Genomic DNA, 57671 nt, shown 5'->3' with positions numbered 1-57671 from the left:
AATGAGCATCTGCATCAATACGAGGAGTCTCTGGTGGAGTCATATACATGACAACCATCACACGTAAGTAATAGTACAAACCAATACCACTACCCACAATAACCATTGCAGCCAAGAACCAGTGTTGAGTTGTTACAGCAGCCATTACCACCAAGAACTTACCAATGAAGCCTGCTGTTAATGGAATACCAGCCAAAGATAACATCATGACTGTTAAAGTTGCTGTAAGTACCGGACGACGCCAGAACAAACCACGGTAGTCGGCAAGACTTTGTGCTTCATCTACGTTGTTATATGGGCTAGACATTAACGCTACCGCACCAAAAGCACCGATAGTTGTTAATACATAAGACACCACATATACAGTTACACTACCCAAGCTCGCATAAGTCATGCTAATTAAAGCAATTAACAAATAACCAAAATGAGCAATAGATGAATAACCAAGAATACGTTTTAAGTTAACTTGACGAACAGCGAGTAAGTTACCAACTAAAATCGACAATACAGCAATGATTGTCAAAATAGTGACTAACGAATCCACCATAATTGCGCCTGAAGCAAGCATATAGCGCACGAACAAACCAATTGTTGCAACTTTAGCAGCGGTTGCCAAGAAAGTTGCCATTGGCGCTGGTGCACCTGCATATACATCTGGTGTCCATTTATGGAACGGCGCAAGCGATAATTTAAATGCAACAGCAAAGATAATGAGTGCTAAACCTAATAACACCATTGGCTGTTTGATTGCACCAAATAACGCCTGTACAGAATCATAGAATGAAAGTGAACCAGTATATGCATAGATATATGCCATACCCATCAACAGCATTGCAGAAGCTGTCGCTGAAAGTACAAGATATTTAATACCAGCTTCAAGTGAACTACTACGTTGATAAGTATAAGCAAGTAAGCCATATACAGGGATCGACATTAACTCAAGGCTAATGAAGAACGATGCATAGTGAGAACTTGCAACCATCAACATTGCACCTGCTACTGAAGCAAGTAACAAAAGATAGAGCTCTTCGCGGTTGTCTTTATAGGTTTCGATGTAAGCGTGAGACAAAGTACAACAAGCCAACGCCGCGATCAAAATCATAAATTGATAGAACATGGTAAATGGATCAACCATAAACATGCCCATCACATTTGCCGGTACAAACTTACCGCCAAATACTTCAAATAAAATATAAAGTGCAGCGAGGTTTAAACCAACAACAGAAGTTGTTGCGATTAAATTATGATTACGCTTAATTGAAATTAACAGCATGACGACGACTGTTGTCAAAGCAACAATCATCACAGGAGCTAAAGGCATAAGCGTAGCGAATGATACTGTGAAGTTCATGATTATTGGATCTCCACATGGTCAAGTTGAGTAGCTGTTTGCTGAACAGTTTCAACGACTTCTTGAACTGGCACATAACTATTGACAAACCACTGCATGCTTGAATGAGATACATCCAAGAATGTTTGTGGGTAGATACCAAGCCAAACGAGACCAATCGCACAAATCATCAAAATACCAACTTCACGAGCAGATAAGTCTTTTAGTGGACTAGTGTAGTGTTGCTTTTGTTCAGGATTTGGTTCACCAAATAAAGTACGGTGAATCAAAATCAAGCCATATAAGCCTGCAAATACAAGGCTGATAGAAGCAAGAATCGTGAATACAGGATATTTATTAAATGAACCCATCAAGATCAGGAATTCACCAATAAAGTTACCTAAACCTGGCACACCAACAAGAGCAGCAACGAAGAACATCAAGAAAAATGGCAAGTACTGAAGTTGGCCACGAAGACCACCCATTAAACGCAAGTCACGTGTATGTAAACGTTCGTAGATTTGACCAGACATAATGAACAATGCAGCTGATGACAAACCATGTGCCAACATCATGATCATTAGACCTTGGAAGGTCAAAATGTTACCTGCGTAGATTGCAAGTAAAATAAAGCCCATGTGTGAAATCGACGTATACGCAAGTAAACGTTTCATGTCAGTTTGCTGGTAAGCACACCATGCGCCGTAGAAAATACCAATCAAACCGAAAATAATCGCAATATCTGCAAACTGTGCAGAAGCTGCTGGGAAGAATGGAATAACAAAACGAAGCAAGCCATACGCAGCTGTTTTAATCAAGATACCCGCTAAGTCTACAGAACCTGCTGTAGGTGCTTGAGCATGCGCATCTGGCAACCAACCATGTAATGGGAATACTGGTAACTTCACCGCAAAACCGATGAAGAAACAGATCATGAAACCATACGCTAAGCTAGGCGGTAAGTGGTTAGCTACAGCTAATAAATAGTTGTAATCAAAACCGATCATTCCGGTCATCATGTAGCCATAAACTACAAGACCAAGAATACCGATTAACATCACTAAACCAGCGATTTGCGTGTAAAGGAAGAACTTAGTAGCTGCGTAAACACGTGAACGACCGTTTGAACCTTTATGACCCCATAACGCAATCAGGAAGTAGATTGGTACAAGCATCATCTCCCAGAAGAAGAAGAACAAGAACAGGTCAATCGCTAAGAATACACCGATAACGCCACCTAAACTCCATAAGAGGTTTAAATGGAAGAAACCAACATTCTTTTGAATTTCGCCCCATGAACAACCAACAGCAAGCACACCAAGTAATGCTGTTAATAACACCATGAGTAAAGATAAGCCATCTACAGCAAGGTGGATGCCGATACCGAGGGATTGAATCCACGGTAAATAGAACTCAGCAGACCAAGTTGGGATTTTTGAACCCATCTCATAGCTATAAGTTCCATTTTGCCAAAGTGCAAGACCTAAGCCCAAAGTAATGAGCATACCAATTAAGGCAATCCAACGTGGCAAAGTTTTGTCGAGCTTATCGACTAACCAACAAATAAAACCAGCAATGAACGGAACAAGAATCAGCGCGGGTAAAATTAAATTGTTTTCCATTTTATTTCCCCACTACCTGAATAACGATCAAGATCATCAATAACACCACTACACCGAGTGACATACTTGATGCGTATTCACGCAATGAACCGGTTTGACGTGAGCTTGTAAAACTATTTCCGCCTTTCACAAGTGCAGGAAGAACTAACCACAAACTGTCAATCGGGTCACGGCCAAAGATTTTGGCGAAGAATAAATAAGGTTTAACAAAAACGATGTCATACAATGCATCAAAACCAAAAGCGGTACGGCAAATATGTGCCAAACCTGAACCCAAACTTGTTTGAGCAAATGATTTCACTGCACCATAAGCAAATGTAAATAATGCTATACCAACAACTAGACCCACTAGCGCAATTCCTACTGCTAAATGCTCTGCCCCATGCATGCCTTCTACAAATTGTTCAGCTACATGGAATTCAGGAATTTTTGCAGTATTCAGAATACCAGCTACAGGTGCTTTTAATACGGCACCAACAAAAGTAGACAGTACAGCTAAAATACCCAATGGAGCCCAGTAAGTTGCGCCTTTAATTTCATGGTAAGGCGTGTTTTCTTGACCAAAGAATACAACCCAGATTAAACGGAATGTATAGATTGAAGTCAGGAATGCACCTGCTACACCCACCCAATATAAGGTGTGGTATAGAGCAACTGATTGACCTTGTACCCAAACTTCACCAAGAATCGCATCTTTAGAGAAGAAGCCAATCGTCAAGAATGGAATAGCTGCTAATGCACCGCCACCAATCGCGAAACAAGCAAATAGGAATTTGTTACGTTTGAACAAACCACCCATTTTGAAGATGTTTTGCTCGTGATGGTAAGCAAGAATCACCGCACCAGAAGACAAGAACAATAAAGCTTTGAAGAATGCGTGAGCCAACATGTGGAACAAGCCAGCTTGATAAGCTTCCGCACCTACAGCCATAAACATATAACCAAGCTGACTCATTGTTGAGTAAGCCAAGATACGTTTGATGTCTGTTTGAACAAGTGCAGCAAAACCTGCAACTAACAAAGTCACGGCGCCTGTTACCGAAATGAATTGCATCACTTCAGGCGCAAGTTCAAATACACTAAATAGACGGCAGCATAAATACACACCAGCCGTTACCATTGTTGCTGCGTGGATTAATGCAGAAACAGGTGTTGGACCTGCCATCGCGTCTGCTAACCATGTTTGCAATGGAATTTGAGCAGATTTACCAGCAGCACCCAAGAACAACATTAATGCAGTCCAGATGGTAAGTGACGAACTCTTCGTCATTACTTCTGCTGCATGTTCAACGATGTACTGAGTATTAAGCGTACCAAATTGTTGGTAAAGCAAGAATAAAGCGATCAGTAAGAATACATCACCTACGCGGGTAACTGTAAATGCTTTGATCGCAGCCCAACCATTTGCAGGGTTTGCATAATAGAAACCGATAAGCAAATAAGAGCAAAGACCTACGCCTTCCCAACCTAAGAATAACAACGCCAAGTTGTCACCCAGTACAAGCACAAGCATGCTGGCAACAAACAGGTTGAAATAAGAGAAGAAACGCGCATAACCTTCTTCACCACGCATGTACCATGATGCAAAGATGTGGATTAGGAAACCAACACCTGTAACCATGCCCATCATGAGTAAAGATAAGCCATCTAAATGTAAGCTAATGCCCGGTGCAAAACCACCAACATTGAACCATGTCCACAGGTTTTGAACAAAAACTTGCTGACCACTAGTAGTAAATGCCATTCCAGCAATCAGTGCAAATAATGCAGATAAACCTACAGAACCCACACCAATAATTGCTGCAACGTTTTCAGAGAGCTTGTCTCGTCCTGCCGCCAATAAAATAAAACCGATTAGCGGAAATAATACTGTTAGATATAAATAACTCATCCGCGCATCTCACTAGCAGCATCCACATCCAAATGATGGAAGCGATGATAGAACTGAAGGACAATCGCAAGACCGATACATGCCTCTGCTGCCGCAAGGGTCAAAATCAGAATGAACATCACTTGTCCATCTGGTTGTGCCCATACGCTACCCGCAAGAACAAATGCCAATGCAGCAGCATTCATCATGACCTCAAGGCTCATTAACATAAATAATAGGTTGCGTCGCACCATTACACCGTAAAAACCGAGTGCAAAAAGGATGGTTGCAACAATCAAACCATGTTCTAAAGGAATCTGGCCCATTATTCTTTTTCCTCTTCTGCACCTGGTTCACGTTTACCTAAGTGGTATGCTGCAACAAGGGCTGCTAGCAATAACATCGCGGCAACTTCAACCAATAGTAAATAGTGAGTAAAGAGTGCTTGACCAACTACTTTTGGTCCAATCACTTGTGCCCCAAGTGGTGCTGAAATTGTGGTGTATTCACCACCAAGCATCCAAACCAAAAGCAAGCCGAGTAAGAAACTCATGAGTGCTGGATATGCCCAAGCATCTGAAGAAAGCCATTTACGTTCTTGTTCTACAGTGTGTTGACCTAAATTTAGCATCATCACCACGAAGACAAACAGAACCATAATTGCTCCGGCATAAACAATGATTTCAAGAGCACCTGCAAAAGGCGCCCCCACGATCATGAAAATACCAGCAACAGCAAGCAATGAAACAATTAGACTAAGTAAAGCGTGTACAGGGTTCGTGTTAGTCACTACACGAACCGTAGAAACGATGGCCACGAGTGCCATCAAATAAAACGGCCACATCATGGTAATAGACTCCGTACATCGATTGGTGCACTTTCTTTTTGCGCCTGACCTTTCTCTTTACCGTTAATTGCCATACCAGCTACACGGTAGAAGTTGTAGTCTGGGTATTTACCCGGACCTGAAATGAGTAAGTTTTCTTTCTCATAAACCAAGTCTTGACGTACATATTCACCAAGTTCGAAATCTGGTGTCATCTGAATCGCAGTTGTTGGACAAGCTTCTTCACACATACCGCAGAAAATACAGCGTGAAAAGTTGATGCGGAAAAATTCCGGATACCAACGTCCATCTTCTGTTTCTGCTTTTTGTAATGAGATACAGCCAACCGGACACGCAACCGCACATAGGTTACATGCCACACAACGCTCTTCCCCATCTGGGTCACGCGTCAACACAATACGACCACGAAAGCGTGGCGGCACAATCTGTTCAGCCGGTACTTCTGGATATAAAATCGTGTCACGTTTACGCGTTACATGGCTAAATACCATAAATAACGAACGTACAATCGATCCGAATCCAGCTAGAAATTTATACATTTTGTACTCCCTGCTGTCCTAGGCCTGATTCATCAGAATCACAGCACCAGTCACTAACAAGTTGACCAACGCCAATGGCAAACAAATTTTCCAACCAAAGTTCATGACTTGGTCATAACGTGGACGCATTAAAGAACCACGAGCCAAAACAAACATCATTACAAAGAATGCTGTTTTAATCACAAACCAGAATACTGGCGGAACAAATGGAATTTCTAAATTGAATGGTGCTAACCAGCCACCGAAGAATAAAGTCACGATCAATGCAGAAATAAGTACTACGTTGACATATTCAGCAACGAAGAACATACCCCATTTCATACCACCATATTCAACATGGTAACCTTCAGCCAATTCTTGTTCTGCTTCTGGTTGGTCAAATGGATGACGGTGAGTTACCGCGACACCAGCAACCACAAAAATTAAGAAACCTAAGAATTGTGGAATAACGAACCAAACATCGCGTTGTGCTTCAACAATTTCACGAAGGTTAAATGAGCCTGCAATTGCAACCACACCCATCAATGAGATACCCAAGAACACTTCGTAAGAAATGGTTTGAGCAGCTGAACGTAAACCACCAAGCAATGAGTATTTGTTATTTGAAGCCCAGCCACCAAATAATACTGCATAGACTGCAATACCAGCCATTGCCATGAAGAACAACAAACCGATACTCATATCGGCAACACCCAGTGAAGGACTCACCGGGATTACCATGAATGAAAGAACCGCTGTTGCCATTGCAACAGCTGGTGCTAAACGGAATGTAAGTTTGTCAGCAAATTTTGGTGTCCAGTCTTCTTTGAACATGATCTTGAGCATGTCGGCAACGATCTGGAACATACCACCAGGACCAACACGGTTTGGACCATAACGGTCTTGCCACCAAGCAAGCAAACGACGTTCAATAAAAGACATCAACGCTGCAACTAAAACAACAACAAGCAAAATCACAACTGCTTGAACTACAGCGTAGGCAATTGGCCAGTTCTCAGCCCAAAGTGGCGTTTGACGTATAATTTCTTGATTCATGAATTACACTCCTAAAGCCACTGAAACAGGCTCAGCTAGTGACACCATTGGTGCTAAACCAACTGGGTAACCAATATAACCTGTAGGTAAATATTCAATTACTTGTACAGGCAAGCTCACACTGGTTTCACCTGCTTTTACTGTAATACGTTGACCATCTTGAAGGTTCAAACGAGTTGCATCTTGTTCACCCACTGCAAACATCGCTTCTGGAATACGAGTTTCCATTGCAGGTGTTTTAATTGTGAATTCACCTGAACCAAAAATATGATGCATTGGTACTAAGCGGAAACTTTCAGGGTTTGCAACTACAGGCACTGGAGCAACATAGCTACGTGCAGGACGTTTTGCTAAGCGATCAAATAAACGAACACCAGAATCACCACCTTTTAAGTGACCACCCACTTCATCTTGGTATTTGTTCCAAGATTGCGGAGAGTTCCAGCCCGGAGCCCACGCAAATGGTACTAATGATGATGCTTTTTGCGGACCAACATAACCTTCCATTGAGAATGTTAATGCTGAATCTAGATCGGTAGGCTGTTTAGGTTCATGAACTGATAACGGCGCACGCATTGCAGTACGGCCTGAATAACGACGTGGTTCACGTGCAATTTTCAAACCATGTACACGGTAACCTGCATCAGGTGCCACATCTTGAATAGCTTCAAGTACTGGTACATTTCTTACGATGCTTTCAATTACATCATCAAGCAATGTCCAATCTACAGCCTTACCTTTAATGCCAGTTTCAATGGCATGTAACCAACGCCATGATTCTTTAATTGCATATTCAGGTTTGTAGTAACTTGGATCGTAAACTTGGTAGAAACGTTGTGCACGACCTTCTTGGCTTACAACAGTACCGTCACCTTCAGCAAAGCTTGCTGCTGAAAGTACAATATCAGCCTGTTTCACAGTTTCAGTTTCACTGTGATCAAGTACAATTACTGTTTCAGCTTTATCTAGTGCAGCTTTTACTTGAGCAGCAGGTAAGCGACGGAACAAGTCATTTTCAACAATAACAAGTGTGTCGTAGTCTTGAGCAAATGCTTGTTCAAGGCTTAAGCCACCAAACAATGCCAAGCCCATAGAGTTCACTTCAGGAACTACAAGACTTAAACCAGCTTTAGCACCTAAGTTCTGAGTCAACTCAGTCGCAGCTTCCATAATAGAAGCATCTTGCAAACTTGTGCCTGCAATGATTAATGGTTTGTTTGCTGCTTTTAAAGTGTCAGCAATGGTTTGAGCAAATGCTTTTGCATCGTCATCTAAACCATTTACTACATCACCTTTCACTGCTGCTGCTACGGCAAAGCCTAAACGTGCAATGTCATTTGGAGAAGCAACAACTTCACCAGTTGCAACGTCGGCAAGACGAGTCTGAGTTGCAGCCAAGATATAGATCGGAGATTTTGCTTCTTGTCCAATACGTTGTACAGGTTCAGCCAACCAGTCTGGGGTACGCGCTTTTGCAGCCATTTCGCGAGCTTTGTTTTTCGCAGCTTGGCGAACAGACAAAGCCATACGTGGTGCAGTTTGAGTCAGGTCTTCACCTAAAATCAGAACAGCATCATAGCTTTCAATTTCACGCATGTTCGGGTTGTAAATACCCTCGGTTTGCATGATAGATGCAGCAAGTTCAACAAGGTTTTGCTCTTTTTGCGCAACACCAGTTGAGTAATTTGCCTGACCTACAAGCTCACGTAATGCGTAGTTTGATTCCAAGCTTGCGCGTGGAGAACCAATACCCAAAACTTTTTTGCCTTGAAGCTTCGCAATCGTTTGATCTAGAGCTTGATCGACAGAAACAGTTGCAACAGTTTCACCGTTACGGAACTGAGGCTGACGTGGACGGTCTGCACGGTTTACATAACCTGTGCCAAAACGACCTTTATCACAAAGGAAGTATTGGTTAACTGAACCATTGAAACGGTTTTCTACGCGACGGATTTCACCATAACGTTCACCCGGAGAAATGTTACAACCAGAAGAACAGCCTTGACACACGCTTGGTGCATACTGCATGTCCCACTTACGGTTATAACGCTCTGAATGAGTCTTATCAGTGAATACACCTGTTGGACATACTTCAGTCAAGTTACCTGAGAATTCAGATTCTAAAGTACCTGATTCTGGACGACCAAAGTAAACACGAGATGCATTGGCATATACACCAAAATCTGTACCGCCAGCGTAGTCTTTGTAGTAACGAACACAACGATAACAAGCAATACAACGGTTCATTTCATGTGCAATGAATGAGCCGAGTTCTTGGTTGTAATGCGTACGTTTTGTAAAGCGATAACGACGACGGTCATGACCAGTCATCACAGTCATATCTTGTAAATGACAGTGACCACCCTCTTCACAGACTGGACAGTCGTGTGGGTGATTCGTCATCAAAAATTCAACAATAGATGCACGGAAATCCGTTGCTTCTTTGTCTTCAATTGAGATATAGGTATTGTCAGATGCTGGTGTCATGCATGACATGACCAAACGACCACGCGTATCTTCTGGATTCGCATATTGCGTAACAGCACATTGACGGCAAGAACCAACCGAACCTAAGGATGGATGCCAACAAAAATATGGGATGTCGATGCCCAGACTCAAACATGCTTGTAGCAAGTTTTCCGAGCCGTTGACTTCATACGATTTTCCATCGACATGAATTGTAGCCATAGTCGAATTCCTTAAGCTTGTTCTACGTTGCTGGTTTGCACGACAGGACGAGTCGTCACTTTCGCTTCAAACTCACCACGGAAATGTTTTAGTGCGCCCATAAGCGGCTCCATCGCACCTGGTGCGTGGGCACAGAAAGTTTTACCGATCCATAATTTACGAGTCAATTCTTGTAAATGGTCGATATCTTCTTTCTTACCTTCGCCTGCTTCAAGTGCTTTAAGCGCTTTAACAGCCCATGGCAAACCATCACGACATGGTGTACAGAAACCACATGATTCACGCGCAAAGAATTCTTCTAAGTTACGAGTGAGTGATACCATGCACTGTGTTTCATCTACGACCATCAATAAACATGTTCCCAAACGAGAACCTGCTTTCATAATCGTGTCTGCATCCATTGGTAAATCAATGGTATCTGCTGGTAAAAAGTCAGTTGAAGCACCGCCCGGTAACCATGCTTTGAGCTTTAAGCCTTCTCGCATACCACCAGCATGATCTTCAATCACTTCACGTGCAGTTGTACCAAATGGCAATTCCCAAAGACCCGGGAATTTTACTTTTCCTGACGCACCATAAATCTTAGTGCCTGGGTCTTTTGATTTACCTGCTGATAGGCCGATATACCACTCTGGACCACGAAGCATAATTGCTGGCAAGTTGTTATAAGTTTCAACGTTGTTCACAATTGTTGGACGGCCCCATGCCCCTGCAACTTGCGGGAACGGTGGCTTAGTACGAGGGTTAGCACGACGGCCTTCAAGCGAGTTAATCAATGCAGTTTCTTCACCACAGATATAACGCCCTGCACCCGTATGTACATGCAACTCAAAATTCCAGCCAGAATCTAAAATATTTTCGCCTAAATAACCTTTAGCACGAATCTGTTCTAGGGCTTCATTTAGATATTGAGCTGCCTCGATGTATTCACCACGGATAAAGATATAACCATGAGTTGCCTCTAAGGTATAACCCGCAATTAACATCCCTTCGATCAATTGATGTGGAAGTTTTTCCATCAACAAACGGTCTTTAAAAGTACCGGGTTCCATTTCGTCGGCATTACAGATCAAATAACGTGGACCACCATCATTTGGTGCCATTAATGACCATTTAATACCCGCGGGGAAACCCGCACCACCACGACCTTTTACGGTTGCAGCTTTAATGACATCTAACACTTCAGCAGGTTTCATGCCTAATGCTTTTTTAAAGCCAGCATAACCTTCAAGTGCTTCGTAATCATCAGCACCACGAACTTCGTCACGTTTACTTAAACGCCAAGTTAGTGGGTGAGTTTCTGGATTACCGTCGCCATAAATTGGTTTTGGTTCAGTATTCATACATACTTCTCCAATAACTGTTTGACCGATGTCACTTCAACTAAACCGTGAGTATCTTCATCAATCATTAAAGTTGGGCCTTTGTCACAGTTGCCTAGACAGCAAATTGGAAGCAGCGTAAAACGACCATCTGCTGTCGTTTGACCAAACTGAATACCTAATTCGCGTTGGAATGCTTCAGCAAGTGTTTCAGCACCCATCAAGAAGCAAGCAATTGAGTCACAAAGCAAAATTACGTGACGACCTACCGGTTGGCGATAGATACGGTTGTAAAATGTTGCAACACCTTCCAAATCAGCAACACTCATCGACAATAACTGTGCGATGGCATTCATTTGAGCGTCATCTACCCAACCATTACGGCGCTGTACACACTTCAATGCATCCAAAGAGGCTGCACGAGGGTATGGATAGTGACCAATGTGATGTTCGATATCGTGAATTTCTTCCGCAGTCAAAATTCCTTCAACATTCACACGTGGCTTTTTATCAGTCAAAATCATCATTATGTGTTACCTCTTAGCGATCCACGTCAGCCATAACCACGTCAATGGTCGCCAGATAAATGATTAAGTCAGATACCAAACTGCCGTTAATCACTGCAGGCATTTGCTGTAAGTGAGTAAAGGTCGGTGTACGAATACGAGTACGATAACTCATCGTCGATTTATCTGAAGTCAAGTAATACGTACTTGCACCTTTAACCACTTCAGTCATAAATGATGACTCGCCCGCTGGCATGACAGGACCCCATGAAACGCTCAAGAAGTGCGTAATCAAGGTTTCAATATCTTGTAATGTCTTATCTTTCGGTGGTGGAACAGCCAATGGATGATCCGCTTTATATGGACCAGAAGGCATGTTATCCAAACACTGTTGAATAATTTTTAACGACTCAGTAATTTCACGGAAGTGAACGAGTACACGTGCATATGCATCGCCTTCATACTCAACTGGCACATCAAAATCGAAGTTTTCATAGCCACTGTATGGACGATATTTACGAACGTCAAAATCGATACCTGTTGCACGTAAACCAGTACCAGTCACACCCCATGCGAGTGCAGACTTAGCATCGTACTGTGCAACGTTACGCGTACGACCAATAAACACAGAGTTTTTCAATGCTGCTGTGTAGTATTCGTTTAAGCGTTTAGGCATCCACTCTAGCAATTCTTTAACAAGTTTTTGCCAGTTATTTGGAAGATCGTGTGCTGTACCACCAATACGGAACCATGCTGGATGCATACGGTAACCCGTGATTGCTTCAACAATGTCGTAAACTTTTTGACGGTCTGCGAACATATAGAATACTGGTGTCATACCACCGGCATCCTGAATTGCTGTACCACAGAACAACAAGTGGTTATTAATACGGAACAATTCGTTCAACATGACACGAATGACCTGAGCACGTTCAGGAACTTTAATTCCTGCCATTTGCTCTACAGCCATGACATACGGCATATTTTGAGCACAACCACCTAAGTAGTCGACACGGTCAGTATAAGGAATGAAAGAATGCCATGTTTGACGTTCAGCCATCTTTTCCACACCACGGTGGTGATAACCGATATCAGGAACACAGTCCTTCACTTCTTCACCATCTAACTGCAATACAACACGGAACGCACCATGTGCAGATGGATGGTTAGGACCCAAGTTCAGGAACATAAAGTCTTCGTCAGCGTTACCACGCTTAAGACCCCAGTCTTCTGGCACAAAACGTAAGTGCTCTTGTTCAAAGTCTTGTTTCGCTTTGTCTTGCATGTACGGCGTATATTCTGTCGCACGTGCTGAATATTCCTTACGTAACGGATGACCTTCCCAATACGTTGGCAACAAAATACGACGGAGCATTGGATGCCCTTCGAAATTGATACCGAACATATCGTAAGCTTCACGTTCATACCAGTTGGCATTTGGCCAGATATTGGTCGCTGTCGGAAGGTTAAGATCATTTTCGTTCAAGGCAACCTTGATACGAATGTCACTATTACGCTCAAGCGATAATAAATGATAGAACACAGTGAAGTCAGATGCTGGTAAACCATCACGATGAACACGTAAACGTTCATCCATCGCAGATAAGTCAAACAACATTACATATGGACGTTCCACTTTACGTAGGAACATAAGGACTTCTTGCACGCGTGCGCGCTCAACCCAGACTGTTGGAAACTCTTCAAAAGTCGCCTGCACGTAAAAGTTCTCACCAAATTTGGTTTTGAGTTCTTCTACGATTGCAAATGCTGGGCGTGAATCAACTGGTGTTGACTCTGGCATAGCAATGTCAGTTTCAGCCATTGGCTTGGCTTCCTATTTAATACAAATTCTGTCAATTTTCTCGATGAACATATCGGTTAGATATGTCAAAGCACCGTCAAAAAATTATTTAATCTCATCCATAGAGCGTAAGTTTTTAACGGCAATACGCTGCGCATTCTTACGGTCACGTTCTGGCATCATCTTTGGCTTATACACTGGCTGAAGATCATCACCGATCACGGCAGAAAGCGGGCGTCGCTCTAATTGAATCTGGTCTTGTAAAAGCATTAAAGCTTGAATTAATGCTTCAGGACGAGGCGGACAACCTGGGACGTACACGTCAACAGGAATAATTTTGTCTACACCTTGAACTACTGAATAGATGTCGTACATACCTCCAGAGTTTGCACAAGCACCCATCGAGATGACCCATTTAGGCTCTAACATCTGTTCATATAGACGCTGAATAACTGGTGCCATTTTTACGAAACAGGTCCCTGCAACAATCATCAAATCAGCTTGACGAGGTGAAGCACGGATAACCTCTGCGCCGAAACGTGACAAGTCATGCACACCTGTTAGGGTGGTTGCATACTCGACGTAACAACATGAGGTACCAAAGTTAAATGGCCACAAGGAGTTTTTACGCCCCCAGTTTACTGCTGTATGCAAGACATCCTCTAAACGAGTCATGAATACGTTTTTATTCACTTCCTCTTCTAATGGATCTGTCACGATTTGACGTTCTTGCAATGGGTATTGATCAGCATCCGGATTCGCGCGGGTCAGAGTATATTTCATCCCGACTTACTCCTTTTCAGATGACAATGCAGGTGTAGTTTTTGACTTAACACGACCTGATGATTGAGCTGGAATCTGGCCTGTAGGGTCAGTTACGAGCTCTTCAATAGAGTTAAAGCGTGTAATTTCAGCAATGTTCATTGTTGGTGAACCGATTTTAATCGTCTCACCTGCTGATTTACGGCGATCTGCTGGTGACCAACTTAAAGCACCTACAGAGAAGGCATAAACAAGCGCAATCAATAAATCAACGACAAAGATCACGACAGTGGTATATCCCAACCACCCTACTTCACGCACAGAAGTAGACCATGCATAGAGGTAAAGTGCCTCTAAGTCGAAGACAACAAAGAAAATTGCAACTAAATAGAACTTTGCAGACAGGCGAATGCGAGCGCCACCAGCACTCACGACACCCGATTCAAACTGCTCTTGCTTAGCACGCCCCCACGATTTCCCCCCGAGGAGTAAGGGAACTGTGAGCATAAAGACGCAAAGAAATGTAACGCCGATCACGAAGGCGATAATCGCCCAGTCGTATGGAGTAATGGCACTCATGCGGGGATAACTCCTGGCAGGCCTATTATTTAACAAAGAATGTATGTATTGGCCTTCAAATACACCAAACACAAAATTAATCCCGCCAATTGTACCTGATTTCTAATTTCGCATGCTAGTTGAAGCGTCTTAGTCTTTCGGATGATTTTCTAGGTAAAACTATTCTTCTATGGGTTGTAAGGGGGGTTTCACCGCACATAATCGGTTTATTTAATAGTTTTTTTGTTTATGATGATTTTTTTCATTTTTTAATTTTAGATTAATTACACAGTTCTTCGACTATTAAGTTTTTATAACTTACTTTTTTATAATATTAGTTTGTTTTTTATTGTATTCAACTTCCCCTCTGAATTATGATGAATGTTTAGTCATGCATAATATTTTATTACTCTTGGATAAGAGTGTTTATCATTAAGGGCAGCTGATGCCATACTCACTTCGTGAATTTTCATTTCTCTCTTCTTTAAAAATTTTTCTCCTTTTTGGCTTCATTATTACGGTATGTTGTTTTATTGGTATCGCCTCTCGACCGCTGAGTTTTCTCGCGTTTTTTTGGCCTGCCAACTCTGTTTTACTCGGTTTACTTATTCGCTTTCCCAGTACTCGGCGGCCAAGCACTTTTTTAGGTGCTTACGCAGGCTATGTCCTTGCCGACCTAATTCAGGGCACACCCTTTGCTCTTACACTGATTTTAACCACATCTAACTTTATTTATGTGGTTACCACTTTCGCACTGTATATGTTTTTTAACCAGCATATTAAAGCTGCGTATCGAGGTTATTCTTATCTTTTTTTATTTGGCCTGTGCGGAATTGGTAGCTTAATCGGCGCATTATTTGCAGCAACCTTCGTGCCTATGTTTAACACAAAATTTATGCTCGGCAATTTGTGGGATGAGTTTGGCTACTGGTTTACCTCTGAGTTGCAAAATGCCCTACTTCTTTTGCCGATCATATTAAACCTCCCCTACTATAGTCAGATGAAGCAGTATTTTTCAAGAAATCGTGGTTTGCAATTTATCGACATATTACCTTTCTTGGCAGTCATTATCTCTATAGCAGCCAGTTATTATGACTCTGGTCCAGGTTCCTTGCTTTACCCGATTGCAGCACTCATCTGGTGCGCTATTCGCTACAAACCAATTATTGTTGCACTCATTACGACCTTTACCAGTGCCTATATTATCTATCATGTTTCTGGACACTACCTTTTACTCTATCCAAACGAATATTTAAGCAATACCATCTCAATCCGTATTGGGTTAATCATGATGACGATTGCCCCTCTTACCGTCTCTAGCATTAGTGTTTTGCATTCAGATTTAATTCAGAAACTTCAACATGCCATTGCACATGATGAGTTAACGTCTAGCCTTACTCGGCGTCAGTTTTTACAGTCAGTCAGACTCCTTCAAGAAAAGGTATATAAGGAAAATAAAACCTCTGCTTTTTTCATGCTTGATGTAGACCATTTCAAACAAGTTAATGACAACTATGGGCACCAAATAGGTGACCGTGCACTACAAACCTGTGTCACCACCATTCAAAATATTTTGCACCCTCATGACTTGTTAGGCCGCTTTGGAGGTGAAGAGTTTGCAATTTTCATTGCAGATACAACCAAGGAGAGTGCCTTTGACCTTGCAGAACAAATACGAATTAAAATTAGTCAGCAACCGATTTATATTTATGGAAAATTACCAATTTTCATACAAGTCAGTATTGGCATAAGTTTATATTCCCCATCTTCTCATAGAGCGATTGAAAGTTTATTTAAAGAAGCAGATGACGCGTTATATCAAGCAAAACGCCAAGGGCGCAATCGGGTTTTTATATCTTTATAGGTTTCCATTTAATCATCTAGTGTAATGAATTTTATACAATATCCTATATTTTGCCATGTATGCTAATAACAGATAATAAGGAGAAAAATGCATGACTCTAGAATATACGCACAAACCAAACTACTACTTGTTTGCACAACTACTGGTGCGACATATAGAAAGCTATATTCACAAACATCCAGATGCTAACAATGCAATTTTTGACTTGCGAGATGTCTATGAAATATTTAGGCAGGATTTTGCGTCAACCACAACAAACCTAGAAGGTATTTTGCATATTGCGGATGAATATAAAATAGAAACGATTAATGGAGATCAACCTCTTATTCAAAAATACCAGATTGATGCAAAAAATAATTCATTACTGATCGACTTTAATTCCGATGCGTTAACCAGCTTAAGAAGTGGAAAACCTATTTTGGAACCAGATGCGACTCAATTATAAATAATGCAATAAAAAAGCACCTTATAGAGGTGCTTTTTTATTGGCTTTTAAAGGAGGTTCTTTAAAGCGTTTTGCAGGCCATGTCATAATGAAGCGGGCTCCACCTAAAGTAGGACTTTCATCTACTTTAATTTCACCGCCGAACCAGTAAGCAATACGACTTACGATAGATAATCCTAAACCATAGCCACCCGACGCACGTGTACGGCTATCATCTAAACGTGCAAAGGCTTCAAATACTCTTTGACGATCTTGTTCCGGAATTCCGGCACCATCATCTTCAACACAAACAAAGGCCATGCCATCGCTGTGAATACCACCTGTAATTCGAACTTTGTTATCACAATAACGAACAGCATTACCTACTAGATTTTGAACAACCCGATGTAAATAACGACGCTCTGCATCCACCTTCACATAAAGAGGAGGAGCAACAAGTTCAATTTCTTTTTGCGTTTTTAAGGCTTCAGTTTCTACAGCCACCTGATCTAATACATCAAATAAAATAATTTCAGCAAAATCTAATGAAGGTGTACCCTGCTCTAGTTTTGCATAAGTCATGATTTCATCAATTAAGGTATTAAGCGCCTCAATGTCTTTATCAATCATATCGACCTGATGCATACGATGATTGTAATCATCTTCTTCTGCCAACATCTCTGTACCAAAGCGGATACGGGCAACTGGCGTTCTTAGTTCATGAGATACCGCTCTCATCAACTCGCGCTGAGCCTCGATTAAACGCTGAATATGATCAGACATATTGTTATAACTTGATGCCAAGTTTGCCATTTCATCACTTCCTTCAATAGGAACACGCAATGACAAATCGCCAGACTTCATTCGGTTTAACGCATAACGCACTTGGCGAATTTTACGTTCTAACGGCAAGATCAACCCATAAACACCTAAACTCAGTAAGAATAGGCTAAATAAGGTAATTCCGGCAGAAAGCTGTAGCGGCATCCAGTTAAACATTGGAACCGGTCCAAGCACTAGAACTTGCGCAGGATGATTTGGTATTGGAGATACGATTGAAATGGTTGTGCCACGCATTGTTGCACTATCTTTGTACAACATGACACTTTGGTCTTGGCGTAACCGGCCAATTTGTTCAGAGTCCAGATTAACATCTTGAATATTGTAGATATTAATTGGATATGAGAAATGCTTTTGAATCTTAGCAAGATATTCTTGTTCTTGCCCCGGATAAAACATTAAATAATCAAGTACAAAAATAGGAAGAGCCTTCATTTGGCGCTCACTAATTTTGTCCACTTTTATTGATAAAAAGTGCTGAGGATCATCACGTAAGCCAATAATAATATACGCAATACTATTACTGGCATCGTAACGGACAACAGACTTTTGAGCTTCGATCCGTTTTTTCTCGGTACGAGATAACTCAACCTTGCTCGCATCAGTATAGTAGATTGGAAGTTCTAATAAATCTGATGCATCTGAAACCCAGTCTATTTTCTGTTGCTTCCCCGGTTGTCGAGCGACTCCCTCACTAATGACATAAGAAATACCATCAGTTAAAGATTCTCGGTATTCTTGTGCCCGTTGATAGTTGATAATTTGTACAAGCAAATAACCAAAAACGGCAACCAAAACAACAAGAATTACCAATCCCGCATATATTCGCAGGAATATGCTGTGTTTAAACACTCGACCAACCTTATAGGAAGTTTATGCAGATCTTATAACCCATTGGTTTCTTTAACGAACAAGTAACCTTTACTACGTACTGTTTTAATACGCTTTGGATTTTCAGGATCATCGCCAATTTTTGGACGAATACGTGAGATACGGACATCGATTGAACGGTCCTGACCATCGTATTCAATACCGCGTAAACGCTCGAAGATATCTTCACGCGATAAGATACGGCCAGCATTCGATGCAAGCAACCATAATAGGTCATATTCTGCGCTAGTGAAATCAACAAGCTCACCATGCAGCGTTACTGAACGGCCGCCATTATCAATCACAAGGTCATCAAACTCGATACGTTGTGCAACTTCGTCTTCTACAGTTTTATCTGTACGACGTAATAACGCACGGATACGGGCTAAAAGTACACGTGGCTGAACTGGTTTAGCGACATAGTCATCCGCTCCCATTTCAAGGCCAAGTACCTGATCCATATCTTCTGTACGTGCAGTCAACATAAGAATCGGTTGATGATAATGTGGACGAACTTCACGGCAAACGGTTAAGCCATCGGCACCCGGCAACATGACATCCAAGACCACTAGGTCTGGTTGTTCACTAATAATACGACGAATTGCACGGTTACCATCAGTTTCTACACCAACTTCCAAGCCGTTGCGGATTAAATACTCTTGAGTTAATCGTGCTAAACGCTCGTCGTCTTCAACGATCAGAATCTTTGGTAACTTTTCTTCTTGGCTCATATCATTGCCCCTATAAATCTCATTACATGCATCTTAAAAATCTTGCAGATACATTCGCTTATAATTTGCAATATACACACGTTTACATTGTAAACAAGTAGGCGTTCACCAAACTGATACATGACAACCATGTTTTGTTTCATTTTATTAATCTTTGAATTTTCACGTGTTTTTAACATTTAGTTATTGTTATTAAATTTAATATTCTATTCATATTTCCAATGTATGAATATTAAACAAATTATTTCTTTAACGACTTTAATTGTATTTAAGTGCTTGTTTTTTGAGTTATCCACAAAGTTATCTATAAGTGTTTTATAATAGCTTTGCTATGCTATCTCCCATCAAATCATACAGATAAAAAATTACTAAAAAGTCAAGATTGATCTACTATGAAAAATCCCGTATCTTGTGTTCAAAATAAACTTTAACTACTAAGTCTTGTGTTTATCCCTCAAACATCGTGGCATACTTTTTGCTCGGTTCAAACGGTCTATAAACATAACAAAAGTGACAATGGAGCTATGCTGGCATGAGCGTAATTACTTCGACTCCCGGTCAAATTCAGGTGATCAAACGCACTGGAGATGTTGCTGCATTTGATGCAGAGAAAATTTCTGTTGCGATTGGTAAAGCTTTTCTTGCTGTGGAAGGTCAACAGAGTTCGGATTCAAGCCGTATTCACGACCGTATTACCCAACTAACGGAAATGGTATTCAACACTTTCGCCCGTCGTTTACCATCGGGCGGTACGATTCATATTGAAGAAATTCAAGATCAGGTTGAACTTGCTTTAATGCGTACGGGAGAACAGAAAGTTGCCCGCGCTTACGTGATTTACCGCGAACAACGTACTACTGCTCGTCAGCAAACGAACTCAAACCACCATCCTACGTTACAAGTGACCGATGCAAACGGTCAGCTTCAACCACTTGATTTAAGTGCATTGCAAGCAACTGTAGCTAAAGCAGCTGAAGGCTTGGAAGGTATTGACGTTCAGGCTATTGTCGATGAAACCGTTAAAAACTTATATAACGGCGTAAAAGAGACTGATATTGCTACCACAATGATGATGGCAACACGTACTCGTATTGAACAAGAACCAAACTACACTTACGTGACTGCACGTTTGCTCTCAAGTGAATTAGTGAGCACAGGTTTAGCGTTCTTAGGCTTACCTACAGATACTCCTGAAAACACTGCACTCGAAGCCTTTTTGAAAAAAGGTGTTGAGCTTGACTTGCTTTCACCGGACTTACTTGATTTCGATTTAGAGAAACTGGCAGCAGCAATTCAGCCAGAACGCTCTAATCAGTTTACCTATTTAGGTTTACAGACTTTATTTGACCGTTACTTCATTCACTCAAACGGCGTTCGCTTCGAATTACCACAATTATTCTTCATGCGTGTGTCGATGGGTCTTGCTTTAAATGAGCAAAATAAAGAAGAACGTGCAATCGAGTTCTATAACTTATTGTCTAGCTTCGACTACATGGCTTCTACGCCTACCCTGTTTAACTCAGGTACATTACGTCCACAGCTTTCTAGTTGTTACTTAACAACTATTGGCGATGACCTCTATGACATTTATGGCGCAATGCGTGACAACGCAATGCTTTCTAAATGGGCTGGTGGTTTAGGTAATGACTGGACACCTGTACGTGCCTTGAACTCTTACATTAAGGGTACAAACGGTAAGTCTCAGGGTGTAGTTCCATTCTTGAAAGTTGCGAACGATACAGCCGTTGCAGTAAACCAAGGTGGTAAGCGTAAAGGTGCAGTTTGTGCATACTTAGAAACTTGGCACTTAGACATCGAAGAGTTTTTAGAACTTCGTAAAAACACAGGTGATGACCGCCGCCGTACACACGACATGAACACTGCGAACTGGGTTCCAGACTTGTTTATGCAACGTGTATTTGAAGATGGTGAATGGACATTATTTACCCCTTCTGAAACTCCAGACTTGCACGACTTAACTGGTGCTGAATTTGCTGAGCGTTATGCTTACTATGAGTCTGTAGCGAAAGAAACAAACATGCTACACAAGAAAGTACGTGCTAAAGACTTATGGCGCAAAATGCTTTCTATGTTGTTCGAAACTGGTCACCCGTGGATTACATTCAAAGATGTATGTAACTTACGTTCGCCACAACAACATGTTGGTGTAGTTCACTCATCTAACTTATGTACTGAAATTACCTTGAATACAAATCAAGACGAAATTGCAGTATGTAACTTGGGCTCGATCAACCTTGTACAACACGTTCAAGGTGGTGTGTTAGACCGTGAGAAGTTAGCTCGCACAATTAAGACAGCAGTGCGTATGCTCGATAACGTAATCGACATTAACTACTACGCTGTACCACAAGCGAAAAACTCTAACTTGAAACACCGCCCTGTGGGTATGGGTATCATGGGCTTCCAAGATGCTCTATATGAAATGAACATGGCTTACGGTTCAGACGCTGCTATTGATTTTGCTGATGAATCAATGGAAGTGATTAGCTACTACGCAATTGAAACTTCAAGTAACTTGGCTGTTGAACGTGGTGCTTACTCAACATTCAAAGGTTCATTATGGGATCAAGGTATCCTTCCAATCGACTCTTTGGAAATTGTTGCGAAATCTCGTCCAGAACGTATGTTCGAAGTTGACCGTACTCAACGTTTAGACTGGGACACGTTACGTGCCAAAGTTCAAAAAGACGGTATGCGTAACTCAAACGTGATGGCTATTGCTCCTACTGCAACCATCTCTAACATTTGTGGTGTTTCTCAGTCTATTGAGCCAACATTCCAGAACTTATATGTGAAATCTAACTTGTCTGGTGAGTTCACTGTCATTAACCCTTACCTCGTTCGTGCATTAAAAGATCGTGGTCTTTGGGACACAGTGATGGTTAATGACTTGAAACACTTTGAAGGTTCAGTACAAAAAATTGCTCGTATTCCTGAAGAATTAAAAGCAATCTTTGCTACTGCGTTTGAAGTAGATACACGTTGGATCGTTGATGCTGCATCACGCCGTCAAAAATGGATTGATCAAGCTCAGTCGCTTAACCTTTACATCGCTGGTGCGAATGGTAAGAAACTTGACATCACTTACAAGATGGCATGGTTACGTGGTCTTAAGACGACTTATTACCTCCGAGCTTTAGGCGCAACTTCTGCTGAAAAATCTACAATCAACACAGGTGCTTTAAACGCAGTTAAACCTGCGACTGTTGAAGCGGCTCCGGTTGCTGCTCCTGTTGTAGAAGCGAAAAAACCAGAAGCTGTTGAAGAAGATGGTTTTACCCAAGCAGCTCCAGTTCCAATGGCTTGTTCAATCGACAACCCTGATTGTGAAGCTTGCCAATAACATTCAATAAAACTGCTCTTTTTCACTAAAGAGCAGTTTTAAAAGAGGTAAAGATTATGCTTTCTCATCTCAGCCATAACTATATGCTTGGTGTTGGAGTTTTAATCTTTGCCTTTCTTTTCTTTTATATACCATTGATTTACGCATTTTTCACAATACGTAAGCAACAGCGTAAGCAAAATAAGTTGTAGGGAGTAGAGACCAGAGGCACAAAATTTGGTCATACATCAATAAAACTTAATTTTGTTTACACATTAAAAGCGTATAGTAGCGACATCTTCGTTTTAGAGATGTCAAATATAGATATACACAACGAAGAGAGAACAAAAATGTCTATCCTTAGTTGGGACGATTTTGAAGATGATTCGCAAAAACCGGCTGCACCTGAACACAAGTCTACGTCCGTCCAATCGGAAAAAACGACTACTTCGCAGAATGTATCTTCTGCGGAGTCATCATCGCAGAGCTTGGCAACTTCACAATCCGCTGGAACCCATTCCGTCCGACCAACAGTTGCCTCCGATACGGTGGCTAGAGCCTCTGCAGCCTTAGAACATTTAGATGTTGCTCCTGGCCTTGAAGAGCTAGAAATGGGCGCACAACGTGTTCAAGTTGACGACAAAGCCATGATTAACTGTCGTGCAGACTTGAATCAGCTTGTTCCATTTAAATATGAGTGGGCTTGGCAGAAATATCTTGACGGGTGTGCAAACCACTGGATGCCGCAAGAAGTAAACATGAACCTCGACATCGCGCTTTGGAAGTCTGAAAACGGCTTAACTGAAGATGAGCGTACGATCGTTATGCGTTCTTTAGGCTTCTTCTCGACTGCTGACTCTTTGGTTGCAAACAACTTGGTATTGGCAATTTACCGCCACATTACTAACCCTGAATGCCGTCAGTACATCTTACGTCAAGCATTTGAAGAAGCGATTCACACTCACGCTTACCAATACTGTATCGAATCTTTAGGTATGGACGAAGGCGAAGTCTTCAACATGTACCGTGAAGTTCCATCTGTTGCGCGTAAAGCAGCATGGGGATTGAAATATACTCAATCTTTAACAGATCCTAATTTCCACACAGGCACACCTGAAAACGACCAACGTTTACTTCGTAACTTGATCGCGTTCTACTGTGTTCTTGAAGGGATCTTCTTCTACTGTGGCTTTACTCAAATTTTGAGTATGGGTCGTCGTAACAAGATGAACGGTGTTGCTGAGCAGTTCCAATACATCTTGCGTGATGAGTCTATGCACTTGAACTTTGGTATCGACATGATTAACCAAATCAAGATTGAGAACCCTCACCTTTGGAGCGCTGAGTTCCAACAAGAAGTGGTTCAAATGATTGTTGAAGGCACAATGCTTGAAATCGAATATGCGCGTGACACTATGCCACGTGGTGTATTAGGTATGAACGCAAGCATGATGGAAGAATATTTGAAATTCATCTGTAACCGTCGTTTAGCGCAGCTTGGTTTACCAGAGCAATTTGCTGGTGTAACCAACCCATTTGCGTGGATGTCTGAGATGATGGACTTGCGTAAAGAGAAGAACTTCTTCGAAACTCGCGTAACTGACTACCAAACTGGTGGTGCGTTAAGCTGGTAAGTTTAAGCATTATCATCAAGTGACACATAAAGTGTCATTGATAAAAAAACCGCCACAAGTTGGCGGTTTTTCTTTACTTGAGTTTTAAAATATTCCTACACTTCAACACCACACCTAGTTTTTTATTTCACAGCCTGATTCTAATATTATGATAAAAATGTAATTTTTTGCCTGATGGTTTTCTAGTTAAAATGGTAATCTAATAATATATATATACATATAACGAACAGGAAATAAAAATGAATTTATGTGATAAAAATTACTTAAGCAATGTTATGACTGTCGTTGATAGTATTTATCAAAAAATTAATGATAAAACTGTAATTTATCTTGAAGGTGGACATTTTAGTCATAATTTTGGTGCAGATGATTTTGCAATTAATACATTAAATGATGCCATAGCACTTGGCTCAATGATTATAAAAAAATATCAAAGAGACATTAAGCTCACTTATGGCATTTTAATTGATGATCTGGGTTTAGCTTGTTCAGAAGAGAGTTGTACAATTTTACCAACAGAAACTAAGCAAGATTCAACAAGATCAGAATTACCTAGCGAACTGGAATCTATTTTATCGAATAGCAAACTGATTAAACGAGATAAAGTACTTATTTTTTCTGAACGAACCAGTAAAAACAGAGCAATTGATAGTATCAAAAAAATAATTAAAAAAGATGAGAGTCCTTTTATTTTCAATGAAGAAGAAACCCATACTGAAATTAAATTAATAGATCAAAATCATTCGTTTGTTATGGCACGTCGCCAAGGGCATACATTTACAGCAAAATGTCCTGCCATTATGTCTCAACACTACAAAGATGTTCTGACTAAAGTTAAACAACGATTTTCTGATGTGACCAATATTATCATTATTGATTGGTCTGATCTTTCAGACAAAACCAAGGTGACCCAAGGGCGCTTTGCACTTTCTGCAATCAAAGATTGTAATCAAGACATCAATCATTCAATTATTAATATATTTTTTGGTGATGATACGGGGGAAATTGCAGAAGTAAATCACGAAATTCATCTTATCTAAAAAATACCTAAATCAAAATATATAAAGCTTGAGTATAACAATGATTTATCTTGACTATAATGCGACAACGCCGATTGATCCCGACGTTTTGTCAACAATGACAGCTTGCTTTCACGACTACTTTGCAAACTCTGCTTCTGTCAGTCATCACGAGGGAATCAAAGCATATCATCATTTAGAAAAATGTAGAGCCACAGTTGCTCAAATGATTGATGCTGACCCAAATCACATTATATTTAACTCAGGTGCATCTGAGGCAAACAACACTGTTATTCGCGCTGTTGTGGATTATTATAAACCTCAAGGGACTGTGCATATTATTACAAGCAGCATAGAACATAAATGTCTGATTAATATTTGCGAACACCTCAAGCAACGTGAGGATGTAGAAGTTACTTACTTACCTGTTGATAAATCTGGAAAAGTTTGTATTCAAGCATTGAAAACAGCTTTACAACCCAATACACGCCTCATTTCTATCATGGCTGCAAATAACGAAACAGGAACGCTTCAGCCGCTTCAAGAAATCAGCCAAATTGCACATGACCATCATATTTTATTTCATACCGATGCGGCTCAATGGATTGGAAAACTCCCCTTTTCTGTTAAAGATATTAAACCTAATTTCGTAAGTATTTCAGCACATAAGTTTTATGGCCCTAAAGGTGTGGGCGTGTTGTACTGTAATCAGCAGGATATCATTTTGAATTCTCCACTTATTCATGGTGGCGGACAAGAATCGGGTATGCGAAGTGGAACAGCCAATTTACCTGGAATAGCAGGTATGGCAAAAGCGGCTGAACTCTTTATTGCTTTACATGAAGACAATATTGCACAGCAAAGACAGCTCAAAACATATCTTCTTAAAAAATTGCGACAGTTTTTTCCTTATGCCATTGTGAATGGCTGTGAAAAACAAAGCCTTCCTAATACAATTAATTTTTCTTTGCCAATGGTTAAATCAAGTACATTACTCAAAAAACTCAAAATGAAAGTTGCTTTAAGTAGTGCATCGGCCTGTCTTTCATCTGAGCAAAAGCCTAGTCATGTACTTAGTGCTATGGGGCTTGATGATGAAATTAGTCAAAGCGCAATTCGTTTAAGTTTTGGAAATAGGACAACTTTAGAAGATCTAGATACCGCTTTAGATTTAATCTACACCACATATGAAAGATTAAAAGAGCACTAAGTGATTAAAAATAAAAAAATTGTTGCTGAGCTCTTATTATTAACTGTTGCTGCTGGATGGGGAATTGGCTTTCCTGTCATGAAATTAGCCATCAATGAATATCCAGTTTCTACAGTTTTGGCATTACGGTTTATTTTAGCTGCAATTTTACTATTTCCTTTTGCAATGAAAGACCTTTCAAGAATTGAAACTAAAACACTTTTTTCAGGTATATTTTTGGGTTTTCTTTTAAGTCTTTCTTTTATTTTTTTAATATTTGGTCTAGAGCTCACGACTGCATCAAATACCGGTTTTCTGGCGGGGTTAAGTGTAATCTGGGTATTAATTTTAACAAGCATTATTGCTTATAAACTCCCCTCATTGGAGATTGTTATAGCCACACTACTTGGTCTTATCGGGATATATGTGATGTCCGATATGCAAGACTGGGTATTACAAAAGGGAGAACTTCTAGTTATTTTAGGTTCTATTTTTTCAGCTATACATATTATTGCCATTGATAAAATTCAATCCCAGCAGCAAAACAGTGTGGTATTGACAATTTTGCAGCTTATTACAACCGCAGTTGTGATGTCATGTGTTGTTAATTTTACAGGTCATAATATTATTCCCACCACATGGAATTTTAATTTAATTACTGCTTTATTTATTACAGCGATTTTCTCAACCATAATTGCTTTTTGGGTACAAACCAATTATCAATCTTACACTACCCCTAATAGAGCCGTATTAATCTATAACCTAGAACCAGTGTTTGCAGCAATTTTTGCAATGTGGTTACTTCAAGAACAGTTACATTTTAATATGATAGTGGGTGGTTCTCTGATTTTAGTTGGTATGTGTTTACCTGTTTTTATAAAACAAAATAGATTATTAACCTAAATTCTAAATAAATGATGATGTAATCAAAAAACACTACAAATATAGTGAATGACAACGACACCACCAATAATGGCAATACTTCAGGAAACCAGTTAACTAACCAACTTTTAAATGCTTTACCAACAGTCTAATTTATTGGTAAATACCTCAGTGGTTTAGAAGGCACCTTTCAAATCTTGTATTTGCAAGATGTTTTTATTTAGAGAACATTTCACGGTAATACTTAAAAACACTCATATTTATAGATCATTAAGCTAGTAAGCTTAAGTATTGTATTCCTTTTTAAAGTAACTGAAAGCCATAAAAAATGATCTCTTCATTACTCGCAAGACGTCACAATTTCTTAAATAGAATCAATCTTTTCCCGAGTACAAAACTGAGCCAACTAAAACCGCTTGCCCTGCAATGCTGACATGTAATATTGAATTTATTTTCTCAACTGTCACTAAAACCCGCCCCGGTTTTTGTATTGCGAGGCCTTGATAACCCCAATAAGTTACTTTCTGGTCACATTCGATTAAATCATGGTGAACAAGGTACGCTCCCGCTGGACCATTTGCATTACCAGTTACAGGATCTTCATTAATACCGATTGCAGGTGCGAACATTCGACCATAAGTAATAGGTTCTTGCTTACTACCTTCCAAGACAAATGGGAAAAAACCATTGCAACCTATTTCAGCGCTAATCGCTTTCAATTTTTCATTGTTTGGAATTAATCCATCAAGCTTACTTCTGCTCAGCATGGGCACCATCACCTTGGAATGCCCAGTCGTGACAACTTGTATTGGCAAGTCAGCAAAATCACTTTCTCTCACACCCAGCGCATTTGCAAGTTCAGTCCGTTGACTCGCATTAAAAGGTGGTAAAAACTCTACGCGACCTTGAGTCATTTTCACCAATAACTCTTCAGGACTTCCAAATATTGAAACGGGTAAATCACCAGCCCCCGTTTTTGCGATTAATGGATAGTCTGAGTGGTGACCTGTAGTTGCACGTAAAAAATGAGTAGCAATCGTCGCATGCCCACAGATAGGGACTTCATTTGTAGGGGTAAAATATCGAACATGTATGTCATGACTTTGATCTTTTGGTGATAAAACAAAGGCAGTTTCTGAATACCCTGCGAATGCAGCAATATCTTGCATCTCTTGAGTTGTAAGATGGTCAGCCTCTAAAACAACTCCCGCTCGATTTCCTGTATTTGGTCTGGTGGTAAATGCATCAACCACATAAATGGTCGTCATGGCCCAACTCCTTTGTTATTAACATTGTGATCTTAGAAATAGCTCCCGCCATAACCAGAAAATCTTATTTAATTGCAGCAACACATATCACAGCTCTAAAAAGTTTATAGTCGCCTCATATAATGAGTTTTGAGTCCCTGTAGTGGTTGTTTGAATTGTATAAATCTAAACATCGGGGATACTATAGTTTTTATTGCAAACGCATTTTTTAAATATGGAAAGGTATGAACTGGGACGATACTAAAATTTTATTAGCTATAGGGCGGACTAGTGGGTTGAGCCGCAGTGCAAAATTGCTTGGTATTAGTGTTTCTACCGTACATCGCAGAGCCGCTGAACTGGAGAAAAGTCTTAATGCGATTCTTTTTTCTCGAGACAGTGATGGCTATACACTCACCCACGTTGGAAAACATTTTTTTTCTTTGGCTGAAAAAGCAGAAGAGCATTTAATAGCGATGGAGCGTTACAACGATCAAGGACAACAATCACTGTTCCGCATTGCTTTACCTGAGTTAATCGGGCAGCAGTTGCTTCAGTCAAAGCTAACAGCATTGCAATTGAAGCATCCAGATTTACAATTAGAAATCTCAACGAGTGTCGTTCCTGTTGATTTTTCCCGACGGGAAGCTGACATTATTCTTCGACTTGTTCGTCCAGAAAGTGGGCGCTACATTATTCGACGTCTTGGCCAATTAGAGTATGGGCTTTATTGTAGTAAAGATTATCTCGCCAGTTTCACAGAGCGGGCTGAAATGGATGAGGATTTACTGAATCATCGTATAATTGGTTGGGACAGAAGTCTTCAATATACTTTCTTAGCACAATGGATGCGTGAACTCACTCAAGATGCAGCTCCTGCTTTGTCTTTTGATAACATGCACTCGCAACTACGAGCAGTCATTGAAGGACAAGGAGTTACAGCCCTGCCTTGTTTTGTTGCAAAGGCTTCGGGTTTAGTACCAATACCTGAGCAAACTTTAAAACAAGATGTGTGGTTAATGCGTCATTTAGATACTAAGGATAGTGACTATTCAACGTTGATTAGTGAAACGATTGAAAAAGAACTACAAGAATATCTGTTGTGATAAAAATTATCTTTTATTCTAATCTTTAAGTTAAATCCAAATAACCAAATACAGCTTTTTCAACGCGCTGCTGTAAATAATTTAAATCATTTTCCCCTGCTATGCCTGCCGCGTTAATCATCCCTTTACTTAAAGCAATCACATCTTGTGCGGCTGTCTGTGCATGTGAAATGCCAGAACGTATAAAAAGATCAGAAATTATGGTTTCAAGTTCGTGTTGAAGCTCATTTTCTTCAATGTCTTTTCCAATCAGTTCAGAAGAAAATTCTAATGTTCGAGCTAACTGCGGACGGCTCAATTGATGTTGCACAGCAGCTTGGATGATGAGCTTTAGTTTTTCTTTTAAGTCTGCGGCTTCATGTTGCTGTATGGCTTCAACTATACGTTTTGAAAGCTCAGCTCGCTCACGTCGAATTAACTCGACTATTAAGGCATCTTTAGAGGGAAAGTATTGATATAGGCTACCAATGCTTACGCCAGCAAGCTCGGCCACGGCATTTGTGTTAAATCCAGCAAAGCCTAATGACTCTAAAATGCGAGCAGCCGCCTCTAAAATAGCTTCAAATGTAGCAACTGAGCGGGCTTGACGCGGGCGTTTTCGTGGGTCTGGAAGAGTTTCTGACATGAGCTGAAATGCGAGTACTTAATGTGAGTAATCACTCATATACTGAATGAGTCATATTGATATGACAAGCAAATACTGTCTTTTTCAGTTGAGCTTCAACTCGGCTCAGTCATGGAGTGGTTATGTCTAGAACCTATACTTTTTTTGTTCACTTAAGAGCTTTACCTGCTTGGTTGGCTTTAGCTCGTGAAAAGCGGGCTGAGTTTAGTGCACAGAAGCTTGAACCTATTTTTGAGAAGTACTCGACTGTAAAAGTTCGTTGGTATGACGTTGAAGCGTTTAGCACTAAAGCGAGTGATATTGCTGTGTTTGAGACCACATCTCTGCAAGATTATTATTTTGTGATTGATGCGATTCGAGACTCTGAGTTTTGTACAGTGCCCTACTTTGAGTTTGTAGAGATTATTCCTGCAATTGAAGATGGGTATGTGGAGTATGAAGGTTCTTTATAGAAGTTGTGGCGATTTTATTTAGATTTACACAGCCAATATAAAAAATAGTCACGAAATAAAAATAAATCTTTTTATTAGGCTACTCTCTATTTTAAAAAAAACATCTTGGATCAACAGTAATGGCACAATAAATAAAAAAAGTAATAACTAAGCCAACTATACCCACCAAGTTAATAGTATTTAATATTTTCTTTTGGGTACTTATACGGTTAAATACATCTTCAAAGGGAGATTTCCCTTCTCTTACAATCTTTTTATATACAACGGGACTATCAATTTTAAATTTATTGTCTTTTCTTACTATCTCGGTTTCTAAACCCATTAATGATTCTTTCTGATTTTTTATTAAAAACCACAAAATAACTACAAAAATTAAAACTCCAATAAAAATACCAGTATTTAAGCAAAACTGATAAATTGCATTATAGTCAACCTGCTTTTGAGTTTTAAATTGTGTAGCCACAATTACAGTTGCTATAGGAATTCCTAATATTTGATTCTGGATATCGGTAATAACTTTATGTATTTTTACTTGCTCTTCAAGTTTAGCATTCTCAATCTCATTTCTTAATTTCTCATATGAAAAATCTGATGAAAATACTGCATAATCATGATCCAGTGTTTCAAAGATATTCTTTAATCCACTCAAAAGTTTTTCGAATCTAAATTTTTCTGTTTCATTTTTACAATAATTAACGATAGCTTTAGAAAAAATTGTCCGCTTTTGGGTTTCATGGATATTTTCTATAATAAAACTTTCAATTTTATTTATACTGGCAACATCTAAACTTCTTAAAACAGTAGAATTATAGAAAACTTCTAACTCCATATTTTCTGGTTGCAAAAAAAGAAATCTTGAAAATGATGAATCTACAAAAGCTGCTGACTTTCCTAATAGCTCCAGAAATCTTAGAAGAGCTTCATAATTTTTTATTATTTCAGGTTTATTAGCATCACTTGAGTCAAATTTCAAATCTATAATAAAATACTTTTTAGTATTTCTAGATTTAAAAAAGCTATTACTACAGAGTTGATCTATATTATTAAAAATATGACCAAAGTCAATCGAACGTGGTAAACGATGATAAAATTTATAGGTTTGATTTAGAATAACAGGCTCAATCCCTATTTGAGACCAGCCTGTATTTTCAGAATCAAATGCTAGTATTAAACTTTGAACGAGCGAAGGCGAATCAACCGTAATTTGACCTTTAGAAAAATTTTCTTGGAAAAAAGCTTTCTTATATAAATCTATAAGTTGTGCCCGATTAATCTGGCTCATGATCGTCTATACCTTGCACCTCTTTTGCAAATTTTTCCTTTTCCAAAGGATCAGTAATTTCAATTATTAATTGTCCTCTTTCAACATTATAGTCGACACCATGCCTAAAAGCTTCTCTTGATAACTTTAAGTTCCAATAAGGTGTTTTAGACTGAATTTCAACGAGTTTTTTTAATGTTCTACCATCAGGAATGAAACCGTCATTTATCTTAAAATCATCAGAAACCAAATAACCTCTCAACTTTTCAGGCTCTTCTGGCATTAAATGATTAGCGAGATGTTCTAGAAAAATCGGAGTCTTAGCTTTCGAAGCTGACTGTAAGAAATCAAATGCTTTAGAAGTTGTTTCATTTCTTGCTTCATAGTTAAAATTTTCAACTTCCAAAAATGCATTGATAGCAGATATAAGTTTATTACTTTCATCTACATTTGAGTTTGTATATTCACAACCAAGAAATTCTTTAAAGTATGTAGATTCTCTAGCAGCTCTAATAAAGCTAACATATTTATCTTTGCTATCTTTCCATTGCGTTAGATTTATACGACCAGCATGACGTAATTTAGTTAGATCAATATATACAGATGGTTTGACCTGAAATGTTTCATCAATTGAAGCGCCTGTAATTTCATTTACTACAGCGACAGCAAAGTTAAGGTTATTGTTATAATTATATAAACACATAACAACCCAACCTTCAGTTGCAGAAGTATTTTTTGCTTTTGCAACTAAATGATCTAGTACTCTTATTGATAAATCATAGAAACCAGATTGATCATTGATAATATCTGTCTCATCTAAGTAACGTGAAATAGGATAATTATCCTGATCTTCAGAAAAATTACCAAAAGTTCTTCCACCCTGATCCACATAACGTTTGTTTAAAGTATCCATTAGTTTCTGAATAGAATCATTAATTTCTAGAAGTGCATTCCCTTCTTCTTTTTCTAATTTTTTATCATCTCCTGTTCTAATTAATTTATGAACAATAAAAGCCAATATTTCACACGACATAAAAATTTCCTCAAAAAATATATAATTTTAAAGTTTTCTAAATTGTAGAAAAATTCTAGCAATCAATAAATACAAATCCATAGAGAAGCGACAGCTTGTGACGCTGCAGTTGTTTGGCAACAAACTCTAGATTTACTGATATCTCAATACAGCAAGAATTATACTAAAATTTAATTAAAAAACAAAATGTTATAAATAAATTAAAATTTAAAAAAACATTTTCAGTTATATAAATATATTCTAATTTGAATCAATCATTATTAAAAACAATAATATTTATGCAGATAAAGCTTATTAAAATCTATAGATGGATATTTTAAAATTTATTTTACATCCCAATTAAAATATTATATTACAATAAATAATTCAATTTAAAATCCAAAAATTGACAAATACTTATAAAAATAGCGAGTAATAATAGATTAAATTATTGCCATATAGTTTAATTTATTATTAAATACTCTTTTAATTAAAAATATCGATACAATGAAAGTTAATACAACATTATACCCTCAGTATTTAGCAAGTGAATTTATCGTAGCATTTATATCATCAATATTTACATTATCAATTACATATTACTTTGATGGATCATCTGGAGTGATAAAAATTTTAGATAGTGCCAATGGAAAATATAGTTTTACCAATCTTATAGCTTTAGGTATTTTATTTATTATTAGTATTATACTTTTTGTGATATATCGCTTATTTAATCCTTGGAATAAACCTATTTATAAGAGAGTCGGAAATAGTTTATATGATCTTAATTTGAGCCTCCTGCGAGTAGGAGGAGGTTTTCTAGTAGCCTTTCCTTTTCTATATATATTTACAGATGGCTTTGACTCAGCATTAATTAAATTCTTCTTTTTTGGCTTTTGCGCTTTAGCTGAGGCTGCAGGCTTTTCTTTAGTTAGAGATAGCATTGAGCCACGTTTAGATAGACCTATCCAATATAGAAAATAAATATATTAAATAAGAGGCTCTGTCCTCTTATTTAACTTTCATCCTAAAGAATAAAACTTCTATCCCCCCAAAACCTTTCCAACACCACATCCCGTTCATCCAAACTGTTAGAGCTTAGAACCTGTAGCATCAAGCCATCAATTAGGTTTAAAACCATGTTGGCATCGAGATTAAATGCATTGGTTTCCAGACTAAAGACCAGATCAAAAAGCTCTCGAAGTAGCCATTTTCGATATTCAACGGCCACGCGGTAAGCGCTTGGATAAAGCTGTTTTATTTCAAAAATAGCCTTAAACAATAGATGGTAAAGGCTATTTACATCGACATGTAAGCGCACAATTTCTTTGAGTTTATCGCTTGGTTTTGAGTAACGGTGTGAATAGACAATTGCGAGTACTTCTTCTTTCAGTCGGCTTTTTTGAAAGCTTATGCATGTTTCAACAAGGCGTTCTTTTGAGTGAAAGTAGTTATAAAGCGTGGCTTTGGGAATTTTAGTTTCTTTGGCAATCAGGTCTACGCCTGCATTATGGAACCCATGCGTCGTAAAGAGTTGGATGGCAGTTTGAACAACCTGTAATTTTTTTGAAGCCGTTTCTAAAGTTGGCATAGTTTTACCTTTTTAAATTCTTGTTGTTTCTAAATGAGATAAAAAGCCTGTGCCCTTTCTGGGAGAAAAAAAGGCACAGCAAAGCCGTAAGACGGTGCTTGGCACATCTCAAGTTTTGTTATTGCTAAGTTTTAAGTAAAAATGACTTAAAGCCTGAAAACCTTATGGTATTCAAGCTGCTTTAAATTTTTAAGTGGTGTCGTTATAGCTTTTGGCAATGAGTGCCAAGAAATGATGGATGTGCATAGCCAACTCCTGATTTTGGGAGTTCTGCCAGAGCATTCATTTGGAATTATGGTGGCAGAACGAAAGAGGGTTGACAGACTGGCTTCAAGAACCCAGCACGCACGAAGGCGTCCCCCTTCCGTCCTACCGCTACAAAAGAGGGACGAGTGGGTCTACATCAAAAAAACAAGTTTTTTCAATGTACTTGAAGATCAGCCTGTCAAAGCCGGCTGGCAATGTGGCCAGCACGCAAAGCATAATCTGAGAGTTTAGATGTGTCAATGTAGCTTTTATACCAAGCTTTTAAATTTCTTATTGTTTTTCATTAGATTAACTTAATTATTATTTTATATATTATATTTAATGGTATTTTTATAATTAAATGACAAACTTATTCTGCTTATTATTCATTTTCATGTTTAAGTTTTAAAATGACAGTACAAAACGGAAAGTCGGTTTAAGCGATTTCCGTCTGTCCCACTTGGTGATAAGCACGGTTAAAGTAAACCAAACTTTGGTCATGCTCACTTTGTTTAATCGCCACAATCGGACAAATAAGAATGGTGTGTGTGCCGACTTGTTGAATTTGTTCAATCTCGCAATCGAAACTGACCAAAGCATCGTCTAGCACAGGTGAACCTGTTTCTAACTCAATCCATTCGCCATGATTAAAGCGTTCTTCTGGTGTGAGCTTAGATGAAAATGCTTTTGAAATATGTTCGTGGTGGGCGCCCAAAACATTCACAGTTAAGATTTTGTTATCTAGAAAATGTGCATGTGAACTCGCAGATTGGTTCATACAGACCAATAATGTTGGCGGTGTGTCTGTCACACTACAAACAGCAGAGGCAGTAAATCCAAAACGACCAGTCATGCCTGCCGTGGTCACAACGCTAACTGCACTTGTGAGTAAAGACATTGCATTTCTAAAGTCTGTTGCTTGAACCATGACATTATTCCTAAATTTGAACCGTACCTTTTCCTGTGTGTTTTGCTCTACCGCCCAACTCCATCAGGAAGGTACTGTCTCGACATGCGTTCTATGTAGAACGACATGTACCAAGTAAAATGAGGGTTACTGGTTTGATTATCAATAGCTATCAAAAAAGTAACCCTTTATACCACTTATTGGTAAATATTAAGCAGTAAGTTCCAAACCAGTCAGTTCTCTACGAACAATTTCTGCACCAGCACTTAACGCATTTAACTTGCCACGTGCCACTTCACGAGAAAGAGGTGCCATACCGCAGTTTGTGCAAGGGTAAAGCTTGTCGGCATCTACAAATTGAAGCGCTTTACGTAGTGTGTTGGCTACTTCTTCGGGTGTTTCAATCTGGTTAGATGCAACATCAATTGCGCCGACCATAACTTTTTTACCGCGAATGAGTTCAAGTAAATCGATTGGAACACGTGAGTTGTGACATTCTAACGAGATAATATCGATATTAGATTGTTGCAACTTTGGAAAAGCTTCTTCGTATTGACGCCATTCAGAACCTAAAGTCTTTTTCCAGTCAGTGTTGGCTTTAATGCCGTAACCATAGCAAATGTGTACCGCAGTTTCGCACTTAAGACCTTCAATTGCACGTTCTAAAGTCGCAATACCCCAGTCATTTACTTCGTCAAAGAATACGTTAAATGCAGGTTCATCAAACTGAATAATATCTACACCAGCAGCTTCTAATTCACGTGCTTCTTGGTTCAAAATTTTAGCAAATTCCCAAGCAAGTTTTTCACGGCTCTTGTAGTGACCATCGTAAAGCGTATCAATCATGGTCATTGGGCCAGGTAATGCCCACTTAATAGGTTGATTGGTTTGCTGACGTAAGAACTTAGCATCTTCAACAAACACAGGCTTTTGACGAGACACCGCACCGACTACAGACGGTACGCTTGCGTCGTAACGGTCACGAATTCGAACTGTTTCGCGCTTCTCAAAATCTACACCATTTAAATGTTCAATGAACGTGGTCACAAAGTGTTGGCGGGTTTGTTCACCATCGCTCACAATGTCGATGCCAGCAAGGCGCTGTTCGTGCAACGCTAAACGTAAAGCATCTTTTTTACCTTCAAGCAGACCTTCGTTTTCGAGTTTCCAAGGCGACCAAAGCTTTTCAGGTTCTGCAAGCCAAGACGGTTTAGGTAAGCTGCCAGCAGTTGAAGTTGGTAATAATTTTTTCATGATCAATGACCTATATGTTAATTAATTAAGAGCGTAATTAGCAGACCACTGCTCAAGAATCGCTTGGTATGGTTTGATAAATTGCTCTTCAACAAACTTCCCTTGCTCAATAGCGAGGCGGCTACGTTCTTCACGGTCATACACAATTCGAGTAAGTGAGTAATCTTGGTTCTTTAAGCTTGGCTGATAAGATTGTCCAGCAACTGAATTTGCGTTGTAAATTTCAGGGCGGTAAATCTTTTGGAACGATTCCATGGTGCTGATGGTGCTGATCAACTCAAGGTTGGTGTAATCACTCAGCAAATCACCCGTAAAATAGAACGCCAAAGGTGCAGCACTGTTTTTAGGCATGAAATAGCGAACTTTTAAGCCCATTTTTTGGAAATATTCATCAGTGAGTGAATAATCTTCTTGCTTGTATTCCACACCTAAAACTGGATGTTCGTTTTCAGTACGGTGATACTCTTTAGTGGTTGAAACGCTTAAGCAAATCACAGGTGCTTTTTTAAAGTTGGCTTTGTAAGTCTCAGAGTTAATAAAGCTCTTAAACAAGTTACCGTGCAATTCACCAAACTTTTCTGGCGTGCTAAAAGTAGACTTGTTTTTGTTGTGATCTAACAACAGCACACTAAAGTCATAGTCACGTACATAAGACGAGAAGTTATTGCCAACAATACCTTCGATGCGTTCATTGGTCTTTTTATCAACAATATTGGTTTTCAATATTTCGATTAAAGGAAGCCCGCTTGCACGGTTTTCGGCATCAATATTCATTTCAACTGAAATGATTTCAAGTTCAACGCCGTAGCGGTCACCTTTAGGGTTGTCCCAATGAGCTAAGGCATTAAAACGATTGTCGATCATCTGTAAAGTGTTGCGCAGATTCTCTTCACGGCTCATCCCTCTCGCTAAGTTAGCAAAGTTGGTTGTAATACGCGTATTGTCTGCTGGACGATAGTTTTCATCGAAACAAATACTCTTAATCGTAAATGTAAATTCTTTACTCATTTTGATCAGTACCCTAATTTCTGAGATAAACCTAAAAAATCTTTTGCTCTTTTTAAACTTTCCAGCCTTGTCAGATTTGTGCCTTATGGTCTTATCAAAAGTGAATTACTGGAATGTCTCAGAGCGTGAATAGATTTATACCGCAATCAGAACATGAATAAAAATGATTTAGTCTCATTCAAAACTGAGTGAAATTCATGTTTAAGGTTTAATAAAGAAGTATGAAGTTAAATATTTTTCATCTTTGGGAATTTTAGACAGCAGAAATTCAGTATATGGCGCTCGCAAATCACCTTTACAAATTCAAATATTTATTATTATTTTCAAATACTTAACAAGAAAAATCCAAGTTAAAACGAATAAGCTTAAAGTAATTTGTGCTGACTCTCATTCATCTCTGCTTTTAGCCATTCTAAAAATATAATCTTCCGTGGATCTTCCTCAAAAGCACTATGAGAAAGTAAAAAATAGGCCGAATTATCTTGTACAACAGGTGAATTTTTTTGCAGTAAATTCCACTCAAGCTCTTTTTCAATCATATAAATTGAGATGACCGTTGCCCCAAGTCCAGCCAAGCAGCCTTCTAAACATAGATAAAAATGTTCGAGTTCAACTTTAGCGTACCCTTTTAAACTCTGTTTTAATTCAGCAATGCGGCTAATGCTTTTGAAAAAATTTGGTCTAGAGGTCGAAATAAGCAAATCTTTGGTTTCAGACGGCTTGGTTGCTTGAATGATTGCGATGTATTCATCGGCAATTTTCTCGCTAAAGATATGCTCTCCCCAATCAAAATCATTTCTGCGAATCGCAATATCAATATTATCTTTTTCAAAATCGACCACGCCGCCTGCGGTGAGTAGCACAACCTCAAAATTGTGACCAAGCTTTTTAAATTTTGATAAGCGCGGTATGAGCCATTTCATGGAAAGGGTTGGTTCACACGACAAGATCAATTGTTTGCTGTAAATCTTAGGCTGGCTGAGTTGTATTAAACATTCATCAAGTTGACCAAACACCTGCTGGCAACAACTCAATAAGATTTCACCCTGCTCGGTCATCACCAGTGTTTTATTTTTACGGTCAAACAAAGTGGTATTTAAAGCTTCTTCTAAATTATAAATCTGTTTACTAACGGCGCTTTGCGTCACAAACAATTTCTTTGCAGCTAAAGTGACGCTGCCATACTTCGCCACAAAATAGAAAAATTTTAATGAATTCAGCGATATTCTTTCAATCATTCCAAAAACTCATAGATGTGTAGTCGTTTTTATCGATTTTTATTTCTAAGTTTCTGTTCAAAATAAAAATCATCTTTATTAAACCCCATTTTAGATGATGAAAAACATATTGAATATCGATATCTATCTTCGAAAACCTGAAGCTCTGACATTTCTCACGAAAAGCATAGCTGCTTTGGGGAACAGATTCACCCTCTTACATACATTCCAAAAAGTACAGATAGATTCTCTCGTTTTCAGTGAGGCCACAAGATAATGGCAGAGTTCATTGCAGTTATTTTAATTACGATTTTGGCAGTAGTAAGCCCCGGCGCTGACTTTGCGATCGTCACGAAAAATAGTTATCTGTACGGTAGAAAAATAGGTGTATTCACTTCACTCGGAATATCGCTTGGCGTGTTGGTACATGTGACCTACACATTAATTGCCGTTGCCTTCGTCATGGCCTATACGCCGCAAATTTTGAATATTGTTAAGTATATTGGCGCGCTTTACCTGATCTATATTGGCTATAAAACCTTTACGCAAAAACCAGTTTTAGACTCTACTGCCTTAACTTCTATAGGTACTTTTCAAGCGATAAAATATGGCTTTTTTACCAATGCTTTAAACCCTAAAACCACGCTATTTGTAATTAGCACTTATACGCAAATTGTGAGTTTAACCACGCCTAAAACCATTCTTTTGGCTTATGGCTTTTTTATGTCTTTTGCCCATTTCGTATGGTTTTCACTGGTGGCTGTGCTTTTCTCATCAATGCTATTGAGACAGAAAATGTTAGCCAAACAAGTCAAAATTAATAAGGTGATCGGTTCTATTTTATGTGTATTGGGTGTGATTCTGCTTTTCACCAAGTTTCAGTAGGGTCACTTAATTTTTAAGAGCTTTTTTATGTATTGCTGCTAATATTAAAGTGCATGATAGATTTTCAAATCCTTCATATTTCTATAAATCAAGGATGATGAGCGAATACATTTATTATGGAAATCAAACAAATAAAGTATTTTTTGACGGTGGTTGAAGCAGGCAGCATTGGTAAAGCCGCTCAAAAACTCGATGTTGGCGCTTCGGCAATCAGTCAACAAATTAGTAAGCTAGAACAAGAGTTAAGCATTCGCCTATTACAGCGTAATGCTTTTGGTGTGACTCCGACCCCAGCAGGTCTTGCCTTTTTAAAACACTCTCAACTGATTTTGCGTCAAATTAATTTTGCAGTAGATGCCGCACATTCTGCACGACTCTCAGGCCATGTGAGTCTTGGTTTTCCACCAACCATTACGGCTTTAATTGGCATCCCTTTAATGAAATTAATGTCTGAGCGCTACCCAGACATTCGCCTCGAAATTGTCGAGACGCTTTCGGGCAACCTTATTCAGTCAATTAATTCGCGTCAGCTTGATATTGCCATTATTTTTACCAATGAAATTGATAAACAGTGGTCAATACAACCCTTAGTACGCGAACAAATGTATTTAATGGCACGCAAAGAAGTGCTCGAAAAATATGGTCTTGCCGACTGTATCAAAAGTGGGATTATTCAGTCCCAACAAATCGGTGACATTCCTTTAGTGCTGCCACGCCAGCGCCATAGTTTAAGAAAACTGCTTGAGCACAAGATTGGACAGCTTAATGTCGTCTATGAAATTGATGGCCTACACTTGCTCATGGACAGTCTTATTCACCTTGACCTTGCCAGTGTTCGCCCCGGAAGTGCTTGTCTACAAGAATACAAACATCAACTTCAATTACTAAAATTAATCGACCCTGAAGTTGAGCGAATCAATTACTTGGTGAGCCTTGCCGAAGAAGAGTTATCGCCTGCTGCACTCGCTGCAAAGTCAGCAATTAAGGCTTGCGTAAAAGAGCTCATCCAAAATCAAATCTGGCCGTGTTCTGAAATTATTTTATAAAGGGTCATTAGTTTTATTAAAGACCTAATTAATTTTGCCCTCTCACTCCCTCCTGCTTTTTAAGATTACATTTTCTATCGAATGATAAGTGAATTTATGTTTATCGAAATATAGACGTGTAGTTTGAACTGGAAACAAGGCATCACATTTTCTACGAAGGACCTCATTAAATCTCATCTCTAACCTATTTTTTATGTGGGTTTAGTGAATGAATCGGCTGAAGTCCAATATTAAAGATCGTGAATGTTTCCATTTTGTCAGACCAAGGAGGTCTCCAATGGATGTCGTGAATAACCGTAGGGCTACTTTTAAAAAAATATTAAATGTAACGAGTGGCAACTTTTTAGAACAGTACGATTTTTTTCTTTTTGGTTTCTATGCCACTTATATCGCAGCAAAATTTTTCCACTCTGAAAATGAATATGTCTCTTTAATGATGACATTTACCGTATTTGCTGCGGGTTTTCTTATGCGTCCTCTCGGCGCTATTTTCTTAGGTGCCTATGTCGACAGAATTGGTCGTCGTAAAGGTTTGATTGTGACTTTAAGCCTTATGGCTATTGGTACCATCTTAATCACCTTTGTACCGGGTTATGACACTATTGGTATTATGGCCCCAATTTTGGTGGTGATTGGACGTCTACTACAAGGCTTCTCGGCAGGTGTTGAAACTGGCGGTGTATCGGTTTATCTCGCAGAGATTGCAACCGATAAAAACCGTGGATTTATCACAAGCTGGCAGTCTGGCAGCCAACAAATTGCGGTTGTGTTTGCAGCACTACTTGGCTACTGGCTCAACACCATCTTAACTCATGCACAAGTAAGTGAATGGGGCTGGCGTATTCCGTTCTTAATTGGTTGTTTGATTATTCCATTAATTTTCTGGTTCCGTCGTACTTTAGAGGAAACTGAAGCTTTTAAAGCACAAAAAACTCATCCATCAACCAAAGAAATTTTCAGCATACTGGCGAGCAATTGGCGCATTGTACTTGCGGGCATGATGATGAGTGCCATGACCACAACAACGTTTTACTTCATTACGGTTTACACCACGGTGTATGCAAAACGTACTTTAGAAATGTCGGTAACCGATAGCCTTTTAGCGACTGTGTTTGTTGGTTTTTCGAATTTCTTCTGGTTACCAATGGGCGGCTTACTATCTGACAAAATTGGTCGTCGTCCAGTTTTAGTTGGCATTACGACACTTGCCATTTTTACGACATATCCGGTTTTAAGCTGGTTGGTAAGTAACATTAGTTTCACAAATCTGATTATTACGCTTGCTTACTTCTCGTTCTTCTTTGGTATGTACAACGGCACCATGGTCGCAACGCTTGCAGAGGTTATGCCGAAACGTGTACGTACAGTCGGTTTCTCTTTAGCGTTTAGCCTTGCAGCCGCTATTTTTGGTGGTATGACTCCAATGGCTTGTACGTACCTTGTGGAAAACACAGGTAACGCAAGTACTCCAGCTTTCTGGCTCATGTTAGCTGCGGTATGTAGTCTCATCTCAAGCCTGTATTTATGTCGTGGTTCAAACCAGAAAAAAACTGACCCAATTGCGGAACCTGCAAAGGTTAGCGCTTAAAACAACGAACTCCTTAACCTGAAATTTTAATGAACAGTACGGCGCATGTTGCAGCCGTGCTGTGCTCTCCTGTCATTAAAAAGTGAGATACTATGAAAAAGTCCCCTATCTTCATGACCATTTGCCTAGCTGGTGCTGGCTTAGGTTCAACCCTTGCTAATGCTGATACGCTCGAAGTGATTAGCTCTGGTGGTTTTTATTCATCTATGGAAAAACTGATTCCTATATTTGAAAAACAAACTGGTCATACGGTTCATCTATCCTCTGGTTCATCAATGGGCGCATCGCCAACTGCAATCCCAAACCGCCTTGATCGTGGTGAACATTTTGATTTGGTGGTGTTAGCCGCGCCTGAACTGAATAAGCTCGCAGATAAAGGTTATGTAGAGCCAAACTCACAACGTGCTTTAGTCAATTCAAGCATTGGGATGGCAGTTCCAAAAGGTGCGCCAAAACCAGATATTAGCTCTGCGGCAAAATTCGAAAAAGTTTTATTAAATGCAAAACACATCGGCTATTCAGCAAGTGCAAGCGGTACGCATCTTGAAAAAGATGTTTTCCCAAGCTTTCCGCCTGTCGAGTACAAAGTGATTTCTGGTAAAGCAGAAAAAGTGGTAGGTGACCGCGTTGCAAAACGTATTGCTGAAGGACAATTTGATATTGGGTTCCAGCAAATTAGTGAAATCAAACCTTTTACTGGCCAATATGGTCAAGTTGATTTGGTCGGTCCAATTCCAGCGCCTTATCAAAAAGTTACGGTGTTTGCAGCGGGCATTGGTAAAAACTCTGAACATGAAAAAGTCGCAAAAGAGCTCATTCAGTTTGTGAAATCACCGCAAGCGACACAGATTATTGAAGAACAGGGTCTTGAGCAGGTTAAACAATAAAAGCTCTAAAAGGCAACGTCTTGAGGTGATGTTGCCTTTACTCTTTGGGCAGTTTACGCAGCACAACAGAACAAAATCTATAGAGATAAACCAGTGTAGAATAATTAACAAAGGACAATGTAGTATTTGCCGTGGAACTCAAACAATTAAAGTATTTTATTGCGGTGATCGAGTCGGGAAGCTTAGGTAAAGCTGCAAAAAATCTCGATATTGGAACTTCTGCATTAAGTCAGCAAATCTCAAAATTAGAAAGCGAACTTTCCATTCGCCTTTTACAGCGCACCGCCCTTGGCACGGTTCCCACCCCTGCGGGTTTAGCTTTTTTTCAACAGGTTCAACTGGCGCTTAGGCATCTAGATCATGCCGTAGATTCTGCTCATTCTTCACGTTTAAGTGGACATGTTACCGTCGGTTTTTCGCCGAGTGTTGCAGCGGTTATTGGCACGCACTTTTTAAAACTCATGAGAAACCGTTATCCCGACATTAAAGTACGTTTAATTGAAGGCTTATCTGGTGATCTCAAAGCCTTGGTTAATGCAAGACAGCTCGATGTTGCAATCATCTTTAGTGATGATGTCGACCCACAATGGGCGATACAGCCTTTAGTCAAAGAACAGATGTTTTTAATTTCGCCTAAAGAAGTGCTGAGCCAGTACCACCTTGAAAGCTGTATCGACACTCAAACCATTACCCATCCACAACTAAAAGAACTTCCACTGATTTTACCGAGCCAACGACATGGGCTGCGTTTGTTGCTCGAACAAAAAATTCATCAGCTTAAAGTGGCCTATGAAATTGATGGGCTACATTTGCTAATGGAAAGCATTAGCCAACTTGAAATGGCAACCATCCAACCTGCGGGTGCAGCATTAAACTCTCGGCAAGACTTATGTTTACTGCGCGTTGTAGAACCTGCCATTGAGCGTATTAACTATTTAATTAGTTTGTCTGAAGAAGAGCTCTCACCTGCTACTTTAGCCACCAAAGTAGTGATTCGTGCTTGTGTGGCTAACTTAATTAATGAAAAGCGCTGGCCCGGTGCGGAACTCATAAACACTTAAGCGCTTAGTGTTTATTTTTACTAAACACCCATTCAAACCCAGCCTCTCACTACACCCTCTCTTTTAAAGCTACATTAGCCCGAGCTGAGAAAGGGAGAAATCCATGCATGATGTGATTGTAATTGGTGGTGGGAATGCCGCACTGTGTGCCGCGCTCACGGCAAAAGAAAGTGGCGCGTCTGTGCTAGTAATAGAAGCAGCACCTAAAGAATGGCGTGGTGGTAACTCACAACACACTCGTAACCTTCGCTGCATGCATGATGCTCCTCAAGATGTATTAGTCGATGCCTATCCCGAAGAAGAATATTGGCAAGACCTACTTAAAGTGACCGCCGGAAAAACCAATGAACACTTAGCTCGTCTGGTGATTCGTAGCACGGCGACCTGCCGCGACTGGATGCGTAAACATGGTGTGAATTTTCAGCCGCCACTATCGGGTGCTTTGCATGTTGCACGTACCAATGCCTTTTTTATGGGTGGCGGTAAAGCCCTCATTAATGCGTACTACCGTAGTGCACAAGAACTTGGTATTGAGATTTTATATAACACAAAAATTAAAAATCTAAAGTTAAACCAAGGACATTTTGAAGCCGCAATTGCAGAAGATGGTCGTGTGTTTAAAGCAAAAAGCTGTGTATTGGCCGCAGGTGGTTTTGAATCAAATTTGGAATGGTTAAGAGAAGCATGGGGACAAAATGAAAACGGCGAATGGCCTGCCGATAATTTCATTATTCGCGGAACCCGCTTTAATCAAGGTAACTTACTCAAATTTATGATAGATCAAGGCGCCGATATTATTGGTGACCCATCACAATCTCATTGCGTCGCTGTAGATGCACGAGCACCGCTATATGACGGCGGTATCTGCACCCGTATTGACTGCGTTTCACTAGGGATTGTGGTCAATAATAAAGCCGAGCGTTTTTACGATGAAGGCGAAGACTTCTGGCCAAAACGCTATGCGATTTGGGGCCGTCTTGTTGCCAAGCAACCGCAGCAAATTGCCTATTCCATTATTGATTCAAAAGCCATTGGTCGCTTTATGCCGCCTGTGTTTGCGGGTGTAAAAGCAAATAGCATTCAAGAGTTAGCCGAAAAAATCGGATTAGATGCAAAAAACTTATGTCACACGGTAGAAGAATTTAACCAAGCCTGTGTGCAAGGCACCTTTAACCATACCGTTTTAGATGACTGCACTACCGAAAATATTGTTCCCAATAAGACCCACTGGGCTGTTCCTCTCGATCAGCCACCCTTCTATGCCTACGCCCTTAAACCCGGCATTACCTTTACCTATTTAGGTTTAAAAGTCGAAGACGATGCTGCTGTACGTTTTAACAATAAAGCCAGCCGCAACTTGTTTGTGGCAGGTGAAATGATGGCAGGTAACGTACTCGGTCAGGGTTATACCGCGGGCGTTGGCATGTCGATTGGAACAACCTTTGGACGCATTGCCGGAAAAAATGCAGCCCACTATGCAGTTTCACAAGGAGTTGAACATGAATGCTAGTACTAAAGCCCTGATTCCAGTTGTTCAACTCTCTGATCATGAGCAAGAAGTTCAAAGAGCCTTACAGATTTGTAATGCTTGTCGTTACTGTGAGTCGTTTTGTGCTGTATTTGCGGCGATGACTAAGCGCCTTGAATTTAATCAAGCCGATATTCATTACCTCGCAAACCTGTGCCATAACTGTGGTGCTTGTCTACACGCTTGCCAATATGCCCCGCCACATGAGTTTGGTGTAAACATTCCAAAAGCCATGGCGCAAGTACGTTTGGAAACTTACCAAGAGTTTGCGACACCTCAACCACTAGGCAGACTTTATAAATCGGTGGGCATTCCTTTTGTCTCAGCATTATCAGCTATTTTCTTTTTATGCATGTTAGCTGTGGTGTGGTACAAAGGCACCGACCTGTTTGCAGGCTATCAAGGTAATTTCTATGCGATTTTCCCGCATAACTTTTTAGCGCTACTGTTTGGAGCGACCTTTACAGTTGCGATTGTTCTGCTCGGCATTGGAATTAGTAAATTCTGGCGACAGACGTCTAAAGTTATTCACGGCAAAGTTGAGAAACCAGACCTTATACAAGCCTCTCAAAATGTATTAACGCTTAAATATTTAGACGGTGGACATGGCAAAGGCTGTAATGAACAAGATGACCGTTACACACAAATCCGCCGTGTGTTTCATCATCTGACGTTTTATGGCTTCATGCTTTGCTTTGTAGCCACAGGCGTAGCGACTTTATATCACTATTTCCTTGACCTACATGCGCCTTACCCTATCTTTAGCTTGCCTGTTATTTTGGGTACTTTGGGTGGACTTGGCTTAGTCATCGGGCCATCTGGCTTGCTCTATTTAAATCTTAAACGCCATCCATTACATGGTGACCGCGAGCAAAAACCTGTAGATCGAGGCTTTATTTTCCTTTTAATTTTAGTCAGTGCTTCAGGGTTAGCCCTCATGGCATTTCGCAATACTCCATACATGGCACTTTTACTGATTTTCCATTTAGCTACAGTCATGACGTTCTTTATTACCATGCCTTTTGGAAAGTTCGCACATGGTTTTTACCGTAGTGCTTCTTTACTCAAATTTGCCATCGAAGAACGTATTTCCAAGAAGTCGTAAGTTCACTCAAAAGTATTCACTACCTGCGTAGTGAATACTTTTATTATTTTTAATCTTGAAACACTTCATCCCTTACCTACTTTTTTACTATTTAAAATTCCTAAACCATACATCGGCCACTTTGTATTTGCTTTAATATTATTAATCAGCATCGCCACCAAAACTAAAGACACTGCGCCGACCAAAACAGGAAAAATCAAAAAACTCCACTCGTAATGTATGGTGTTCGCGGTCAGTAAAATAACCAGTGGATTGGCTCCAGCAGGTGGATGAATACACTTAAAAATTTGCATGAGCGCAATGGCGCAGCCCACTGAAAATGCAATTGTAAAAATCGAAACACCCACAAATTTTAGAAAAAACAAACCTACAAAAGCCGAAATAAGATGCCCAAATATAATATTTCTTGGCTGTGCCAAAGGTGATTGCGACACGGTATAGAGCAATACACAGGTGGCACCAAACGGCGCCATGATAAATATATTGTGGGTGAGCTTACTCAACCACAAAAGTATAAAAATGCTGATCGTGCCTCCAATAAGGCTTCGTAAAATATCAATTTTATTGGGCGATGGGGCCAGTTTTTCTTTGCCATAGAATATCGAGAACATGATTTTTATTCCTTAAACAGAAGTTGCTTTTTAAAAAGCATATAGATAAAATTAAAAATAGTACAGATCTGTACTATTTTATTTTTTGGAAAAGTTTTATGTCAAAATCTGCCTTAAAAATATTAGATACAGCCGAAAAGTTATTTAATGAAAATAGTTTTGTCGGGGTGGGTGTTGACCTAATTCGCGATGAATCTGGCTGCTCTAAAACCACCATGTACACCTACTACAAAAATAAAAATCAACTAGTTAAGTCGGTGCTGATCGCTCGTGATGAACGGTTTAAGCAAAGCCTTTTAGGTTGTGTGGGAGATTCAACAGGGTTAGAAGCCATCAATAAAATTCTGGATTGGCACACCAATTGGTTTAGGCAAGATTTTTTTAAAGGCTGTTTATTTGTAAGAGCAGTCGCTGAATCTAACCAAGATGATCAAGACATTATTTCTATTTCTAAAGCCCATAAACAATGGATTAAAGTATTGATTGCACAAAACTGCAATATACCGAATGGTGAAGCTTTATCTGAGCTGATCTATACGGTGATTGAAGGGCTAATTAGCCGCTTTTTAGTCGATGGTTTCGATGAAACACTTGCGGCAAACATGAAAAATTCTATTAATCAATTATTTAATATTCATCAACATTAGCATGAGAACTTAAAATGGAAGTGGACCATATTTTTATTTGTGTACAATCAGGCGCTCCAGAAGCTGAAACTTTAAAAAAATTCGGTCTAACAGAAGGTTCATCCAACAAGCACCCGGGTCAAGGTACCGAAAACAGACGCTTTTTCTTTAAAAATAGCTTTATCGAATTAATTTTTTTAAATAATCCAGAAGAAGCTTCAAGTGATCTCACAAAACCGACTCTGCTTTTTGAGCGACTAAATACTCAAAATAATATCGCGTCCCCTTTTGGTATTTGTTTTCGCCCTAAAAATAAAGATGATAACGGTGCAAAATTTCCTAATTGGGTTTACAAGCCAAGCTATTTACCTGCCAGCTTAGAAGTAAATGTTGCCAAAGATTCTGTTGTATCTGAGCCAATGTGGTTCTTCCTCTCATTTGCTTCACGACCAGACCTTGCTGCGAAAGAAAAACAACAACCGCTTGTGCATAGCAAAGATTTATCAGAAATCACCGCAATTAAAGTTTCTATTCCAAACCTGAAGCAGCACCCTACTTCATTACTGTTCAATACACTCGATCATTTTGAAGTGACTGATGGAACGGAGCATTTAATGGAAATTAGTTTTGATCATGAGCCTCAAGGAATAGTTCATGATTTTAGACCAGAGCTACCGCTCATTTTTAAATATTAAGACTTATATTTTCAAATAAAGAAACTGTGATTTATTGCAAATCACAGTTTCGATTTAAATTGAATCATATTAAAAACGGCAATGCCCTAAGCAATTTTTCCATCAATAATGCCTTTCTCTTTTAACGTAGCAAGCTCTTCTGCTGTTTTAAATCTTGATAGGATTTGAGCGGTATGTTCACCTAACTCTGGCGGTGCGTGATGGTATTCAACAGGGGTATCAGACAACTTGATGGGTGAACCAATGGTTTGGAAGTTTTCATTTAAATGATGAGGAATATTCACCACCAAATTACGATGTACAATTTGTGGTTCAGCCAACGCATCTTCAATTGAGTTGATGACGCCCACTGGTACTTTTAAAGCATGAATCATCTCAACCCATTCTTTAGCAGTTTTCTGCAAAAAATGCTCCGACAATAAAGGAATCAGTTCATCTCGATACTTTACACGGTCTTGATTACGCACAAACTTTTCATTTTCGAGTAACTCTGGATAACCAATTGCAACACACAAATCTTTAAATTGTTTATCGTTACCGCAAGCAATAATAAATTCTTTATCTTTGGCCTTAAAAGTTTGATACGGCACAATACTCGGGTGTTGATTACCCATACGTTGTGGGGCCTTCCCTGAGGCTAAATAGTTCATTCCCTGATTTGCCAGTGCTGCGACCTGCACATCAAGTAAAGACATATCAATATATTGTCCACGTCCCGTATGCGAGCGTGCAATCAAGGCCGCCTGAATCGCAATGGTTGAATACAAACCAGTTTGAATGTCTACAACAGCCACACCAACCTTTTGTGCACCCCCACCTGCCACATCATCAGGCTCACCGGTAATACTCATTAAGCCAGACATACCTTGAATAATAAAATCATAACCGGGTTCTTCTGCACGTGGGCCATCTTGCCCAAACCCAGTAATCGAGCAATACACAATGTTCGGGTTTAACTCACTTAAAGAGGCGTAATCCAAACCATACTTAGCCAAAGACCCTGTCTTATAATTTTCAATCACCACGTCGGCAGTTTTGGCAATTTCATAAATTAAGGCCTGACCTTCTGGCGTCGTAATATCGACCGCAACAGAATATTTATTGCGGTTGGTACACTGAAAGTAGCCAGATTCACATGTCATGTTTCCATCTTGATCGGGCATCCACGGTGGTCCCCACATACGGGTGTCATCACCTACTCGAGGACGTTCAATTTTAATGACTTCCGCGCCAAGATCTGCCAAGATTTGCCCGCACCATGGCCCTGCAAGTACACGACTTAAATCTAAAACTCGAATTCCTTGTAATGCACCCATAACGATACCCTTATCTTTTAGAAGGTGCTCATTGCACCTCCCTATCATTGTTTATGATTGTTTTTGCGGATCGTACTGACGATCTTTAATAAATAAACCCGGCAATACACCTGCAACAAAATACGCAGCACCCATCACAATAAAGGCCATGGCAAACGTACCGCCCGATGCCAAGAAACCAATGGTTGCTGGCGCAATCGCTGCCCCAACACGACCTATGTTATAGGCACCACCAATAGCTGTTCCTCGCACATCAGTTGAAAAGCTCTCAGCCATATAAGTCGCGTTCACACCATATGGAATGCCATATAGGAAGCCAAAAGTGATTAATAAATACAAAATATTGTCAGGGGTATTAAAGAAAATAATGATGGGTAAAAACACGGCGCTGGCAATTGTACCAAATACAAAAACAGCACGGCGGTTAAATTTGTCTGCAAGATAACCCGCTAAAATTTTACCTAAAATCATTGCAGTATATGAACCCACCATATAACTGGTTAAGTTTTTAAAGTTCATATGTACTTCTGTTTCTAAATAACTTGGCATCCAGTTGTTAATGCCGTAGTAACCAAACTGCAAGAAGAATGCTGTAGTCATCCACAACAAAAACATCTTGCGGTGCTTAAAGTTATTAAAGATTTGTTTGTAGATACTGCCACTTTTAGGCTTTTCAGCCACGGCTATTTCTTTTGGCTGTCTATTGCCTTGTAAGCTTTCAATTCTGGTGAGCTGCCAAGATTTTGGCTCCGGCACAAATCGTTGTAGAAAAATATTTACAAAAGCGGGCACTACGGTCAGGAAGAATAAAATACGCCAGCCATGATCTGGAATAATCGCCCCTGCTAATAGCGTCGCGGCAATATAACCTACGGTCTGACCAGTCTGTAACGTGCCCAATACTGTTGTACGGTAAGTGGTTGGCACATATTCAGCCATTAAAGTATTACAGGCCATATAGAGTGCTCCAATACCCAAAGCACCAATAAAGCGTAAGGCCATAAATTGCTCGAAGCTTTGCGTAAAGCCCAATAAACAAGTCGCTACCGAAAAGAAGGTCACCGAGTTGGCAATGGTTCGTACACGACCGAACTTGTCACATGCCCAACCACCCAAAATGCCGCCAATCCCCATGCCTGCCAAAGAAGCACTGCCTAATGCCCCAGCTTGAAAAGTACTTAAACCAAACTCTGCTTTTAAACTGGTCAAGCTATACGACAGCAGCATAATATCAATGCCATCGACCACCATCGCAAAATAGGCAAATAACAACGCCCACTTCCATGTATTAGGGCCAATCTTTTCATATGTTCCAAGGTTACTTGGAAATGTAGATCTTAACTCTTTCGATATTACTTGAACGTCATTGTTCATCTTTAGTTCCTCATTTTCCCAAATGAGTCATCGACAGCCTACTTATGTTTTCTGTATGACTTAATTTTTATATTTTTCAAAATGCTATATTCAAATTTAAGTACACAGAGATGCAGCTTTACATGAGCATCTTTACGATGAATCCTTTCATTTTCATAAATTTTTGCGTAGAAATCCCTAAAGGTGCTCCCGAAAGAACACCTATATTTTTTAAAAATTGAATTAGTTACTAAATGCTGCGATACCTGTTTGCGCACGACCTAAAATTAAGGCATGAACGTCATGTGTACCTTCATAGGTATTCACGACTTCAAGGTTAACCAAATGACGTGCCACACCAAACTCATCACTAATACCGTTTCCACCCATCATGTCACGTGCCATGCGAGCAATATCAAGCGCCTTTCCACAGTTGTTCCGCTTAATTAAGGATGTACCTTCAACAGAGGCAATGCCTTCATCTTTCATACGACCAAAACGTAAAGCCACTTGCAAACCTAATGCAATTTCAGTTTGCATATCAGCCAGTTTCTTTTGAATCAATTGATTTGCAGCTAACGGACGGCCAAATTGTTTACGGTCCATGGTGTATCGATGTGCTGTATGCCAACAGAACTCGGCAGCTCCCATTGCACCCCATGCAATGCCATAACGAGCACTGTTGAGACAGGTAAATGGACCACGTAATCCTCGAATTTCAGGGAAGGCATTTTCTTCAGGTACAAAAACGTTATCCATCACAATTTCACCCGTAATCGATGCACGTAAACCGACCTTGCCATGAATTGCTGGTGCAGATAAACCTTCCCAGCCTTTTTCTAAAATAAAGCCTCGAATCTCTCCGACATTACCTTCAGCAGAAACTTCTTTTGCCCAGACGACAAATACATCGGCAATTGGACTGTTGGTAATCCACATTTTAGCGCCACTTAAACGGTAACCACCGTCAACTTTTTTAGCTCGGGTAATCATACTGCCCGGGTCTGAGCCATGGTCAGGTTCGGTCAAACCGAAACAACCAATGTATTCACCAGTTGCCAGTTTCGGTAAATACTTCTGCTTTTGCTCTTCAGTACCAAATTCATGAATTGGAACCATCACCAATGAGCTTTGCACGCTCGCCATAGAACGATAACCCGAATCGACATATTCAATTTCACGCGCAACCAAACCATAACTCACATAGTTCAAACCCGCACCGCCATATTGCTCTGGAATGGTTGGACCCAGTAAGCCGAGCTCTCCCATTTCACGAAAAATAGAAGGATCTGTTTTTTCATGACGAAATTGTTCAAGTACTCGGGGTTGCAAACGTTCTTGGCAATAGGCATGAGCTGCATCACGAATCATGCGCTCATCTGGGCTAAGCTGTTGCTCAATTAAAAATGGATCTTGCCAGTTAAATTGAACTTTTGCTTTTTTAGTCGTAACCATGTGATTCATCGCATCCTCTGCTTGATTTGATCTTCTTTCTTTAACTCGATGCTATGCGTGAAAAATGCAGTAATCAAACGTTAAATCTTCATGCAGATATGCAACTTACGCATATTTAAAATAAGTCACATTAAATTTAGATATTTAATTCGTTGTATTTCATTAAAAATGGCTTATTTTTATACTAAACTTCGATATCTGCATTTAGATCATATGTCGTTTTGAAATATGACAAAAATAAAAGGATTTTATTTATGCGAAGAAGCATCCCGTCTATTCAGGGTCTAATTTGCTTTGAAAGTGCAGCAAAACATCTAAGCTATACCTATGCAGCACAAGAGTTATGTATTACCCAAAGTGCGGTGTCTCGCCAAATTCAGCAGTTAGAAGATTTCTTGGGCGTCGAATTATTTATACGTACTCGGCATGGCGTCGAGCTGACCATTGCTGGCCAACAATATTTTAAAAGTATTAAGCCTTACTTGTTAGGTTTAGAGAAATGTACGGCCGATGTGATTTCTCATAAAGGTTTAGGCGGCACACTAAAATTAGGGGTTGTTCCTACTTTTGCAACACGCTGGTTGTTACCCAAGCTCCATCTTTTAAATCAAAAATACCCCGAAATTACGGTTCATTTAGAAACCAGCACCAAACCTTTTTTATTTAATGACAATATTTTTGATGCTGCTATTTTTGCAGGGACGCAGCAGCAAATTGACCACTGGCCCGGCATACAAGCCCATTATTTAATGGATGAAGAAATAGTACCTGTTTGCTCCCCAAAGCTAATCGAAAAGTATTTTCCTGATGCCATCATGATTAATGAAAATACCTATGATTTAAGCTGCGAGGATTTACTGAAAATTCCCTTACTTCAACAAACCACTCGGCCTAGCATTTGGCAAGAATGGTTTCTCACTCATCAGATGCAGCACCCTAAACCCTTTGATGGTCAGCGCCATGAGTTATTTTCAATGCTTGCGGTTGCTGCTAGCCATGACATGGGAATGGCTTTAATTCCGCAAATGTTGATTGAGTCTGAACTACAAAAAAAAGAACTGGTGATTGTTTCCAACAAAAAACTAAAAGGCAGCCGAAAGTACTATCTCATCCATTCGAGCCAAGATATAACCCCGACTATTCAAAAATTTGTTGAGTGGATTTATCAAGAACTAGAACAACTAAAGACCAATACAAATTAGCCCAGCGGCTTTTTTCCAAATATTGCGATCTCTACTCATAAAAAAAAGATTGTGATTAATCAAATCACAACCTTTTTAGTTGAGCATAAATGGCTTTGAATTAATGACTCATCAATTGAATATCTGCACCACTACGTTTCGGGTCAATCAAGATTTTGGCATGCTGCTCAGGGTCACGTAATGCTTCAAATGCATTGGTAACGCCCTCTAAACCAACAACGCCCGTAATCAGTGGAGAGCAATTCACTTTACCCTCAGCAATCATGTGTAAGGCATCTCTAAACTCAAGCGGTGTATAGCCCAACACGAACTGAATTTCTAGCTCTTTATTAATCGCAAGTGCAGGTTCTATTTTGTCACTTTGCATGCAGACACCCACCCCAACAATTCGGGAAAATAAAGGTGCACCTTCAATAATTTGCTGTAAGACACCTGGTACACCCACACATTCAAAAATAACAGGGCGTTTTGGCAGAGCACCTAACTTATCAATCATGCGCCATCCATGCCACCACGGTAAGCGTGTCGCTTGTAACTTATCAAACAGCCCCATACCCATATTAATGGCATCAGATACATTGCCAAGCAAACCAAACTCTTTCCAATTTGCAAATGGTGATGTTTCTTTAGGGTCTACCACAATATCAGCACCGCATTGCTCTGCAAGCTTACGACGGTTTGGTGAAAAGTCACTGGCAACTACAGTTTTAACTCCAGCCGCTTTAAGCATTAATATGACACCCAACCCGACAGGACCGCAGCCAATTACAATCGCAGGTTCACCAGTTTTCACACGGCTACGGCGAACAGCATGCAATGCAACCGCCATAGGTTCAGTCATGGCAGCACTATCTGCATCTAGACCGTTAGGTACTTCAAACATCAAGCTTGATTGAGCCAATACTTGCTCGGCATAACCACCAGATGCATTTGGTGAAAGCCCTGTAGACAAATAACCATGCTGATCTATATTTAAAAGCGGCATTGCACAAACGAGTGTATCGGCTTTAAATTTATGGCGTGTCTTTGGACCGTAGTCTAAAATCTTGCCACAAAACTCATGTCCCAGTACAAAAGGATCTGTCGACTTGGCTAAACCATGAAACCCTACACGTGCTGCTAAATCATGCATGTGATCGCAATAATGCTGCATATGTAAATCAGAACCACAAATCCCGCATCGAACCACCTCTAATAACACTTGCCCTTTTGCAGGGGTTAATTTCGGTTGGTCCACCACTTGTAATGTTGCTTGATGACAAAGTACCGATTTCATTTGAGCGCTTCCTATTTCTTCTTTTTCATTTACTTGCTAGAAATAGATTTCTACAGATAAATTAATCGCCTTATCAGTTTAGTCTTTAGCAAGCCTTTACCCATATTTACAACTAAAAAGCAAAATACCAATGACCATTCTTCAGCCAATCCATTATTGAATAGTCAACAAAAACTGGCTTAGCGAAATTAAAAACAATAAAAATCTTAGTGCTTGTATCTTACACAGACTGCGTTATCTTCTTAGGCCAGAACAATGTCATCAAAATTAAAACTTATACAAATATAGTAAGTTCAAAAAACTTAACTCAATGCTTTTCACAAAAACATAGCAAATCCAAACTTTTATCGGCAGCTTCAAACAGGCATGATGAATCAATACAGACAGATAAGAAGAAACTTATGATTATAAAAACGCTTCCCCTTACAGATATACACCGCCACCTTGATGGCAACATCCGCATTCAAACCATTTTAGACTTGGGGCAACAATATCATTTAGATTTACCTGCCTACGATATTGAAACTTTGCGCCCACACGTACAAGTGATGGATAACCAACCTGACTTATTAAGTTTTTTATCGAAGCTCGATTGGGGTGTAAAAGTATTAGCCAGTTTAGATGCCTGCAAACGCATTGCTTTTGAAAATATGCAAGATGCAGCACAACAAGGCTTAGATTATGTAGAACTGCGTTTTTCACCAGGTTATATGGGAATGACACATCAACTTCCACTTGAAGGTGTGGTTGAAGCAGTTATTGCTGGTGTAAAAGAAGGTAGTCAAGCTTACGGGGTAAAAGCGAATTTAATCGGCATTATGAGTCGTACTTTTGGTCAAGAAGCTTGCGAAAAAGAATTAAATGCCCTGCTTGCCCATAAAAATGATATTAAAGCGTTGGATCTCGCTGGAGATGAGCTTGGCTTTCCGGGCAATTTATTTATTGATCACTTTAAAAAAGCACGTGATGCAGGTTGGCACATTACTGTGCATGCAGGTGAAGCTGCAGGTCCAGAAAGTATTTGGCAAGCCATTGAAGAATTAGGTGCTGAACGAATTGGACATGGTGTTAAAGCGGTTCAAGATTTAAAACTTTTAGACTATTTAGCTAAACATAAAATTGGTATTGAGTCTTGTCTCACCTCAAACATTCAAACCAACACAGTGCCTTCTTTAGCAGAACATCCATTAAAGACTTTTTTAGAACATGGTGTGCTTGCCACTATCAACACAGATGACCCGGCGGTAGAAGGTATTGAGATACAACATGAATATTTAACTGCTGCCCCATTGGCAGGTTTAAGTCCTGAGCAAATTTATACAGCTCAAGAAAATGGACTTAAAATCGCATTTTTATCAGATCAAGAAAAAGATGAGTTAAGACATAAATATCAATAACAGAGAACAGAGAACAGAGAACAGAGAACAGAGAACAG

General features: G+C 39.7%; 52 protein-coding genes (1 of these 52 running past the window's edge). 22 read left to right on the top strand and 30 right to left on the bottom strand.

Annotation, left to right across the window (positions count from 1 at the left end; all coding sequences use genetic code 11):
- The 13 genes from nuoN to ndhC all read right to left on the bottom strand — a co-directional run.
- On the bottom strand, positions 1-1351 hold the 5' portion of the coding sequence (gene nuoN, locus I5515_RS14615; RefSeq protein ID WP_199968112.1) for an NADH-quinone oxidoreductase subunit NuoN. The gene continues 146 nt to the left of window position 1, outside the view; the window shows 1351 of its 1497 coding nt (coding positions 1-1351); it begins with the start codon at positions 1349-1351; its stop codon lies off the left edge, out of view.
- Positions 1352-1353: 2 nt separating this feature from the next.
- The gene (gene nuoM / locus I5515_RS14610) at positions 1354-2952 is read right to left on the bottom strand and encodes an NADH-quinone oxidoreductase subunit M (RefSeq protein ID WP_199968110.1); all 1599 of its coding nucleotides are present in this window, start codon (positions 2950-2952) and stop codon (positions 1354-1356) included.
- Position 2953: 1 nt separating this feature from the next.
- On the bottom strand, positions 2954-4843 hold the full coding sequence (gene nuoL / locus I5515_RS14605; RefSeq protein ID WP_004794316.1) for an NADH-quinone oxidoreductase subunit L: 1890 nt from the start codon (positions 4841-4843) through the stop codon (positions 2954-2956).
- Entirely contained in the window at positions 4840-5148 is a 309-nt protein-coding gene (gene nuoK / locus I5515_RS14600) for an NADH-quinone oxidoreductase subunit NuoK (RefSeq protein ID WP_003653467.1), read from the bottom strand. Before nuoK ends, nuoL begins: the two co-directional genes overlap by 4 nt.
- Positions 5148-5666, bottom strand: coding sequence for an NADH-quinone oxidoreductase subunit J (gene nuoJ, locus I5515_RS14595; RefSeq protein WP_014205902.1), 519 nt, complete (start codon positions 5664-5666; stop codon positions 5148-5150). Before nuoJ ends, nuoK begins: the two co-directional genes overlap by 1 nt.
- Positions 5666-6208 (bottom strand): NADH-quinone oxidoreductase subunit NuoI, encoded by a 543-nt coding sequence (gene nuoI / locus I5515_RS14590; RefSeq protein ID WP_003653469.1) that lies wholly within the window; start codon positions 6206-6208, stop codon positions 5666-5668. The genes nuoJ and nuoI overlap by 1 nt, the downstream gene beginning before the upstream one ends.
- Positions 6209-6226: 18 nt before the next feature.
- Positions 6227-7243, bottom strand: a complete 1017-nt coding sequence (gene nuoH, locus I5515_RS14585; protein WP_004703499.1) for an NADH-quinone oxidoreductase subunit NuoH — start codon at positions 7241-7243, stop codon at positions 6227-6229.
- Positions 7244-7246: 3 nt separating this feature from the next.
- Positions 7247-9931, bottom strand: coding sequence for an NADH-quinone oxidoreductase subunit NuoG (gene nuoG / locus I5515_RS14580; RefSeq protein WP_199968109.1), 2685 nt, complete (start codon positions 9929-9931; stop codon positions 7247-7249).
- 11 nt (positions 9932-9942) lie between these two features.
- Entirely contained in the window at positions 9943-11274 is a 1332-nt protein-coding gene (gene nuoF / locus I5515_RS14575; RefSeq protein ID WP_199968108.1) for an NADH-quinone oxidoreductase subunit NuoF, read from the bottom strand.
- Positions 11271-11780, bottom strand: coding sequence for an NADH-quinone oxidoreductase subunit NuoE (nuoE, locus tag I5515_RS14570; RefSeq protein ID WP_199968106.1), 510 nt, complete (start codon positions 11778-11780; stop codon positions 11271-11273). The genes nuoF and nuoE overlap by 4 nt, the downstream gene beginning before the upstream one ends.
- 13 nt (positions 11781-11793) lie before the next feature.
- Positions 11794-13581, bottom strand: coding sequence for an NADH-quinone oxidoreductase subunit C/D (nuoC, locus tag I5515_RS14565; RefSeq protein WP_016139137.1), 1788 nt, complete (start codon positions 13579-13581; stop codon positions 11794-11796).
- Between the two features lie 84 nt (positions 13582-13665).
- Positions 13666-14343, bottom strand: coding sequence for a NuoB/complex I 20 kDa subunit family protein (locus I5515_RS14560; RefSeq protein ID WP_002050353.1), 678 nt, complete (start codon positions 14341-14343; stop codon positions 13666-13668).
- Positions 14344-14349: 6 nt separating this feature from the next.
- On the bottom strand, positions 14350-14901 hold the full coding sequence (gene ndhC / locus I5515_RS14555; RefSeq protein ID WP_016139138.1) for an NADH-quinone oxidoreductase subunit A: 552 nt from the start codon (positions 14899-14901) through the stop codon (positions 14350-14352).
- A gap of 424 nt (positions 14902-15325) precedes the next feature.
- On the opposite strand from ndhC, the gene I5515_RS14550 reads away from it, so the two are divergent.
- Both I5515_RS14550 and I5515_RS14545 read left to right on the top strand, forming a co-directional pair.
- Entirely contained in the window at positions 15326-16744 is a 1419-nt protein-coding gene (locus I5515_RS14550; RefSeq protein WP_199968104.1) for a GGDEF domain-containing protein, read from the top strand.
- Between the two features lie 91 nt (positions 16745-16835).
- A complete protein-coding gene (locus I5515_RS14545) occupies positions 16836-17189 on the top strand; it encodes a hypothetical protein (protein WP_016139140.1) in 354 nt (117 codons plus the stop codon).
- Positions 17190-17210: 21 nt separating this feature from the next.
- On the opposite strand, the gene bfmS is transcribed toward I5515_RS14545, so the two are convergent.
- Genes bfmS through I5515_RS14530 form a run of 3 tightly spaced genes read right to left on the bottom strand, consistent with a single transcriptional unit; the run spans position 17211 to position 19788 of the window.
- Complete coding sequence (bfmS, locus tag I5515_RS14540) at positions 17211-18860, bottom strand: sensor histidine kinase BfmS (protein WP_199968103.1); 1650 nt, start codon at positions 18858-18860, stop codon at positions 17211-17213.
- A 32-nt stretch (positions 18861-18892) separates the two neighbouring features.
- The gene (bfmR, locus tag I5515_RS14535) at positions 18893-19609 is read right to left on the bottom strand and encodes a response regulator transcription factor BfmR (RefSeq protein ID WP_003653488.1); all 717 of its coding nucleotides are present in this window, start codon (positions 19607-19609) and stop codon (positions 18893-18895) included.
- Positions 19606-19788: a hypothetical protein gene (locus I5515_RS14530; protein WP_199968102.1), complete on the bottom strand. Its 183-nt coding sequence runs from the start codon at positions 19786-19788 to the stop codon at positions 19606-19608. Before I5515_RS14530 ends, bfmR begins: the two co-directional genes overlap by 4 nt.
- Positions 19789-20141: 353 nt before the next feature.
- On the opposite strand from I5515_RS14530, the gene I5515_RS14525 reads away from it, so the two are divergent.
- The 6 genes from I5515_RS14525 (at position 20142) to I5515_RS17640 (ending at position 27697) form a co-directional block, all read left to right on the top strand.
- Positions 20142-22973 (top strand): ribonucleoside-diphosphate reductase subunit alpha, encoded by a 2832-nt coding sequence (locus I5515_RS14525; protein ID WP_199968101.1) that lies wholly within the window; start codon positions 20142-20144, stop codon positions 22971-22973.
- Between the two features lie 56 nt (positions 22974-23029).
- On the top strand, positions 23030-23164 hold the full coding sequence (locus I5515_RS14520; RefSeq protein WP_016139143.1) for a hypothetical protein: 135 nt from the start codon (positions 23030-23032) through the stop codon (positions 23162-23164).
- 138 nt (positions 23165-23302) lie between these two features.
- Complete coding sequence (locus I5515_RS14515; RefSeq protein ID WP_199968100.1) at positions 23303-24586, top strand: ribonucleotide-diphosphate reductase subunit beta; 1284 nt, start codon at positions 23303-23305, stop codon at positions 24584-24586.
- Between the two features lie 239 nt (positions 24587-24825).
- Complete coding sequence (locus I5515_RS14510; RefSeq protein ID WP_199968097.1) at positions 24826-25626, top strand: hypothetical protein; 801 nt, start codon at positions 24826-24828, stop codon at positions 25624-25626.
- Positions 25627-25666: 40 nt separating this feature from the next.
- Positions 25667-26815, top strand: coding sequence for a cysteine desulfurase family protein (locus I5515_RS14505; protein WP_199968096.1), 1149 nt, complete (start codon positions 25667-25669; stop codon positions 26813-26815).
- Positions 26816-27697 carry a DMT family transporter gene (locus I5515_RS17640; protein WP_199968095.1) on the top strand — a complete coding sequence of 294 codons (882 nt, stop codon included), beginning with the start codon at positions 26816-26818 and terminating at the stop codon, positions 27695-27697.
- A gap of 353 nt (positions 27698-28050) precedes the next feature.
- Here I5515_RS17640 and I5515_RS14495 read toward each other — a convergent pair whose 3' ends face one another.
- A complete protein-coding gene (locus I5515_RS14495) occupies positions 28051-28944 on the bottom strand; it encodes a PhzF family isomerase (RefSeq protein ID WP_199968094.1) in 894 nt (297 codons plus the stop codon).
- Positions 28945-29168: 224 nt separating this feature from the next.
- On the opposite strand from I5515_RS14495, the gene I5515_RS14490 reads away from it, so the two are divergent.
- The gene (locus I5515_RS14490; protein ID WP_199968093.1) at positions 29169-30029 is read left to right on the top strand and encodes a LysR family transcriptional regulator; all 861 of its coding nucleotides are present in this window, start codon (positions 29169-29171) and stop codon (positions 30027-30029) included.
- A 25-nt stretch (positions 30030-30054) separates the two neighbouring features.
- On the opposite strand, the gene I5515_RS14485 is transcribed toward I5515_RS14490, so the two are convergent.
- A complete protein-coding gene (locus I5515_RS14485; protein ID WP_199968092.1) occupies positions 30055-30654 on the bottom strand; it encodes a TetR/AcrR family transcriptional regulator in 600 nt (199 codons plus the stop codon).
- Positions 30655-30776: 122 nt separating this feature from the next.
- Here I5515_RS14485 and I5515_RS14480 point away from each other — a divergent pair, with 122 nt between their 5' ends.
- Positions 30777-31106: a darcynin family protein gene (locus I5515_RS14480; RefSeq protein ID WP_199968091.1), complete on the top strand. Its 330-nt coding sequence runs from the start codon at positions 30777-30779 to the stop codon at positions 31104-31106.
- A 91-nt stretch (positions 31107-31197) separates the two neighbouring features.
- Here the strand turns inward: I5515_RS14480 and I5515_RS14475 are convergent, their stop codons facing one another.
- The gene (locus I5515_RS14475) at positions 31198-32388 is read right to left on the bottom strand and encodes a hypothetical protein (protein ID WP_199968089.1); all 1191 of its coding nucleotides are present in this window, start codon (positions 32386-32388) and stop codon (positions 31198-31200) included.
- Positions 32375-33400 (bottom strand): nucleoid-associated protein, encoded by a 1026-nt coding sequence (locus I5515_RS14470; protein WP_001277571.1) that lies wholly within the window; start codon positions 33398-33400, stop codon positions 32375-32377. The genes I5515_RS14475 and I5515_RS14470 overlap by 14 nt, the downstream gene beginning before the upstream one ends.
- A 486-nt stretch (positions 33401-33886) precedes the next feature.
- On the opposite strand from I5515_RS14470, the gene I5515_RS14465 reads away from it, so the two are divergent.
- Positions 33887-34363 carry a hypothetical protein gene (locus I5515_RS14465; RefSeq protein WP_199968087.1) on the top strand — a complete coding sequence of 159 codons (477 nt, stop codon included), beginning with the start codon at positions 33887-33889 and terminating at the stop codon, positions 34361-34363.
- Between the two features lie 43 nt (positions 34364-34406).
- Here I5515_RS14465 and I5515_RS14460 read toward each other — a convergent pair whose 3' ends face one another.
- From I5515_RS14460 to I5515_RS14440, 5 genes are all read right to left on the bottom strand, one after another.
- Positions 34407-34970: a TetR/AcrR family transcriptional regulator gene (locus tag I5515_RS14460; protein ID WP_199968085.1), complete on the bottom strand. Its 564-nt coding sequence runs from the start codon at positions 34968-34970 to the stop codon at positions 34407-34409.
- 682 nt (positions 34971-35652) lie between these two features.
- Positions 35653-36144 carry a flavin reductase gene (locus I5515_RS14455; RefSeq protein ID WP_199968084.1) on the bottom strand — a complete coding sequence of 164 codons (492 nt, stop codon included), beginning with the start codon at positions 36142-36144 and terminating at the stop codon, positions 35653-35655.
- Positions 36145-36333: 189 nt separating this feature from the next.
- On the bottom strand, positions 36334-37377 hold the full coding sequence (locus tag I5515_RS14450) for a methionine synthase (protein ID WP_199968083.1): 1044 nt from the start codon (positions 37375-37377) through the stop codon (positions 36334-36336).
- A gap of 21 nt (positions 37378-37398) precedes the next feature.
- Complete coding sequence (locus tag I5515_RS14445) at positions 37399-38385, bottom strand: DUF1852 domain-containing protein (protein ID WP_005302940.1); 987 nt, start codon at positions 38383-38385, stop codon at positions 37399-37401.
- Positions 38386-38750: 365 nt separating this feature from the next.
- On the bottom strand, positions 38751-39623 hold the full coding sequence (locus I5515_RS14440; protein ID WP_199968082.1) for a LysR family transcriptional regulator: 873 nt from the start codon (positions 39621-39623) through the stop codon (positions 38751-38753).
- A gap of 255 nt (positions 39624-39878) precedes the next feature.
- Here I5515_RS14440 and I5515_RS14435 point away from each other — a divergent pair, with 255 nt between their 5' ends.
- The 7 genes from I5515_RS14435 (at position 39879) to tcuB (ending at position 47702) form a co-directional block, all read left to right on the top strand.
- On the top strand, positions 39879-40487 hold the full coding sequence (locus tag I5515_RS14435) for a LysE family translocator (RefSeq protein WP_199968078.1): 609 nt from the start codon (positions 39879-39881) through the stop codon (positions 40485-40487).
- 116 nt (positions 40488-40603) lie between these two features.
- Positions 40604-41533 carry a LysR family transcriptional regulator gene (locus I5515_RS14430; RefSeq protein ID WP_199968076.1) on the top strand — a complete coding sequence of 310 codons (930 nt, stop codon included), beginning with the start codon at positions 40604-40606 and terminating at the stop codon, positions 41531-41533.
- 277 nt (positions 41534-41810) lie between these two features.
- Entirely contained in the window at positions 41811-43121 is a 1311-nt protein-coding gene (locus I5515_RS14425; protein WP_199968074.1) for an MFS transporter, read from the top strand.
- A gap of 92 nt (positions 43122-43213) precedes the next feature.
- Positions 43214-44008 (top strand): substrate-binding domain-containing protein, encoded by a 795-nt coding sequence (locus I5515_RS14420; RefSeq protein WP_199968071.1) that lies wholly within the window; start codon positions 43214-43216, stop codon positions 44006-44008.
- Positions 44009-44139: 131 nt separating this feature from the next.
- Entirely contained in the window at positions 44140-45069 is a 930-nt protein-coding gene (locus I5515_RS14415; RefSeq protein ID WP_199968069.1) for a LysR family transcriptional regulator, read from the top strand.
- Between the two features lie 103 nt (positions 45070-45172).
- Positions 45173-46579: an FAD-dependent tricarballylate dehydrogenase TcuA gene (tcuA, locus tag I5515_RS14410; protein ID WP_199968067.1), complete on the top strand. Its 1407-nt coding sequence runs from the start codon at positions 45173-45175 to the stop codon at positions 46577-46579.
- Positions 46569-47702 (top strand): tricarballylate utilization 4Fe-4S protein TcuB, encoded by a 1134-nt coding sequence (gene tcuB / locus I5515_RS14405; protein WP_199968064.1) that lies wholly within the window; start codon positions 46569-46571, stop codon positions 47700-47702. Before tcuA ends, tcuB begins: the two co-directional genes overlap by 11 nt.
- Positions 47703-47767: 65 nt before the next feature.
- Here the strand turns inward: tcuB and I5515_RS14400 are convergent, their stop codons facing one another.
- Entirely contained in the window at positions 47768-48313 is a 546-nt protein-coding gene (locus tag I5515_RS14400) for an HPP family protein (RefSeq protein ID WP_199968058.1), read from the bottom strand.
- Positions 48314-48411: 98 nt separating this feature from the next.
- On the opposite strand from I5515_RS14400, the gene I5515_RS14395 reads away from it, so the two are divergent.
- Together I5515_RS14395 and I5515_RS14390 are read left to right on the top strand one after the other, a co-directional pair.
- Positions 48412-48960, top strand: coding sequence for a TetR/AcrR family transcriptional regulator (locus I5515_RS14395; protein WP_199968056.1), 549 nt, complete (start codon positions 48412-48414; stop codon positions 48958-48960).
- Positions 48961-48974: 14 nt separating this feature from the next.
- A complete protein-coding gene (locus I5515_RS14390) occupies positions 48975-49634 on the top strand; it encodes a VOC family protein (protein ID WP_199968053.1) in 660 nt (219 codons plus the stop codon).
- An 86-nt stretch (positions 49635-49720) separates the two neighbouring features.
- On the opposite strand, the gene I5515_RS14385 is transcribed toward I5515_RS14390, so the two are convergent.
- The 3 genes from I5515_RS14385 to I5515_RS14375 all read right to left on the bottom strand — a co-directional run bounded on the left by I5515_RS14385 (position 49721) and on the right by I5515_RS14375 (position 53767).
- Positions 49721-50950: a CaiB/BaiF CoA transferase family protein gene (locus I5515_RS14385; RefSeq protein ID WP_199968051.1), complete on the bottom strand. Its 1230-nt coding sequence runs from the start codon at positions 50948-50950 to the stop codon at positions 49721-49723.
- A gap of 51 nt (positions 50951-51001) precedes the next feature.
- Complete coding sequence (locus tag I5515_RS14380; protein WP_199968049.1) at positions 51002-52324, bottom strand: MFS transporter; 1323 nt, start codon at positions 52322-52324, stop codon at positions 51002-51004.
- A 222-nt stretch (positions 52325-52546) separates the two neighbouring features.
- Positions 52547-53767: an acyl-CoA dehydrogenase gene (locus I5515_RS14375; protein ID WP_199968048.1), complete on the bottom strand. Its 1221-nt coding sequence runs from the start codon at positions 53765-53767 to the stop codon at positions 52547-52549.
- Between the two features lie 245 nt (positions 53768-54012).
- Between I5515_RS14375 and I5515_RS14370 the strand changes: the two genes are divergently transcribed.
- The gene (locus tag I5515_RS14370; RefSeq protein WP_199968047.1) at positions 54013-54960 is read left to right on the top strand and encodes a LysR substrate-binding domain-containing protein; all 948 of its coding nucleotides are present in this window, start codon (positions 54013-54015) and stop codon (positions 54958-54960) included.
- Positions 54961-55060: 100 nt separating this feature from the next.
- Here the strand turns inward: I5515_RS14370 and I5515_RS14365 are convergent, their stop codons facing one another.
- Positions 55061-56236, bottom strand: a complete 1176-nt coding sequence (locus I5515_RS14365) for a zinc-binding dehydrogenase (protein WP_199968046.1) — start codon at positions 56234-56236, stop codon at positions 55061-55063.
- A 401-nt stretch (positions 56237-56637) separates the two neighbouring features.
- Between I5515_RS14365 and add the strand changes: the two genes are divergently transcribed.
- On the top strand, positions 56638-57633 hold the full coding sequence (add, locus tag I5515_RS14360) for an adenosine deaminase (RefSeq protein WP_199968045.1): 996 nt from the start codon (positions 56638-56640) through the stop codon (positions 57631-57633).
- Positions 57634-57671 lie beyond the last annotated feature (38 nt).

Origin of the sequence: Acinetobacter calcoaceticus, from assembly GCF_016508255.1 — a bacterium.
GTDB lineage: Bacteria > Pseudomonadota > Gammaproteobacteria > Pseudomonadales > Moraxellaceae > Acinetobacter > Acinetobacter calcoaceticus_E.
The sequence above is the reverse complement of the archived record's forward strand: the minus strand, read 5'-3'. Positions and strand labels throughout refer to the sequence as shown.

Coding starts and splice junctions, on each gene's coding strand:
- nuoM (WP_199968110.1), bottom strand. CDS start 2,952: ATGGAAAACAATTTAATTTTACCCGCGCTGATTCTTGTTCCGTTCATT.
- nuoL (WP_004794316.1), bottom strand. CDS start 4,843: ATGAGTTATTTATATCTAACAGTATTATTTCCGCTAATCGGTTTTATT.
- nuoK (WP_003653467.1), bottom strand. CDS start 5,148: ATGGGCCAGATTCCTTTAGAACATGGTTTGATTGTTGCAACCATCCTT.
- nuoJ (WP_014205902.1), bottom strand. CDS start 5,666: ATGTGGCCGTTTTATTTGATGGCACTCGTGGCCATCGTTTCTACGGTT.
- nuoI (WP_003653469.1), bottom strand. CDS start 6,208: ATGTATAAATTTCTAGCTGGATTCGGATCGATTGTACGTTCGTTATTT.
- nuoH (WP_004703499.1), bottom strand. CDS start 7,243: ATGAATCAAGAAATTATACGTCAAACGCCACTTTGGGCTGAGAACTGG.
- nuoG (WP_199968109.1), bottom strand. CDS start 9,931: ATGGCTACAATTCATGTCGATGGAAAATCGTATGAAGTCAACGGCTCG.
- nuoF (WP_199968108.1), bottom strand. CDS start 11,274: ATGAATACTGAACCAAAACCAATTTATGGCGACGGTAATCCAGAAACT.
- nuoE (WP_199968106.1), bottom strand. CDS start 11,780: ATGATGATTTTGACTGATAAAAAGCCACGTGTGAATGTTGAAGGAATT.
- nuoC (WP_016139137.1), bottom strand. CDS start 13,581: ATGGCTGAAACTGACATTGCTATGCCAGAGTCAACACCAGTTGATTCA.
- I5515_RS14560 (WP_002050353.1), bottom strand. CDS start 14,343: ATGAAATATACTCTGACCCGCGCGAATCCGGATGCTGATCAATACCCA.
- ndhC (WP_016139138.1), bottom strand. CDS start 14,901: ATGAGTGCCATTACTCCATACGACTGGGCGATTATCGCCTTCGTGATC.
- I5515_RS14550 (WP_199968104.1), top strand. CDS start 15,326: ATGCCATACTCACTTCGTGAATTTTCATTTCTCTCTTCTTTAAAAATT.
- I5515_RS14545 (WP_016139140.1), top strand. CDS start 16,836: ATGACTCTAGAATATACGCACAAACCAAACTACTACTTGTTTGCACAA.
- bfmR (WP_003653488.1), bottom strand. CDS start 19,609: ATGAGCCAAGAAGAAAAGTTACCAAAGATTCTGATCGTTGAAGACGAC.
- I5515_RS14530 (WP_199968102.1), bottom strand. CDS start 19,788: ATGTTAAAAACACGTGAAAATTCAAAGATTAATAAAATGAAACAAAAC.
- I5515_RS14525 (WP_199968101.1), top strand. CDS start 20,142: ATGAGCGTAATTACTTCGACTCCCGGTCAAATTCAGGTGATCAAACGC.
- I5515_RS14520 (WP_016139143.1), top strand. CDS start 23,030: ATGCTTTCTCATCTCAGCCATAACTATATGCTTGGTGTTGGAGTTTTA.
- I5515_RS14515 (WP_199968100.1), top strand. CDS start 23,303: ATGTCTATCCTTAGTTGGGACGATTTTGAAGATGATTCGCAAAAACCG.
- I5515_RS14510 (WP_199968097.1), top strand. CDS start 24,826: ATGAATTTATGTGATAAAAATTACTTAAGCAATGTTATGACTGTCGTT.
- I5515_RS14505 (WP_199968096.1), top strand. CDS start 25,667: ATGATTTATCTTGACTATAATGCGACAACGCCGATTGATCCCGACGTT.
- I5515_RS14495 (WP_199968094.1), bottom strand. CDS start 28,944: ATGACGACCATTTATGTGGTTGATGCATTTACCACCAGACCAAATACA.
- I5515_RS14490 (WP_199968093.1), top strand. CDS start 29,169: ATGAACTGGGACGATACTAAAATTTTATTAGCTATAGGGCGGACTAGT.
- I5515_RS14485 (WP_199968092.1), bottom strand. CDS start 30,654: ATGTCAGAAACTCTTCCAGACCCACGAAAACGCCCGCGTCAAGCCCGC.
- I5515_RS14480 (WP_199968091.1), top strand. CDS start 30,777: ATGTCTAGAACCTATACTTTTTTTGTTCACTTAAGAGCTTTACCTGCT.
- I5515_RS14475 (WP_199968089.1), bottom strand. CDS start 32,388: ATGAGCCAGATTAATCGGGCACAACTTATAGATTTATATAAGAAAGCT.
- I5515_RS14470 (WP_001277571.1), bottom strand. CDS start 33,400: ATGTCGTGTGAAATATTGGCTTTTATTGTTCATAAATTAATTAGAACA.
- I5515_RS14465 (WP_199968087.1), top strand. CDS start 33,887: ATGAAAGTTAATACAACATTATACCCTCAGTATTTAGCAAGTGAATTT.
- I5515_RS14460 (WP_199968085.1), bottom strand. CDS start 34,970: ATGCCAACTTTAGAAACGGCTTCAAAAAAATTACAGGTTGTTCAAACT.
- I5515_RS14455 (WP_199968084.1), bottom strand. CDS start 36,144: ATGGTTCAAGCAACAGACTTTAGAAATGCAATGTCTTTACTCACAAGT.
- I5515_RS14450 (WP_199968083.1), bottom strand. CDS start 37,377: ATGAAAAAATTATTACCAACTTCAACTGCTGGCAGCTTACCTAAACCG.
- I5515_RS14445 (WP_005302940.1), bottom strand. CDS start 38,385: ATGAGTAAAGAATTTACATTTACGATTAAGAGTATTTGTTTCGATGAA.
- I5515_RS14440 (WP_199968082.1), bottom strand. CDS start 39,623: ATGATTGAAAGAATATCGCTGAATTCATTAAAATTTTTCTATTTTGTG.
- I5515_RS14435 (WP_199968078.1), top strand. CDS start 39,879: ATGGCAGAGTTCATTGCAGTTATTTTAATTACGATTTTGGCAGTAGTA.
- I5515_RS14430 (WP_199968076.1), top strand. CDS start 40,604: ATGGAAATCAAACAAATAAAGTATTTTTTGACGGTGGTTGAAGCAGGC.
- I5515_RS14425 (WP_199968074.1), top strand. CDS start 41,811: ATGGATGTCGTGAATAACCGTAGGGCTACTTTTAAAAAAATATTAAAT.
- I5515_RS14420 (WP_199968071.1), top strand. CDS start 43,214: ATGAAAAAGTCCCCTATCTTCATGACCATTTGCCTAGCTGGTGCTGGC.
- tcuA (WP_199968067.1), top strand. CDS start 45,173: ATGCATGATGTGATTGTAATTGGTGGTGGGAATGCCGCACTGTGTGCC.
- tcuB (WP_199968064.1), top strand. CDS start 46,569: ATGAATGCTAGTACTAAAGCCCTGATTCCAGTTGTTCAACTCTCTGAT.
- I5515_RS14400 (WP_199968058.1), bottom strand. CDS start 48,313: ATGTTCTCGATATTCTATGGCAAAGAAAAACTGGCCCCATCGCCCAAT.
- I5515_RS14395 (WP_199968056.1), top strand. CDS start 48,412: ATGTCAAAATCTGCCTTAAAAATATTAGATACAGCCGAAAAGTTATTT.
- I5515_RS14390 (WP_199968053.1), top strand. CDS start 48,975: ATGGAAGTGGACCATATTTTTATTTGTGTACAATCAGGCGCTCCAGAA.
- I5515_RS14385 (WP_199968051.1), bottom strand. CDS start 50,950: ATGGGTGCATTACAAGGAATTCGAGTTTTAGATTTAAGTCGTGTACTT.
- I5515_RS14380 (WP_199968049.1), bottom strand. CDS start 52,324: ATGAACAATGACGTTCAAGTAATATCGAAAGAGTTAAGATCTACATTT.
- I5515_RS14375 (WP_199968048.1), bottom strand. CDS start 53,767: ATGAATCACATGGTTACGACTAAAAAAGCAAAAGTTCAATTTAACTGG.
- I5515_RS14370 (WP_199968047.1), top strand. CDS start 54,013: ATGCGAAGAAGCATCCCGTCTATTCAGGGTCTAATTTGCTTTGAAAGT.
- I5515_RS14365 (WP_199968046.1), bottom strand. CDS start 56,236: ATGAAATCGGTACTTTGTCATCAAGCAACATTACAAGTGGTGGACCAA.
- add (WP_199968045.1), top strand. CDS start 56,638: ATGATTATAAAAACGCTTCCCCTTACAGATATACACCGCCACCTTGAT.